At 70.3% G+C, this 57671-nt stretch carries 47 protein-coding genes and 1 pseudogene (1 of these 48 running past the window's edge); 20 read left to right on the top strand and 28 right to left on the bottom strand.

The features are described 5' to 3' along the window. The 8 genes from DT057_RS09080 to DT057_RS09045 form a co-directional block, all read right to left on the bottom strand. Positions 1 to 226: the 5' portion of a glycerol dehydrogenase gene (locus DT057_RS09080; RefSeq protein ID WP_128561758.1), read on the bottom strand. 860 nt of this gene lie to the left of the window's left edge; the window shows 226 of its 1086 coding nt (coding positions 1–226); the start codon lies at positions 224 to 226; the stop codon falls past the left edge of the window. A 10-nt stretch (positions 227 to 236) separates the two neighbouring features. After that, positions 237 to 1037, bottom strand: a complete 801-nt coding sequence (locus DT057_RS09075) for an SDR family NAD(P)-dependent oxidoreductase (protein WP_128561757.1) — start codon at positions 1035 to 1037, stop codon at positions 237 to 239. Positions 1038 to 1127: 90 nt separating this feature from the next. After that, positions 1128 to 1844: an ABC transporter ATP-binding protein gene (locus DT057_RS09070; protein WP_128561756.1), complete on the bottom strand. Its 717-nt coding sequence runs from the start codon at positions 1842 to 1844 to the stop codon at positions 1128 to 1130. Further along, a complete protein-coding gene (locus DT057_RS09065) occupies positions 1825 to 2562 on the bottom strand; it encodes an ABC transporter ATP-binding protein (protein WP_128561755.1) in 738 nt (245 codons plus the stop codon). Before DT057_RS09065 ends, DT057_RS09070 begins: the two co-directional genes overlap by 20 nt. Continuing rightward, positions 2559 to 3680 carry a branched-chain amino acid ABC transporter permease gene (locus tag DT057_RS09060; RefSeq protein ID WP_238313303.1) on the bottom strand — a complete coding sequence of 374 codons (1122 nt, stop codon included), beginning with the start codon at positions 3678 to 3680 and terminating at the stop codon, positions 2559 to 2561. Before DT057_RS09060 ends, DT057_RS09065 begins: the two co-directional genes overlap by 4 nt. Beyond that, a complete protein-coding gene (locus DT057_RS09055; RefSeq protein WP_128561754.1) occupies positions 3680 to 4564 on the bottom strand; it encodes a branched-chain amino acid ABC transporter permease in 885 nt (294 codons plus the stop codon). Before DT057_RS09055 ends, DT057_RS09060 begins: the two co-directional genes overlap by 1 nt. A gap of 97 nt (positions 4565 to 4661) precedes the next feature. Further along, on the bottom strand, positions 4662 to 5912 hold the full coding sequence (locus DT057_RS09050; protein WP_128561753.1) for an ABC transporter substrate-binding protein: 1251 nt from the start codon (positions 5910 to 5912) through the stop codon (positions 4662 to 4664). A 156-nt stretch (positions 5913 to 6068) separates the two neighbouring features. Further along, entirely contained in the window at positions 6069 to 7637 is a 1569-nt protein-coding gene (locus DT057_RS09045) for a class I adenylate-forming enzyme family protein (RefSeq protein ID WP_128561752.1), read from the bottom strand. A 156-nt stretch (positions 7638 to 7793) separates the two neighbouring features. Here DT057_RS09045 and DT057_RS09040 point away from each other — a divergent pair, with 156 nt between their 5' ends. From DT057_RS09040 to DT057_RS09020, 5 genes are all read left to right on the top strand, one after another. Next, positions 7794 to 8771: a quinone oxidoreductase family protein gene (locus DT057_RS09040; protein ID WP_203236227.1), complete on the top strand. Its 978-nt coding sequence runs from the start codon at positions 7794 to 7796 to the stop codon at positions 8769 to 8771. A 15-nt stretch (positions 8772 to 8786) separates the two neighbouring features. Beyond that, positions 8787 to 9245 (top strand): acyl-CoA thioesterase, encoded by a 459-nt coding sequence (locus tag DT057_RS09035; RefSeq protein ID WP_128561751.1) that lies wholly within the window; start codon positions 8787 to 8789, stop codon positions 9243 to 9245. 79 nt (positions 9246 to 9324) lie between these two features. After that, the gene (locus DT057_RS09030; RefSeq protein ID WP_162501364.1) at positions 9325 to 10497 is read left to right on the top strand and encodes an acyl-CoA dehydrogenase family protein; all 1173 of its coding nucleotides are present in this window, start codon (positions 9325 to 9327) and stop codon (positions 10495 to 10497) included. A 7-nt stretch (positions 10498 to 10504) separates the two neighbouring features. Then, entirely contained in the window at positions 10505 to 11629 is a 1125-nt protein-coding gene (locus DT057_RS09025) for an acyl-CoA dehydrogenase family protein (protein ID WP_128561749.1), read from the top strand. Further along, the gene (locus DT057_RS09020; RefSeq protein ID WP_203236226.1) at positions 11610 to 12416 is read left to right on the top strand and encodes an enoyl-CoA hydratase/isomerase family protein; all 807 of its coding nucleotides are present in this window, start codon (positions 11610 to 11612) and stop codon (positions 12414 to 12416) included. The genes DT057_RS09025 and DT057_RS09020 overlap by 20 nt, the downstream gene beginning before the upstream one ends. 63 nt (positions 12417 to 12479) lie before the next feature. Here DT057_RS09020 and DT057_RS09015 read toward each other — a convergent pair whose 3' ends face one another. Continuing rightward, positions 12480 to 14060, bottom strand: coding sequence for a FadR/GntR family transcriptional regulator (locus DT057_RS09015; RefSeq protein ID WP_162501363.1), 1581 nt, complete (start codon positions 14058 to 14060; stop codon positions 12480 to 12482). Positions 14061 to 14288: 228 nt separating this feature from the next. Continuing rightward, on the bottom strand, positions 14289 to 14573 hold the full coding sequence (locus DT057_RS09010) for a hypothetical protein (RefSeq protein WP_128561747.1): 285 nt from the start codon (positions 14571 to 14573) through the stop codon (positions 14289 to 14291). 324 nt (positions 14574 to 14897) lie between these two features. Between DT057_RS09010 and DT057_RS09005 the strand changes: the two genes are divergently transcribed. The 3 genes from DT057_RS09005 to DT057_RS08995 all read left to right on the top strand — a co-directional run bounded on the left by DT057_RS09005 (position 14898) and on the right by DT057_RS08995 (position 16807). Then, a complete protein-coding gene (locus tag DT057_RS09005) occupies positions 14898 to 15146 on the top strand; it encodes a hypothetical protein (RefSeq protein WP_128561746.1) in 249 nt (82 codons plus the stop codon). A gap of 334 nt (positions 15147 to 15480) precedes the next feature. After that, positions 15481 to 15738, top strand: coding sequence for a hypothetical protein (locus DT057_RS09000; protein WP_128561745.1), 258 nt, complete (start codon positions 15481 to 15483; stop codon positions 15736 to 15738). 784 nt (positions 15739 to 16522) lie between these two features. Continuing rightward, entirely contained in the window at positions 16523 to 16807 is a 285-nt protein-coding gene (locus DT057_RS08995; RefSeq protein WP_238313300.1) for a hypothetical protein, read from the top strand. Positions 16808 to 16966: 159 nt separating this feature from the next. On the opposite strand, the gene DT057_RS08990 is transcribed toward DT057_RS08995, so the two are convergent. Then, the gene (locus tag DT057_RS08990; RefSeq protein WP_244937368.1) at positions 16967 to 17161 is read right to left on the bottom strand and encodes a hypothetical protein; all 195 of its coding nucleotides are present in this window, start codon (positions 17159 to 17161) and stop codon (positions 16967 to 16969) included. A 230-nt stretch (positions 17162 to 17391) separates the two neighbouring features. Between DT057_RS08990 and DT057_RS08985 the strand changes: the two genes are divergently transcribed. The 3 genes from DT057_RS08985 to DT057_RS08975 all read left to right on the top strand — a co-directional run bounded on the left by DT057_RS08985 (position 17392) and on the right by DT057_RS08975 (position 22621). Beyond that, positions 17392 to 19662, top strand: a complete 2271-nt coding sequence (locus DT057_RS08985; protein WP_128561744.1) for a fused MFS/spermidine synthase — start codon at positions 17392 to 17394, stop codon at positions 19660 to 19662. Between the two features lie 382 nt (positions 19663 to 20044). After that, entirely contained in the window at positions 20045 to 22336 is a 2292-nt protein-coding gene (locus DT057_RS08980; RefSeq protein WP_128561743.1) for an FdhF/YdeP family oxidoreductase, read from the top strand. A gap of 81 nt (positions 22337 to 22417) precedes the next feature. Further along, complete coding sequence (locus DT057_RS08975; RefSeq protein ID WP_128561742.1) at positions 22418 to 22621, top strand: hypothetical protein; 204 nt, start codon at positions 22418 to 22420, stop codon at positions 22619 to 22621. A gap of 374 nt (positions 22622 to 22995) precedes the next feature. On the opposite strand, the gene rsgA is transcribed toward DT057_RS08975, so the two are convergent. Beyond that, entirely contained in the window at positions 22996 to 24015 is a 1020-nt protein-coding gene (gene rsgA / locus DT057_RS08970) for a ribosome small subunit-dependent GTPase A (RefSeq protein ID WP_238313296.1), read from the bottom strand. Between the two features lie 785 nt (positions 24016 to 24800). Here rsgA and DT057_RS08965 point away from each other — a divergent pair. After that, positions 24801 to 25874, top strand: coding sequence for an NAD-dependent epimerase/dehydratase family protein (locus DT057_RS08965; RefSeq protein ID WP_203236225.1), 1074 nt, complete (start codon positions 24801 to 24803; stop codon positions 25872 to 25874). A 27-nt stretch (positions 25875 to 25901) separates the two neighbouring features. Here the strand turns inward: DT057_RS08965 and DT057_RS08960 are convergent, their stop codons facing one another. From DT057_RS08960 to DT057_RS08950, 3 genes are read right to left on the bottom strand one after another with little or no spacing between them, the layout of a single operon-like run. Then, a complete protein-coding gene (locus DT057_RS08960; RefSeq protein WP_128561740.1) occupies positions 25902 to 29111 on the bottom strand; it encodes an ATP-binding protein in 3210 nt (1069 codons plus the stop codon). Beyond that, a complete protein-coding gene (locus DT057_RS08955) occupies positions 29108 to 29776 on the bottom strand; it encodes a hypothetical protein (RefSeq protein WP_128561739.1) in 669 nt (222 codons plus the stop codon). Before DT057_RS08955 ends, DT057_RS08960 begins: the two co-directional genes overlap by 4 nt. 4 nt (positions 29777 to 29780) lie before the next feature. Continuing rightward, positions 29781 to 30794 (bottom strand): endonuclease domain-containing protein, encoded by a 1014-nt coding sequence (locus tag DT057_RS08950; RefSeq protein ID WP_238313294.1) that lies wholly within the window; start codon positions 30792 to 30794, stop codon positions 29781 to 29783. A gap of 155 nt (positions 30795 to 30949) precedes the next feature. On the opposite strand from DT057_RS08950, the gene DT057_RS08945 reads away from it, so the two are divergent. Further along, entirely contained in the window at positions 30950 to 32089 is a 1140-nt protein-coding gene (locus DT057_RS08945; protein ID WP_203236224.1) for a substrate binding domain-containing protein, read from the top strand. A 170-nt stretch (positions 32090 to 32259) separates the two neighbouring features. Here DT057_RS08945 and DT057_RS08940 read toward each other — a convergent pair whose 3' ends face one another. Together DT057_RS08940 and DT057_RS08935 are read right to left on the bottom strand one after the other, a co-directional pair. Continuing rightward, positions 32260 to 32775: a phosphate-starvation-inducible PsiE family protein gene (locus DT057_RS08940; protein WP_128561737.1), complete on the bottom strand. Its 516-nt coding sequence runs from the start codon at positions 32773 to 32775 to the stop codon at positions 32260 to 32262. A gap of 413 nt (positions 32776 to 33188) precedes the next feature. Beyond that, entirely contained in the window at positions 33189 to 35300 is a 2112-nt protein-coding gene (locus DT057_RS08935; RefSeq protein WP_162501362.1) for a TonB-dependent receptor, read from the bottom strand. A 266-nt stretch (positions 35301 to 35566) separates the two neighbouring features. Between DT057_RS08935 and DT057_RS08930 the strand changes: the two genes are divergently transcribed. Continuing rightward, a complete protein-coding gene (locus tag DT057_RS08930; RefSeq protein ID WP_162501361.1) occupies positions 35567 to 36481 on the top strand; it encodes a helix-turn-helix domain-containing protein in 915 nt (304 codons plus the stop codon). Between the two features lie 112 nt (positions 36482 to 36593). Here DT057_RS08930 and DT057_RS37505 read toward each other — a convergent pair whose 3' ends face one another. The 9 genes and pseudogenes from DT057_RS37505 to DT057_RS08885 form a co-directional block, all read right to left on the bottom strand. Next, positions 36594 to 36923 (bottom strand): DUF6538 domain-containing protein, encoded by a 330-nt coding sequence (locus DT057_RS37505; protein WP_308220149.1) that lies wholly within the window; start codon positions 36921 to 36923, stop codon positions 36594 to 36596. A 325-nt stretch (positions 36924 to 37248) separates the two neighbouring features. Continuing rightward, a pseudogene (locus DT057_RS37205) lies at positions 37249 to 37480 on the bottom strand (hypothetical protein); the annotation flags it as partial. Between the two features lie 248 nt (positions 37481 to 37728). Next, entirely contained in the window at positions 37729 to 39246 is a 1518-nt protein-coding gene (locus DT057_RS08915) for an FAD-dependent monooxygenase (protein ID WP_128561733.1), read from the bottom strand. Positions 39247 to 40178: 932 nt separating this feature from the next. Then, complete coding sequence (locus DT057_RS08910) at positions 40179 to 40907, bottom strand: DUF4286 family protein (protein ID WP_128561732.1); 729 nt, start codon at positions 40905 to 40907, stop codon at positions 40179 to 40181. 15 nt (positions 40908 to 40922) lie between these two features. Further along, positions 40923 to 41624, bottom strand: coding sequence for a GntR family transcriptional regulator (locus tag DT057_RS08905; RefSeq protein ID WP_269153009.1), 702 nt, complete (start codon positions 41622 to 41624; stop codon positions 40923 to 40925). 92 nt (positions 41625 to 41716) lie between these two features. Continuing rightward, positions 41717 to 43057, bottom strand: coding sequence for an FAD-dependent oxidoreductase (locus DT057_RS08900; protein ID WP_238313290.1), 1341 nt, complete (start codon positions 43055 to 43057; stop codon positions 41717 to 41719). 432 nt (positions 43058 to 43489) lie between these two features. Continuing rightward, positions 43490 to 44728, bottom strand: a complete 1239-nt coding sequence (locus tag DT057_RS08895; RefSeq protein ID WP_128561780.1) for an ABC transporter substrate-binding protein — start codon at positions 44726 to 44728, stop codon at positions 43490 to 43492. Positions 44729 to 44878: 150 nt separating this feature from the next. Beyond that, on the bottom strand, positions 44879 to 46447 hold the full coding sequence (locus DT057_RS08890) for an acyl CoA:acetate/3-ketoacid CoA transferase (RefSeq protein ID WP_128561731.1): 1569 nt from the start codon (positions 46445 to 46447) through the stop codon (positions 44879 to 44881). Continuing rightward, positions 46444 to 47196, bottom strand: a complete 753-nt coding sequence (locus tag DT057_RS08885) for an enoyl-CoA hydratase/isomerase family protein (RefSeq protein ID WP_128561730.1) — start codon at positions 47194 to 47196, stop codon at positions 46444 to 46446. Before DT057_RS08885 ends, DT057_RS08890 begins: the two co-directional genes overlap by 4 nt. Before the next feature lie 101 nt (positions 47197 to 47297). On the opposite strand from DT057_RS08885, the gene DT057_RS08880 reads away from it, so the two are divergent. From DT057_RS08880 to DT057_RS08870, 3 genes are all read left to right on the top strand, one after another. After that, on the top strand, positions 47298 to 48539 hold the full coding sequence (locus tag DT057_RS08880; protein WP_128561729.1) for an ABC transporter substrate-binding protein: 1242 nt from the start codon (positions 47298 to 47300) through the stop codon (positions 48537 to 48539). A gap of 96 nt (positions 48540 to 48635) precedes the next feature. Next, positions 48636 to 49376, top strand: a complete 741-nt coding sequence (locus DT057_RS08875; protein ID WP_128561728.1) for an SDR family NAD(P)-dependent oxidoreductase — start codon at positions 48636 to 48638, stop codon at positions 49374 to 49376. An 844-nt stretch (positions 49377 to 50220) separates the two neighbouring features. Beyond that, complete coding sequence (locus DT057_RS08870; protein ID WP_407068090.1) at positions 50221 to 50514, top strand: SMC-Scp complex subunit ScpB; 294 nt, start codon at positions 50221 to 50223, stop codon at positions 50512 to 50514. Between the two features lie 427 nt (positions 50515 to 50941). Here DT057_RS08870 and DT057_RS08865 read toward each other — a convergent pair whose 3' ends face one another. Then, a complete protein-coding gene (locus DT057_RS08865; protein ID WP_128561726.1) occupies positions 50942 to 51658 on the bottom strand; it encodes a glutathione S-transferase family protein in 717 nt (238 codons plus the stop codon). A gap of 299 nt (positions 51659 to 51957) precedes the next feature. After that, positions 51958 to 52629, bottom strand: a complete 672-nt coding sequence (locus tag DT057_RS08860; protein ID WP_128561725.1) for a GntR family transcriptional regulator — start codon at positions 52627 to 52629, stop codon at positions 51958 to 51960. Positions 52630 to 52853: 224 nt separating this feature from the next. Between DT057_RS08860 and DT057_RS08855 the strand changes: the two genes are divergently transcribed. The 3 genes from DT057_RS08855 to DT057_RS36075 all read left to right on the top strand — a co-directional run. Next, entirely contained in the window at positions 52854 to 55166 is a 2313-nt protein-coding gene (locus DT057_RS08855) for a xanthine dehydrogenase family protein molybdopterin-binding subunit (protein WP_128561724.1), read from the top strand. 58 nt (positions 55167 to 55224) lie between these two features. After that, on the top strand, positions 55225 to 57207 hold the full coding sequence (locus DT057_RS08850; protein WP_162501360.1) for an FUSC family protein: 1983 nt from the start codon (positions 55225 to 55227) through the stop codon (positions 57205 to 57207). Positions 57208 to 57484: 277 nt separating this feature from the next. After that, positions 57485 to 57671: hypothetical protein (locus DT057_RS36075; protein ID WP_203236223.1), on the top strand; the 187-nt coding region annotated here is incomplete at its 3' end.

The raw sequence follows: 57671 nt of genomic DNA, 5'->3' as shown, positions 1-57671 counted from the left end.
CCTCGATCGCCGCGTAGGTGATCTCGCCCGCGAAGGACGTGGTGCGCTCCCTCACGCCGGCCTCCGCCAGGCTCGCGGCGATCGGCCCGGCCACGATCGCGTGCACGCCCGCGTCGACCACCACGCAGGCGGACCCGGCGAGGGCCCGCGCGATCCGGCCGACGTCGCGGACGGCGCCGGGCCCCTGGTGGTAGCGCGGGGGCGCCCCGAAGATCCTCACGCTCATGCGGCTCTCCTCACGCGGCCGTGCGGGGGTCGAGGTCGTCGATCGCGAAGGCGTCGCTCGGCGCCCCGAAGGCGCAGTAGCCGCCGTCCACCGGCAGGGTGACGCCGGTGATGAAGCGCGCCCGATCCGAGGCCAGGAAGACCATCGCCTCGGCGATGTCCTCGGGGGCGCCGAGCAGCCCCATCGGGGTGCGGCGGCGGATGCGCGTCGGATCGATGCGCCCGGCGGCGATCAGCCCCTCGGTCAGGGGTGTCAGGATGTAGCCCGGGGCGACCGCGTTGACGCGGATCCCGTGCGGCCCCCACTCGCAGCCGAGCACGCGGGTGAGCATGCCGATGCCCGCCTTGGCGGCGCTGTAGGCGGTGCGGACCGGCAGGCCGAGCACGCCCGCGATCGAGTTCAGGTTCAGGATCGCGCCGCCGCCCTGGCGCATCATCAGGGGGGCGACGGTCTTCGAGACGAGGTAGGTGCCCGTGAGGTGGACGTCGATGAGGCGCTGCCAGTGGCTGAGCGGCTGCTCGACCGTGGGCACGAAGCTGTCGGCCACGCCGGCATTGTTCACCAGGATGTCGATCCGGCCGAAGCGCGCGACGGCCGCCTCCACCATCGCGGCGACGTCGCTCTCCTTCGACACGTCCCCGCCCAGCGCGGCGTGAGCGTCCCCCAAGCCGCGGGCGGCCTCCCGCGCCGCCGCCTCGTGCAGGTCGTTGATCACGACCCGGGCGCCCTCCCGGGCGAAGGCCGATGCGGTCGCGAGGCCGAGCCCGCTGCCCGCGCCCGTGATGAGCGCGACCTTGTCCCTGAGCTGCATCCCTCGTCCTCCCCCAACGTCGTCCGGGCCGGCGCCCCGCGCCGGCTCGGCGCCCCGCGCCGGCTCAGCGCCCCGCGCCGGCTCAGCGCCCTACAATCCGAGATACGTGGCCCTCAGATGCTCGTTCTCGATCAGGTCCCGGCCGCTGCCCGAGAGCGTGACGCGGCCGTTCTCCAGGACGTAGCCGCGGTCGGCCATGCTCAGGACCTGGAAGACGTTCTGCTCGATGACGAGGATCGGGATGTCGAGCCTGCGCACCGCCCGGATCGCCTCGAACAGGCGGTCGACCATGATCGGGGCGAGGCCGAGCGAGGGCTCGTCGAGGGCGAGGACGCGCGGGCGCGCCATCAGCGCGCGGCCGACCGCCAGCATCTGCTGCTGCCCCCCCGAGAGGGTCGAGGCCGCCTTGTCCCGCCGCTCCGCGAGGATCGGGAAGAGGCCGTAGACCTCGTCGATCGTCGTGCGCCGGCGCGCGTAGGCGCGCCGGTTGTGCGCGCCGACCAGCAGGTTCTCCTGGATCGACATGCCGAGGAAGAGCTGCTTGCCCTCGGGCGACTGGACGAAGCCGGCCTCCGCCACGCGGTGCGGCGCCAGCCCGTCGATGCGCGCCCCGTAGAGCGAGACCGAGCCGCCCCGCGCCCGCACGAGGCCCGAGACCGTGCGCAGGAGCGTGGTCTTGCCGGCTCCGTTCGCCCCGATGAGCGCGACGATCTCGCCCGGATCGAGCCGGAGGGAGACGCCGTCGAGGACCCGGACGTCGCCGTAGCCCGCCCTCAGGTCGATGGCCTCAAGCGCGGCCTGCTGCATACTGCTCCCCGAAATACGCCTTGAGCACCTCGGGCTGGTTGACCACGTCCCTGGGCGCGCCGTTCGCGATCAGCCGGCCGGATTCCATCACGATCACCCGCTCGCTCAGCGCCATGATCACCTTCATGACGTGCTCGACGATCAGGATGGTGATGCCGCGGTCGCGGATGCGGCGCACGAGCGCCACCATCTCCTGACCCTCGGCCGGGGTCGCGCCCGCCACGACCTCGTCCATCAGGAGGAGGACCGGCTCCGTCGAGAGCGCCCGGCCGAGCTCGAGCTTGCGCCGGTCGAAGGCGGTGAGGTGCTGGACCTCCGTGTCGGCCTGGCGGCCGAGGCCGAGGAAGTCCGCGATCTCCTCCGCCCTGTCGCGGATCGCCCCGGCGTCGGACGAGCGCGCGAAGCCCCCGACCATCAGGTTCTCGACGACCGTGAGGTCGGCGAACGGCTTGGAGAGCTGGAAGGTGCGGGCGATGCCGGCCTTGCAGACGTCCCAGGGGCGCAGGCGCGCGACGTTGCGGCCCTGGAACAGGATCTCGCCGCCGTCGGGCCGGAAGAAGCCCGCGATCATGTTGAACGCGGTGGTCTTGCCGGCCCCGTTCGGGCCGAGCAGGGCCAGGATCTCGCCGCGCTCGAGGCGGAACGAGAGGTCCCGGACCGCGTGCACGCCGCCGAAGCGCTTGCTGATGCCGCGCACGTCGAGGAGGGGGGCGCTCACCGGGCGCCCCCGCGGCCGGCGCGCCGCAGCAGGAGCGTGCGCAGGGGAGCGATCAGCCCCTTGGGCAGGTAGAGGACCGCCAGCATGAGGATGATGCCGTAGACCACGATGTGCAGGCCGAGGAACGAGCCGCCGAGGGCGCCGCGGGTGATCTCGGCGAGCGGCGCGAGGAGCACGGCGCCGAGGAGCGGCCCGAACACCGTGCCCTGGCCCCCGATGATGCTCATGAGGGCGATGTCGATCGAGAGGTCGACGCCGATCAGGCGCTCGGCGTTGACGTAGCGGAAGAACTGCGCGTAGAAGCCGCCCCCGACGCCCGTCATGAAGGCGCTGATCGCGAGCGCGACGAGCTGGTAGCGGGCCGGGCTGATGCCGAGGGATTCGGCGGCGTCGCGGTCGCCGCGGATCGCCTTGAGGTAGAAGCCGAGCTTCGAGCGCTCGAGCCGCCAGGTCGCGAGGAGCGCCCCCGCCAGGAGGGCGACGATGAGGTAGTAGTACGGCGCCTTGCCGTTGAACTGCAGCGCCGCGAGGCTCTCGCCCCTCAGCGGCACCGTGAGGCCGGCGGCGCCGTTGAGCGGGATCCCCAGGAAGGTGTCGGTGTTCTCGACCCAGATCCGGATCATCTCCGCGAAGGCGATCGTGGTGAGCGCGAAGTACGGGCCCCGCAGCCGGAAGGTCGGGTAGCCCACCACGACCGAGAGGCCGGCCGCCAGGAGGCCGCCGACCGGCATGCCGAGCCACGGCGACAGGCCGAGGCCCGTGAACAGCAGCACCGTGGCGTAGCCGCCGACCCCGGCGAACATCGCGTGCCCGATCGAGAGCTGGCCGACGTAGCCGCAGACGAAGTTCCAGGCGGTCGCCATGTAGGCGAAGAACAGGACGACGATGCAGGAATGCAGGACGTAGGCGTCCGCCACGAGGGGCAGCGCGAGGGCCGCGAGGCCGGCGAGGGCGAGGGCTGCGGCGCCCGCCAGGGACGCGCCGCCCTGCCCGCCCCGCGCGCGGCGGCGGCCCGGGAGGCCGACCGGCCCCCCGCCGGAGCCCTCGGAGTCCGGGGCGGCGACGCCCGGGAGCGGCACCATGCCCTTGCGGAGCCGGCTCGGACGGGCGGTGATCATCAGGCGCGTCCCATCAGGCCGCTCGGCCGCACGAGGAGGATCAGGACGAAGAGGCCGAGCGAGAGGATCGCCGCCGAGGTCGCGGGCACGAACTGGGAGGCGAGCGCCTCGAACACGCCGATGACGAGACCGCCCACGATCGAGCCCGGGATGCTGCCGATGCCGCCGAGCACCACGACGATGAAGGAGCGGATGCCGAAGCTGAGGCCGACCTGCGGGGTGATCGGGATGAAGGTGGCGAGCAGCGAGCCGAACAGGCCGAGCAGCGCCGCCCCGATGCCGAAGGTCACCGCGTAGACGAGCGGCACGTCGATCCCCGACAGGGCGGCGGCGTCGCGGTTCTGGGCGGTGGCGCGGATCGCCCGGCCCATGCGGGTGCCGCGCAGCCACGCCGAGAGCAGGATCGCGGACAGGATCGCGGCCGAGAAGGCGATCAGGCGCTGCATGTTGACCGGGATCGGCCCGAGCATCAGGGGCTCGAGCGCGAACCCGGTCGTGGCCGAGCGCACGTCCGGGCCGAACGCCATGAGGGCGAGGTTGTCGATCACCAGGTAGACGCCCGCCGTGAGCAGAAGCGCGCTCAGGGGCTCGACCACGAGGGCGCTCTCCCGCCGGATCAGCGGCGCGATGATCACGCTCTGGATCAGGAAGCCCAGCGCGAACAGCAGCGGCACCGTCACGACGATGCTGGCGTAGGGCTCGATGCCCGCGAGGGCCTGGAGCCAGAAGGTGGCGTAGAGCGCCAGCATCAGGAGCGAGCCGTGCGCGAAGTTCACGACGCGCATCACGCCGAAGATCAGGCTCAGTCCCAGCGCCACGCCGCCGTAGATGCCCCCGATCAGAAGGCCGTTCACGAGCGCGAAGGAGAGGATCAGGGGGTCCATGGGGGCCATGCGGGTGAGGCCGGCGGCGCGGCGCGCCGCCGTCCGGGCGACCGGGGATGGGGTGCGGGAGGGTGGCGCGGGCCGCCCTCGCTGCGCGTCAGGAGCGGGCGCCGAAGGCGGGCACGGGCCAGGCCGGCTTGGTGTCGGGCGAGCGGCTCTCGGCCGGCCAGACGGTGCGCCGCTGCCCGTTCAGGTTCTGCGAGATCGCGCCGTGCGCGAAGGTGTTCTGGCCCTGCTCGTCGAACTTGATGCGCTGGTAGCCGACGTACATGGCGGGACCGGTGGTGATGTCGGTCGCCGCGATGGCGTCGCGCAGAGCCTGCCGGTCGGCGCTGCCGGCCCGCTCCAGGGCCTCCCGGATCACGTACATGACCGAGAAGCCCTGCGCCCCGTAGGCGCTCATGTCGTAGCCGAGCTGCTCCTTGAAGCGCTTCTCGACGTCGGTGAACTCGGGCCGGCGCTCGCCCTGCAGGGCGTCGACCTGCCGGTCCTCCTGGACGAAGTAGTAGGCGACGGCCTTCGGCGAGACCGCCTTGTAGAAGGAGGGGTCCTCGGTGCCGCCGCCGACCGAGTGCAGCCCGAAGGGCAGGTTGAGCTGCTGCTCGAAGAGCTGGCGCGAGAGCAGCAGGTGGTCGGGGGTGTAGAAGGCGGCGATCAGCGCGTCCGGCTTGGCGGCCCGGATCTTGAGGAGCTGGGCGGAGAAGTCGACCTGGTTGGGAGGCGCGGCCTCGTCGAGGACGATGGTGTAGCCGCGCTCCTTGGCGAGCTTGCGGACGTTGGAGGCGTGCGAGCGGCCCCAGTCCGAGCCCTCGTAGAAGACCGCGAGGGTCTGCGGCCCCTTGCCGGTCTCCTTCTTGAGGAGGTCCATGGCATCGAGCTGCTCGCGGGCGTCGTAGGTCGCCTTGTTGTTGATGCGGAAGACGTACTTGAAGTTGCGCTCGGTGATCTCGTCCTTCACGGCGCCCATCACGATCCAGGGCGTCTTGTAGCGCTCGGCCAGCTCGGTGGCCGGGAAGGTCACGGCGCTGTTGAAGGCCCCGCCGATCACCGCGACGTTCTCGCGCTGGATCAGCCGCTCGGTCTCGGAGACGCCGATGTCGGGCTTCGACTGGGAATCCGCGAAGACGAGCTTGAGCTTCGCGCCCTTGAGCGCCTTGATGCCGCCGGCGGCGTTGATCTGATCGACGGCGATCTGGACGCCGGTGCGGGCCTGCTGGCCGATGGCGGCCGAGCCGCCGCTCAGCGGCAGGACCCAGCCGATCGGGATCTCGGTCTGGGCATGGGCGCTCGAGCCGAACGCCATCGCGGCCAGCGCCAGTACGGCGCGGCGCGAGAACGGGACCGTCATGGGGCATTCCTCCTCGGGATCGTGGCCGGGACGCTTCGCGCGTCCTCTTGCGGGTCAGCTTCGGCGAGGCCTCCCGGGACGGCAAGGCCGGCCCTGGGCTGGCGGGAAGACCACTGGTTCGGCCCCGCCGGCCTCCTCACGCCCGCGCGGACCCGCTCACGTCCCCGCGGACGCCGCGAAGCGCGCCCGCAGCTCCGTCTTCAGCACCTTGCCCATCGGATTCTTCGGCAGTTCGTCGAGGACGAGCCAGCGGCGCGGGCGGGCGTAATCGGCCAGCCGCTCGGCGCAGAAGGCGGCGAGCGCCTCCGTGTCGACGCCGCCCGGCTCGCGCGGGACCACGCAGGCGGCCACGTCCTCGCCGAGCGCCCGGTGCGGGACGGCGATCACCGCCGCCTCCCGCACGCTCGGATGGCGGTAGAGCACCTCCTCGACCGCCACCGAGGCGACCTTCAGGCCGCCGCGGTTGATCACGTCCTTGCGCCGGTCGGTGAAGTACAGGAACCCGTCGGCGTCGAGATGCCCGACGTCGCCGGTCCGGATGCCGCCGAGCACGAAGGCCTCGGCGGTGGCCTCGGGGTTGCGGAAGTAGCCCTTCGCGACGCCGGGGCCCCGCAGCAGGATCTCGCCGGTCTCCCCGGGCCCGAGGGGCCCTCCGGCCTCGTCGACGATCGACACGGTGCAGTGGGGCATGGCGCTGCCGATCGAGCCGATCTTCTCCTCCATCCGCTCCGGCTCGAGCCTCGTGCCGCTCGGGCCGCTCTCCGTCATGCCGTAGATCTGCACCTGCTCGACGTCGGGCCAGTGCGCGGCGAGCCGGCGGATGACGTCCGGCGGCATCGCCGCGCCGCCGTAGCCGACCCGCCGCAGGCTCGACACGTCGCTCGGGGCGCGGGCGAACTCCTCCATCATGAAGTGCACCACGGAGGGCACGCCATGGTAGAAGGTCGTGCGCTCGGAGGCGATGAGATCCAGGCGGCCGCGGTTGTCGAGCGGCTCCTCCAGCACCAGGCCGGCGCCGGCGATCCAGCACGACATGGCGCCGAGGTTGAGCGGCGAGCTCGTGAAGAACGGCCAGCCGCCCTGGTAGAGATCCTCGGCCCGCAGGCCGAGCGCGGCACCGCACGCGAGCCCGGCGCCGAGCATCGTGGCGTGGCTGTGCATCACGGCCTTCGACCGCGCGGTCGTGCCCGAGGTGAACAGCAGGCAGCCGAGGCGGTCGGGGTCGGGGTTCTCCGGCGGCGGGGCGCCGAACCCGGAACCCAGCGGCTCGGGCCACGCGCCCGCTCCCTCCGGGCCCCCCTCCCCGACCACGAGCAGCCGGACGGCCGGAGCGAGCCGCGCGACCCGGGACGCCCCCGCGGCCGCGCACACGACCGCGGCGGGTGCGGCGAGGGCGAGGGCGTGCCCGAACTCCTCGTCTGAGGCGCGCGTGTTGAACGGCACCACCGCGGCCCCGATCCGCAGGGCCCCGAGCGCGGTGAGCAGGCACTCCCGCCCCGCCTCGTTGCCGAGCAGCACGCCGATCCTGTCGCCCGCGCCGAGGCCGAGCGCGGCGAAGCCGGCCGCCACGGCCTCCATCCGCTGCACGAGCTGGCCGTAGGTGAGCCGGTCGCGCCAGCCGCCGAGCGCGCGGGCCGAGAGCGCGATCCCGGTGCGGCCGTCCTCGGCCCGGCGCCGGAGGAGCTGCGGCACGGTCAGGGAGAGGATCAGGGAGGGATCGGTCATGGCGGGAGCGCACCGGCAGGGCAGGACGGCGCCATCTCGCCCGCCGCGGCGGCGTCCCGTCAAAGCCCGGTTTGGTCTCGTCGGCGGACCAATGATGGAATTGCGGCCCGCCGCCGCCCCGACGCACAGACGGTCCGCTCGAGGCAGGAGGCGGGATTGCGCGCGACCGAGATCCGGATCGACACCTACGGCGGACCCGACCGGCTGGTTGCCGTCGAGGTCGACCTCCCGCGCCCGCGCGAGGGGCAGGTCCTGCTGAGGCAGACCGCGGTCGGGGTGAACTTCATCGACACCTACCATCGCCGCGGCATCTTCCCGATCCCGCACCTGCCGGGCGCGGTCGGCGTCGAGGCGGTCGGCGTCGTCGAGGCGGCCGGCGCGGGGGTGTCCCTGCGGCCGGGCGACCGGGTCGGCTACGCCGGCCCGCCGGTCGGCAGCTACGCCAGCGCCCGGGTGATCGACGCCGCCCGCCTCGTGCGGCTGCCGGACGGGATCCGGGACGCGGACGCGGCGTCCCTCATGCTCAAGGGCATGACGGCCCACATGCTGTTCACCCGCGTGCGGCCCCTCAGGCCCGGCGACGCGGTGCTGGTGCACGCGGCGGCGGGCGGGCTCGGCGTGCTGCTGGCGCAGTGGGCGCGCGCGGCGGGCGCCCGGGTCATCGGCACGGTCGGGAGCGACGCCAAGGCGGAGGTGGCCCGCGCGGCCGGATGCGACGCGGTGATCCTCTACCGCGCGCAGGATTTCGTCGCCGAGACGCTGCGGCTGACCGGGGGCGCAGGCGTCGACGTCGTCTGCGAGGGCATCGGCGGCGCGGTCCTCGAGCGATCGCTCGACTGCCTCAAGCCCTTCGGGACCGCGATCAACCTGGGGCAGGCGGGCGAGGCGCTGGCTTCCGTCGATCTCGCCAGGCTCGGCCCGCAGCGCTCGCTGTCGGTCAGCGTGCCCGGCGTCTTCGCGCATCTGCGCACGCTGCCGGATCTCCAGGCCGGCGCCGACGCGATGTTCGCGATGGTGGCGCAGGGCCACCTGCGGCCCTCGATCGGCCTGTGCGCGCCGCTCGCCGAGGCCGGCGCCGTCCACCGCCGGCTCGAGGCCGGCGAGACGTCCGGCGCCACCGTGCTGCTGCCCTGACGGGGGACCGGGCCCATGAGGCGCACGCTCGCCGAGGAGCCGCGGCTCGCCGCGCGCTCGTTCTTCCCGCACTGGCGCCCCGCGATCGTGCGCCACGCGGACCTCGATCCGAACGGCCATGTCACGAACAGCGTGTACACGGCCTGGCTCGACGACGGGCGCTACGCCCTCCTGACGCAGGCGCTGCGGCCGCTGATCGCGCCGGGCGACGTCCTGGCGCTCGCCTCCGTCACGGTGGACTTCGCCCAGGAGGTCGGCTTCGCCGACGCCCCGGAGATCGGGACGGCCGTGCTGCGCCTCGGCACCAGCGCGATCGTCATGGGACAGGGCGTGTTCGTCGGCGCGGCCTGCGCGGCGACCGCCCACTCGGTCACGGTGGTCATGGATGGCCGAACCCGCCGCGCCCGGCCCTTGCGTCCCGGCGAGCGCGACGCGCTCGAGGGCCTTGCCGGGAGCGGCGGCGATTGGTCTTGAGGCAGTGCCAGCATTCGCCTTGTCGGCGCCGGTGCCGGCGGAAGAACGTCCGGGAACGAGCCAGGGAGCGAGCAGACACGTGGACGCCTTCTTCACGGATGACGAGCGCGCCTTCCGGGCGGAGATCCGGTCGGCGATCCGCGCGATGCTGCCGCCCGACCTCGCGCGCCGGACGCGCGAGGGCATCCACCTCTCCCGCGCGGACATGGCGCGCTGGAACGGGCTCCTCGACGCCCGGGGCTGGGCCGCCCATCACTGGCCCGAGGCCGCGGGGGGACCGGGCTGGACGCCGATCCAGCGCTTCATCTTCGAGGCCGAGTGCGCGGCGGCCGACGCGCCGCCGCTCAGCGTGTTCGGCATCTACCTCGTCGGCCCCACGCTCCAGGCCTTCGGCTCGCCGGCCCAGAAGGAGCGCTACCTGCCCGCCATCCGGTCCGGGGCGGAGTTCTGGTGCCAGGGCTACTCGGAGCCCGAGGCCGGCTCGGACCTCGCCTCGGTGCGCACCACCGCCCGCCGGGTCGAGGGCGGCTGGATCATCGCCGGACAGAAGGCCTGGACGACGGAGGGCCACTTCGCCGACCTGATGATCTGCCTGGCCCGCACCAACCGGGAGGTCAGGCCCCAGGCCGGGCTCTCGCTGTTCATCGTCGACATGCGGGCGCCCGGCGTCACGATCGACCCGGTGATCACGATCGACGGCGGGCACAGCGTGAACTCCGTGTTCCTGGACGACGTCCGGGTGCCCGACGATGCGCTCATCGGCGCGGTCGACCAGGGCTGGGGCTACGCCAAGTTCCTGCTCAACCACGAGCGCACCAACAACGCCCAGGTCCACCGCTCGCGCCGCGAGTTCGAGCGCCTGAAGCAACTCGCGGCGTGCCGGCGCGTCGCGGGAGGCGGGCCGGCGCTCGACGACCCGGCCTTCCGGCGTCGGTTCGCGATCCTGGAGGCGGGGCTCGCTGGCCTCGAGGCCACGGTGCTGCGCGTCCTCGTCGACCAGACCGAGGGCCGCGAGCCGGGACCCGAGGCGTCCATCGTCAAGGTGATCGGGTCGCGCCTCCAGCAGGCGATCAGCGAGCTCGCCATGGAGGTGATCGGCGAGGACGCCCTGGCGAGCCCGGAGGCGGGGGAGGCCGGCGAGGTCGCGGGCTGGACCGAACGGCACCTGTTCCGGCGCGTCGTAACCATCTACGCGGGCTCGAACGAGATCCAGAAGACCATCATCGCCCGCTCCACGCTGGGCCTGCGCTGAGGCTGCCATGCGGCGATCACCGGACCAACGCGACGACGACCACCAGCTGCGCGAGGGCGCCCGCCGGTTCCTGGAGGCGCGGTGCTCCTGGAGCCCGGCCCGTCCCTCCCCGGCCGCCCTGGACGCGCTCCAGCGCGAGATGGCGCGGCTCGGCTGGTTCGCCATGGGGCTGCCGGACTCCCTCGGCGGGGCCGGGGCGGACGCGCTGCAATGCCTGTCGGTCGTCGAGGAGGCCGGCCGCGTGCTGCTGCGCCGCTCCCTCGCCGCCGACGTGCTGGTGGCGCCGCGCCTGATGCGCCGCGGCCTCGACGCCCTCGCGGAGCTGGCGCCCGGCCTCGCCGCGGGCGAGGTCCGCTTCGCCCTCGTCCCGGAGGATCCGGCGAAAGGGGGCCTGAGCGTCGCGCGCACGGCGGCGGGCGTGACCCTCCGGGGCCGCAGCGCGACGGCCCTCGACGCCGAGACGGCGACCCACTGGCTCGTCCAGGCGGGCGGGCGCTCGCCGAACGGCGCGACGCTCCTCTGCGTCGAGGCGGTCGGACCGGCCGCGCAGCCCCGGCGCCTGATCGACGGGCGCGCGGGCGCGGTCCTGACCTTCGAGGGCGTCGACCTTCCCGCCGGGGCCGTGCTCGCGACGGGGCACGACGCCCTCGCGCTGATCGCCGAGATCGAGGATTGCGCCGCCGCCGCCCTCGTGGCCGACGCCTACGGAGCGCTCGCGGCGGGCCTCGACCTCACGGTCGGCTACCTCAACCAGAGGCGCCAGTTCGGCCAGACGCTCGGCGCCTTCCAGGCCGTCCAGCACCTGATGGCGGACGCGTTCTGCGACCTCGAGACCCTGCGCTCGCTCATGCTCTGGACCGCCGCGGCCCTCGAGGGCGAGCCCGCGGAGCGGCGCCGGGCGGCGACCACCGCCAAGGTGGCCCTCGGCCGGGAGGGCCTGGCGGCGGCCTCGCGCCTGATCCAGGCCAGCGGCGGCATCGCCATGACCGAGGATTACCGGGTCGGCCACGTCTACAAGCGCCTCCAGGTCGCCGCCGGGCTGCACGGCGGGACGGAGGCGCAGCTCAGGCAGCTCGCGACAGACACCCTGTCGCCGAAGGGGAGGCAGGACGATGAGGCAAGTGCCGCTTGAGGAGCGCTACGAGACCCTGACGATCACGCGCGAGGGGCGGCTCCTCACCATCACCATGAACCGCCCGGACGCGCTCAACGCCGCGGACGCGGTGCTGCACGAGGAGCTCGCGCACGTCTTCTACGACGTCGCGGTCGACCCGGACAGCGACGTGATCGTGCTCACCGGCGCCGGGCGGGCCTTCTCGGCGGGCGGCGACATCCCGTGGATGCAGACCGCGATCGACCGCCCCGACTCGTTCGAGCAGACGGCGCGCGAGGCCAAGCGCATCGTGTTCTCGATGCTCGACCTCGAGAAGCCCCTGGTCGCGCGGGTGAACGGCCACGCCACCGGGCTCGGCGCGACGCTCGCCCTGTTCTGCGACGTGATCTTCGCGGCCGACACGGCCAAGATCGGCGACCCCCACGTGTCGATCGGCTTCGTCGCCGGCGACGGCGGCCCGGCGATCTGGCCGCAGCTCATCGGGTACGCGCGGGCCAAGGAGTACCTGATGACCGGGGACCTCCTCCCCGCCCGCAAGGCGGCCGAGATCGGCCTCATCAACCATGCCGTGCCGCCCGAGGAGCTCGACGCGGCGGTGGCGGCCTTCACCGGCAAGCTCCTGGCGGGGGCCACCAAGGCCATCCGCTGGAGCAAGACCGTGACGAACATCGAGCTGAAGCGGATCGTCCACGGCGTCATGGACGCGAGCGTCGCCTACGAGGCCCTGTCGAACCGGACCGAGGACCATCAGGAGGCCGTCAACGCCTTCCGGGCGAAGCGCAAGCCGACCTTCACCGGCCGCTGACCCCGCCCCCCGTCCGGCCCCGCCGCGTCGGCGGCGGGCGCCGCGGCGGGGCCGCGCCGCCGCTCATCCCGCGGGCGGGAGGCCGGCCGCGCCGGCCGGCGCGAGGTCGGCCGCCAGGCCGCACGGCAGCATCTCGCGGTCGGCATCCAGCATGGCGTAGCGGTCGCTGAAGGCGCCGCAATGCTCCGCCATCGCCCGGCCGGCCCCCACGGTATCGCGGGCCAGGATCGCGGTCACGATCTGGGTGTGGTGGCGCAGCAGCATCGCGTCGCGCCCACCCCCGATCGACGGGGCCGTGAGCGAGTAGTCGAAGTAGGCGGTCATCAGGTCGCGCAGCACCTCGGTGATGTAGAGGTGGACGGCGCTGCCCGCCGCCCGGGCGATCGTCAGGTGCAGGCGCAGGTCGAGGTCGATCCGGCGGCGGGCGCTGAGGTGGGAGCGGCCCATCTCGGCCAGGATGCGACGCAGGTCGGCGAAGTCGCGCTCGCTGCCGCGTTCGGCCGCACGGCTCGCGGCCCAGACCTCGAGGTAGCCGCGCAGGCGCGACATGGTCTGCAGGTGGTCGAGATCGGCGGCGGCGAGCGAGGTCAGGGCGGCGGGCGCGTCGACCGCGCGGGTGCCGCAGCGCTCGTCGGCCACGACCGTCCCCTCGGCCTTGAGCGCGGCGAGCGCCTCGCGCACCGAGGCGCGGCTCACGCCGAACACCGTGGCGAGCCGCCGCTCGCTGAGCAGGCGGGCGCCGTCCCGGGCGTGTCCGGTCGCGATCATGCCGGCGATCTCGCGGGTCAGCCGGTCCTTGAGCTGCTCGGGACTGGCGACCGCGAGGTCGCGCAGGATCGCCTCCTCCCGGGGCGCGCCCTCGCCGGACGCCATCGAGGTCCAGTCGAGACCGCGCAGGACCGCGTCGCGGCGCGCGAGAGCCGCCTCAGCGGCCGCCGCGTTCCGCTCTGCGACCGCGCAGGCGAGGGCGCGGCGGTCCCGGGCGAGGCGGTCGAACCCGGTCTCGCCCGCGGCGCCGAGCAGGCTGCCGAACAGGCTGCGGATGCCGCGCGCGAGCTGGCGGGTGATCATCGCGTAGATCGGGCTGCCCGACGCGTCGGAGAGCGCGAGGCGCACGTGGAGCTCGTCCTCGGCCCGCGCCTGGACGTCCGGCCCCGCGGGCGCCACCGCGAGGCGCTCGGCCGCGCGGCCGAGCACCGCGGCGGGGGCGCGCCGAACGAGCTGCTCGACGACGCAGCGGTCCAGGAAGGCGATGAAATCCTGGAGATCCTCCAGGTTCTCCTGGTTCGCCCGGATCAGCGGGATCAGCCGTTCGCTGCGCTCGAGCGCGACGACGCGGGTGCCCGAGCCCTGGACGGCCTCGATGTAGCCGTCGAGCTTGAGGCGATTGAGCGCGCTCCGCACGCAGACCCGGCTCGCCGAGGCGGCCTCGGCGATGCGCCGTTCCGGCGGCAGGCGGGCTCCCGGCGGCAGCCGTCCCGAGGCGATCATCCCCAGCATGGCGACCGCGAGGCGGTCTGAGCGCACGGACTTCGTCTGCGTGCGCAGGTCGATGGCCGCGAGCCGGCCGAAATCGGCGAGATCCATCGGACAGGGAGATTCTCCCCGCAGGAGCGAGAGCTTGAGCTGCAAGGCTCCGTTCATGATCGATCTTCCTCCCGGGCCGGCGGGTTGATCGCGCCAGCCGGCCTTTTCCGCTGATCTAACACGCGCGACGGGGACGCGTCTGCGCTCCCGTGCCGCCGATCTCCCGGCCGCCGCGTGCCGCCGTCGTCCCGATGGTGCGGCGGGCAGCAGGAACGCCGGCCGGCCGGCTACGCGGCACCGGAGCATCCGCGCGAGTAGAGCCGGGGATCACGCCGCCGAGCAGGGTCACTGCCGGGACCGAAGGACGAGGGCGAGGTGTATCAGGGCCAGGCCCAGCAACAGGAGGCCGCCGCCCATCACCGCGCCGATCCACGAGCGATGCCCGCTCGCCAGTGCCGCGGCGACGAACATCAGGGCTACGACGACGAACAGGCTCCCGTACTTCGCGGCCGCGAACCAGCCGGGGGCCTTCAGGCGATAGCGGAGAGATGACGTATCCCCCAGTTGCGTGACCCGGCCGATTCCGCCGAGGATGATCAGAGCGACACGCTTGATGTCAGGCTTGCTCACCGCATCTCCCCGAACCCGTCGCGTTGGTGGGCGTCCTGAGTGGCGCGTCCGCCCTCGCCCGCACGGCCTTGCCCCCCGCGGGACCTCGTGCCGAACCGGATCACAGTCCGGATCGGGGTGCCACGCGGTGGACCACGGGGGAAGCGGCCCTCGACTCCCCGTCCGCGGGCCCGAGCGGCGGCGCCGAGGAGCGGGCCGGTCGGGCGTCCCGGGTCCTGAATGAGCGCGCATCCTTCCCCTGGGACCACGCGCTCGGTCCACGGCCGGTCGCCGTGGGGGCGCGGAGTTGCCGCCTCGGCCGTCTTCTTCGTCGGCGTCTGCGAGATGCTGACGACGACGCCGTGGCTGGAGTTGGACCGGGCCCCCGGCTGGCTCGGCTCGACGGTCGCGCTCCTGGGGTTCCTGGCCTTCCTCGTGCTGGCCGGCTTCGCTACCCTCGTGGGCAACGCCCTCGCGGGCCTGACGGTGCTCGTCGTGCTGCGGCGTGGCTGGAGGTGGCCGATGTGGCGGGCCGCCCTGGTCGCCCTGCCCTACTGGATCGTCTTCTACCGGCTCGTTCCCAAGCCCTGGTGAAGCTCCCAAAGCCCTGGTGAAGCCTCGGCCGCGATGGCTGCGGGGATCGCTTGCTCGGCGGACTTGGGGCGCGGCAGCGGCGGGCCCGCGGGTCCCGAGCCACCCGTGCGTGCGGGCCGGACGAGACCTGGAGGCGCGGGCTCCCGCACCCCTCACGCAAGGCAACGGTCACGCTTTTTGCGGCCGGCTCGCGTTCAGGGATCGATTTTATTCCCCTGCGCCGCGTGCGCGAGGACACATCGCGATCGACATCGCCCCCCTATCTCTCGCTCATCGCAACGGCAGGAGATGACATCGACCGTCATCTTCTCCGCAACTGGAGACTGAATACCATATGAAGACCTGCATCGCCGCCGTCGTCACCGCCCTCGTCGTTGGCGCCGCTCCGATCCCGTCCGCCATGGCATTCAGCGCCGGCTCCCTGTCCGCCCCCTCCTGGTCCCGCGACGTCGAGACCACCGGCTCCCTCGGCGTTCACGACACGCCGTTCTACGAGGCGTGCCCGATGAGCTCGGCCGCCGAGGGCAACGCCAACCAGCAGACCCGGCCGGTCAAGCAGTACGGCCAGACCTCGGGCGGGTACCGCTGCTGACCGGGCCGGAGGCGAACCAGATGGTGCTGCTGAGAGCCGTGTCCTACGGCATGATCGGAGTACTGGCCGCCAGCCTCGTCGCGACGGTCATCGGCACGGCCAACGCCCTGCTGAACATGTGACGCCAGGGGAGGACCGCCCGCGGGCGGTCCTCCCTCCGTCCGTGCGACGAGGGCCCCGCCCCGGCATCGGCCGGCGGCGGGGCCTTTCGCGTCGGCGCCGGGCAGCGTCCCGGCCCTGGGACGCCGTGCGCGCTTTCGGGGAGCCGGTCGGGGGCGCCCAGCGACGCGGTGGCGGATCGCGACCGCGATCGCGAAATCTGGGCTCGGCAGCCCGCGAAAAATCCCATATCGTTGCGGCGACCCGATTTCAGCGTGGCCGACGGGGGCATTGCCGCAGGAGTGTGACCATGTCGTTTCTCCTCTTCCTGGTTTTCGTCGGCCCGTGGGTCGCCCTGGCCGCCGTGAGCGCCGTCGGGTACCGCAAGGCCCAGCCCCACGGAACATCGTTCACGTCCTAGCGGCGCCCGGGTCCCGCGGATCGGCCGTCGCGGGCGATCCGGCGGGCCGGGGTGACGGTCGCCCCGTCCCGCCCGGGCAGGCGGGGGAACGAGGCGATCTCGGGCGGCCTCCGGGGCGCCTCGATCAGGCCGGGCGGGCGCTCGCGCGGCGAGAGCCGGTCGCGGCCCGTCCCGACGACGTCCGGCGCCGGGCCGGACCGGGAGTCGGCGTGGCACCCGACGAACGTGGCATCCGGCGGGCGCGGCGTCCGGCAAGAGGGATCGATGGGCACCGACCGCATCGCCGCAGCAGGTCTGCTCCTCACGGTCGCGACGGTCTCGGCCGCCCTCGCCCAGGCGCCCGCGGCGGCGACGCCCAGGGCCACGGGCGCGGCGCCGGACATGAACTTCGCGTTCGTGCCGCCCAGGGCCGCGGTGACCGGAAGCATCGCGCCGCAGGCGCCCCCCCGGCGGCCGCAGGTCGCGCAGGGCCAGCTCCCGAACCAGAAGGTCGGCCCGCCGAAGGGCATGCACGTCGTGCGGGACATCTGCATCGGCTGCAATCCCTGACCCGGCATCCCGGACCCGTGCCCGCGGAGGGCGCGGGGACGCGGCCGGCCGCAGACGCTAGAGCATTTTCCGGCGAAGTGGACACCGGTTCGCCGCAGAACATGCGGCAGAATCAGAAACCTGGAGCAGCGCCCGATGGCAGCGTGATCGGATGCTGCTCTAGCCGTGCCGCACCATCGCCAGCACGGCGTGGACGACGGTTGCGCCGCCGATCGGCGCGACGAACATCAGCAGCACGTTCACGGCGATGAGCCACAGCAGCACCCGCTCCTGGCGCTTCGTCAGTCGGGGCTCGCGGGGCGGCGGCTCCGGGGACGGCGTCCATCCTCCCTCGACGTACATCGGCGTCCCCACTGCTGCTCGGCCTTCCCCATGTAGCGGCCGGAGGCGATCGGGCCAGCACCCTGGAAATCCCCTCGCGCTCCGGCCCGGAACGGGGCCGCACCGGACGGGGCGCTCGCGGGCATGACCCAAGGATGCGGCCGGCAGGTTCACGGCGGGCAAGATCGTCGGCGGAGCGGGTGCGGATCCACTTCCTTCAGATTCGCACGGTAGCGTGATCCGACCCCTTCGGAGCCACCGTGATGACCTCCGCGATCCGATCGCTCGATCAGCCGGCACCCGCGGGGGCCCGGAGCCGTGGCGCGGGGCTGCTGCTTCCGCTGTTCGCCGCCACGCTGTTCCTGTCGGCCTTTCTGCTCTTCGCCGTCCAGCCGATGTTCACCAAGATGGTGCTGCCGGCCCTCGGCGGGACGCCGGCCGTCTGGTCCGTCGCCATGGTGTTCTTCCAGTCGCTGCTGCTCGCGGGCTACCTCTACGCGCACTGGCTGGTGCGCCGCGTTCCGTTCCGGGTCGCCGCGGCCCTGCACGGCGTCCTGATGGTCGGGGCCGTCGCGGCCATGCCCATCGTGCTCGCGGCGGGGTGGGGCAGGCCGCCGGCGGAGGGGCAGGCCCTGTGGCTGCTCGGCCTCTTCGCGACCTCGGTGGGGCTCCCGTTCTTCGCGGTCGCCGGCAACGGGCCGCTGCTCCAGGCGTGGTTCGCCCGCTCGGGTCACCCGGCCGCCGACAACCCCTACGCGCTCTACGCGGCCTCGAACCTGGGCTCCTTCGCGGCGCTCCTCGCCTATCCCGCCGCGTTCGAGCCGCTCCTCGCGCTCCGGGACCAGAGCCGCGCCTGGATGATCGGCTTCCTGGTGCTCGCCGCGATGATCGCGGCCTGCGCCGTCCTGACGGGCCGGCGGGAGCCCGCCGCGGCCCTGCCGGCCCGCGCGCGCGCCGAGGCCCGGCCCACCTGGCGGTCCCGGCTCGCGTGGATCGCCCTGTCGTTCGTGCCGTCCGGCCTGCTCGTGTCGGTCACGGCCCACATCGCCACCGACGTCGCGTCGGCCCCACTCCTCTGGGTCGTGCCGCTCGCGCTGTTCCTGCTGACCTTCGTGCTCGCCTTCCGGGACCGGCCGCCCGTCGGCGACGCCCTGCTGACGCGCCTCCAGGTCGGGGGCACGGCGCTCGCCTGCCTCGCCCTGGTGACCCCGTCCTGGGGCCTCGCCGCGGGTCTCGGCCTGCATCTCGGCCTGTTCTTCGTCACCACCATGGTCTGCCACGCGGCCCTCTACCGGTCGCGCCCTCCGGCGAGCCGGCTCACCGAGTTCTACCTCTGCATGTCCCTCGGCGGCGTGCTCGGCGGCATCGCCTGCACCCTGGTCGCGCCCCAGGTCTTCTCGAGCGTCGTCGAGTATCCGGTCCTGCTCGTGCTCGCCCTCGCCTGCCGGCCCGGCTTCTTCGCCGACCTGCGTGCGGCGGGCGCGCGGGAGGCCGGCCGCACGCTCGCGCGCTGCGCGGTCGCGGTCGCGGCCTGCGCCGGGCTGGCGCTGCTCCTCGACGTCCTGGCGGCGACGCGGCTGATGCTCGTTGCGGCCTTCGCCCTGATGCTGACGCTCACCTGGAGCCGGCCCCGGCTGCTCGCGCCCGTGGCGCTGGTGCTCCTGCTGCTGATCGTGGTCTTCCCCAAGAGCCATGCGGTGCGCCTGGCGCATCGGTCCTTCTTCGGGGTGCACCAGGTCGCCGACACGCAGGACGGCCGCTTCCGGGTCCTCGTCCACGGCACGACCGTGCACGGCGCCGTGCGGCTGAGGAACGAGGACGGCACGCCCGCGACCGGCCGGCCGGAGCCCCTGACCTACTACGTCCCCGATGGCGCCTACGCGGGCGCCGTCGGAGCGGTTCGCGCGGCGCGCGGCGGCACGCTGCCGGCCGTCGGAGTGATCGGCCTCGGGGCGGGGCTGCTCGCCTGCTACGCGGCGCCCGGCGAGGCGTGGACGTTCCTCGAGATCGATCCCGTGATCGCGGCGATCGCCCGCAACCCCGAGCACTTCCAGTTCCTGAGCGCCTGCGCGCCAGCGGCCCCGATCGTGCTCGGCGACGGCCGGCTCACCCTGGCGGACCAGCCCGGCGGCCTGAGCCTCCTCGTGCTCGACGCCTTCTCGTCGGACGCGATTCCGACGCACCTCCTCACCAGGGAGGCGCTGGGGCTCTACTTCGCCAAGCTCGATCCGCGCGGCGCGCTCGTGCTCAACATCACGAACCGGCACCTCGACGTCCGGCGCATCCTCGCCCGCACCGCCGCGGAGCACGGCCTGGTCACCTACGTCCTCAAGGAGGCGATCGATGAACCGGTCGAGCGGCGGATGCGCTACCGCACGACCATCGCGGCGGTCGCCCGCGAGCCGGCCCATCTCGGCGCGCTGGCCTCCGGCGGCGTCTGGCAGCGGATCGAGCCGGATCCGGCGGTGGCGCCCTGGACCGACGACTACTCCAACCTGCTCCAGGCCATCGCCGATCACGCCCTGCGGGAGTGACGCCCCGCCCCGCGGGGCCGCGGGATCCGCCACCCGGAGGGCTCGCCGCCGGCGCAGCGTCGCGCGGGCCGCGGGGCCATAGCGACACAGGGGGGATCCAACGCAGGCCCGGCCTGTTAGCTGCTTGGATTTCCGCGGACGCGGGCGCAACGGGATTCTCGACATTGGACCATGCCCTCGACCGGCCGGCCGCGGCTGCCGACGCACCCGGCCGGCCCGCGGCGGGATCGGGCCGGCGCCGCCGGTCCGGCGGGACCGGGGCGGCGGACCGGTGTGAACGCTCGACCGCGTGAGCCCGCTCCGCGGCCCGTCCCGGGTCGAGGCACCCGCCGGCGGGATCGCGCCCGCGACCTCGCATCACCTCACCGAGTGGAGAACCGGCATGGCCGACCCCGTCACGATCAAGCCCTACAAGGGTCCTGCCGGCGGCTGGGGGTCGGCCAAGTCGCTGACCGAGATCCTGCTCCGCGAGCAGATCCCGCTGAGCGGCGGGGGGCTGCTGCTGCACCAGAACAAGCCGGACGGCTTCATGTGCGTCAGCTGCGCCTGGGCCAAGCCCGCCAAGCCCTCCGTGTTCGAGTACTGCGAGAACGGCGCCAAGGCGACCGCCTGGGAGGTCACGCGCCGCAGCATCGCGGCCGACTTCTTCGCCAAGCACACGGTCACCGAGCTCGAGGGCTGGCGGGACTACGACCTCGAGGAGCTCGGTCGCCTGACCGAGCCGATGCGGTGGGACGCCGCGACCGATACCTATCGCCCGGTCCCGTGGGCGGAGGCGTTCCGGGAGATCGGGACCGAGCTGAGAGCGCTCGCGCCGAAATCGACCGTGTTCTACGCCTCGGGCCGCGCCTCGCTCGAAGCCTCCTACATGTACGGCCTGCTGGCGCGGCTCTACGGCAACAACAACCTGCCCGACAGTTCCAACATGTGCCACGAATCGACGTCCGTGGCGCTGCCCGAGAGCATCGGCTCGCCCGTCGGCACGGTGCTGCTCGAGGATTTCGAGCACACCGACTGCATCCTGTTCTTCGGCCAGAACCCGGGCTCGAACGCGCCGCGGATGCTGCATCCGCTCCAGGACGCGAGCAAGCGGGGCGTGCCGATCATCACCTTCAACCCGTTCCGGGAGCGAGGGCTCGAGAGCTTCACGAACCCGCAATCACCCCTCGAGATGCTGACGCGCTCCGAGACGCGGATCTCGTCCCAGTACCTGCAAGTCAAGGCGGGCGGGGATCTCGGGGCGATCTACGGCCTCTGCAAGGCGTTGCTCGAGGCTGACGACGCGGCTCAAGCGAGCGGCGGCCCGCGGCTGATCGACACCGCGTTCATCGCCGAGCACACGCACGGCTTCGAGGCGTTCGCCGATTCGGTGCGCGCGAGGACCTGGGACGAGCTGGAGCGCCATTCCGGGCTCCCGCGCGCGGCGCTGGAGCAGGCGGCCCGGACCTACGGCAGGTCCAAGGCGACGCTGGGCATCTACGGCATGGGCCTGACCCAGCACCGCATGGGCGTCGAGACCGTGCAGATGCTCGTCAACCTGCTGCTCCTGCGGGGCAATGTCGGGCGCCCGGGCGCCGGCATCTGCCCGGTGCGGGGCCATTCCAACGTCCAGGGCCAGCGCACCGTCGGCATCACCGAGAAGCCCGAGCTGGTCCCGAACGCGACGCTCAAGGCGCTCTACGGCTTCGATCCGCCGGCCGAGAAGGGCCTCAACACGGTCGAGGCCTGCGAGGGCATCCTCGACGGATCGGTGCGCGCGTTCGTGGCGCTCGGCGGCAACTTCATCCGCGCCGTCCCCGAGACCGACCTGATGGAGCCGGCCTGGCGCAAGCTGCGCCTGACCGTGCAGATCTCGACGAAGCTCAACCGCAACCACCTCATCCACGGCGAGGTCGCCTACATCCTGCCCTGCCTGGGCCGGGTCGAGATCGACGCGCAGCCCGGCGGCCGCCAGTCCGTGGCGATGGAGGATTCGACGGCCTGCATCCACGGCTCGAAGGGCTACGCGGAGCCGGCGAGCCGGCACCTCCTGTCCGAGCCCCGCATCGTCGCCGAGATCGCCAAGGCGACGCTCGCGCCGAACGAGCGGATCGACTGGGACCGCTGGGGCCGCGACTACGCCAGCGTGCGCGACGCCATCGAGGCGACCTACCCCGCCGAGTTCAAGAACTTCAACGCCCGGATGTGGCAGCCCGGCGGCTTCCGCCGGCCGATCCCGGCCGCCGACCGGGTCTGGAAGACCCCCAACGGCAAGGCGAACTTCATCGTCCCGCGCGGCCTGTCGGCCGATCCCGACACCGAGCAGGCGGATCCGGACGTCATGCGCCTGATCACCATGCGGTCGAACGACCAGTTCAACACCACGATCTACGGCTACGACGATCGCTTCCGCGGCGTGAAAGGCACCCGCATGGTGCTGTTCATGAACAAGGCGGACATCGCGCGCCTCGGGTTCCGCGATGCGCAGAGCGTCAACCTGGTCGGCGCGGCGCAGGACGGCATCGTGCGGCGCGTCGAGGGCTTTCGGGTCCTCGCCTACGACGTGCCGGCGGGCTGCGTCGGGGGCTACTATCCGGAGTGCAATCCCCTGATTCCCCTGTGGCACCACGCGGAGCGCAGCAAGGTGCCGGCGGCGAAGTCGGTGCCGGTCCGGATCGAGGCCGCCCACCCGTGACGGGGGGCGTGCCGTCGCCGCGGCGGATTTCGATGGCGGACATGGCTGGCGATCTCGCGACGGACGGATTATATCAGCCGCATGATAGAGACAGATTCCAAGCTCCACCCCTACTCCCTCGAGATCCTGCCCCCGAAGGTCGACGGCGCCTCCTACCAGTGGGCGATCCGCAAGAACGGGAAACTGGCGCAGCGCTCCGATCGCAGCCTCCCGAGCGAGTCCAAGGCTCGGGAGAACGGCCTCGGCCAGATCGAGAAGCTCCTGTCGGGGATGGGGGACCGGTAGGTCCCGCACGCGACGCAGGACCGTCGGATCGCAGGAGGCCGCCGGCACCCGCGTGGCGCCTGAGAGTTCCGCCGCGGACCGGGCAGGCTCTCGCCAGCCGGCACGCGCCTCAACCCAACTCCAGGCCCGCCCGGCCCCCGTGCCGGGCGGGCCTCTTGCTGCGCGCCGCCCACCCTGCGTTCCCCGGAACCTTCCTGCGTGAGCGCCCACCGCGGTGGGGCACGCAGCATCCCCCTCCCCCGGGGACCCGGCCGTGCCGGCGGGAGCGGGGTCTAGAGCAGCATTCGATCACGCTGCAATCGGCTGCTGCTCCAGGTTTTTGATTCTGCCGCATTCTCTGCGGCGAACCGGTGTCCACTTCGCCGGAGAATGCTCTAGCGCCTGCGGCTGCCGCGCGGCCCCGCCGCGGCGTGCGCGCTGTCGCGGTTCTCGTCGGTCAGCTTGCGCCAGCGGCTCAGGCGCTCCGGATCGAGCCGGCCCGCCGCGACGGCGGCCTGCACGGCGCAGCCGGGTTCGTGGGCGTGGGTGCAGTCTCGGAACCGGCACGCGGGCGCGAGCTCGACGATCTCGGCGAACAGGGTCTCGATGCCCTGCGCGGCGTCGCTGATCTGCAGCGTGCGCATGCCCGGCGTGTCGATGACCCAGCCGCCGCCCGCGATGGCGTGCAGCGAGCGCGACGTCGTGGTGTGGCGGCCCTTGGCGTCGTGCGCCCGGATCGCTCCGGTCCGCTGGGGCGATGCCTCGCCCGGGAGGCCCGCCAGCGTGTTGACCAGCGTCGACTTGCCGACCCCGGACGAGCCGACGAGCGCCACCGTGCGCCCCGGGCCGCACCAGGGCTCCACGTCGCGCACGGCCTGCGGCAGGCGCGGATTGACGGTCACGACGGCGAGCCCGCGCTGGAGGGCCTCGGCCCGCCGCCGGTACGACCCGGCATCGTCCGCCGTGTCGGCTTTGGTGAGCAGGATCACCGGGTCGGTCCCGGCCTGGTTGGCCAGCGCCAGGTAGCGTTCCAGCCGGGCCGGGTTGAAGTCGGCGTTGCAGGAGGTGACGACGAAGAGCGTGTCGACGTTCGCCGCGGCGAGCTGGGGCGTCCTGCTGCCCTCGACGCGCCGCGCCAGCACGGTCCTGCGGGACAGGCGGCGGTGCAGCGTCCCGGTCGACGCCTCGACCAGCACCCAGTCGCCCACGGCGAAATCGCCCGTGCCGGCGTGAGCCGGAAGCGCCAGCGCGACGGTCCCGGCGACGGACAGGGCGGTCAGGCGCGAGCGGTGGACCGTGGCGATCCGCATCGGCGCGAGGCCGGCCTCGCTGGGCTCGCGCTGGTCCTCGAAGAAGTCCGACCATCCCAGGCGCGCGGGCAGGACGGGCGGGTCGGGAGCGGGATGATCGGTCACGGACCCGCCCCATGACACAGCGCGGCGCCCATAGCCAGGGCATGCTGCGGTTTGCCCGCGGGCGCGGTCCGCAAGGCCGCCCGTCGGCGCGGGCCGGCGGCGGCCCCGGCGAGGCGGCCGGCTGGACGACGGGGGCCCACGCGCCACGCCCGTGCCGTGCGGCGCGGCCGCGCCTCCGGGGACCGCCGGCAGCCGCGATCGGACCCGATGCGGCGGCTCCTGCTCACGACCGCTCCGGCCCTCTCGCGGGAGCTTGAGCGGGACCGGCTCCGCGCGCCGGCAGGACCAGCCGCCGAGACATCGCGCAGCGGAATGCGCGCATCCTTTCACCTTGACGCAGAGAAATGAATCCTGAACTATCCCGGCGCGCATCAGTCGGGGGCTCGCCGGAAATCGAACGGATCTTTGTCGACGACGAGGGTTGAAGTAAGGGTGGCATCCACGTCGTTTCGGACGCGACGGACCGGCACGACATGGCTCGGCCGAGCACATCCCGTGCTGTCTCGTCCCTGAACGACCAGGGATATCGGATTTCCCGACGAGCCTGGCGGCCGACCCGAAGGCGGGCTCCGACTGGCGGGCGCTCCCTCGAACGGGAACGCGCCGACGAGAGCGGTGGCGGCAACGAGAATATGGCGCAGCGACAACAGGCGTGCACAACGATCCCATCGGAGCCGCGAGAGCAGCGGAAGTGTCCGTCAATCTTAGAGACTTCGACTGTTGGCGCCAGTATTCGAAAACATCTCTTCGTTGATCATTGTCCGCCCTCTCTCATGGAGACGGCTGTGAGAACCGGTACTCTCATCACGGGTGGCGCCGGGTTCATCGGCTGTGAGCTGAGCCGCAGGCTGAGCCCGGACGACGGTCCCGTCGTCGCCGTCGATTCGCTCCTGCCGCAGGTGCATCCGGCCCGGACGCGCCCGGACGCCCTGCCGGAGCACGTCGAACTGATCGTGGCGGATGTCCGCGACCGTCGCTTCTGGGATGCCTTCTTCGCCGCGTGCCGGCCTCGGCAGATCGTTCATCTCGCGGCGGAGACGGGGACGGGCCAATCGCTGACCCAGTCGGCCCGGCACAGCAGCGTCAACGTCACCGGCACGGCCGAGATGCTCGACGCCATGAGCCGCGTCGGGCACCGCCCCGACCACGTCCTCCTGGCGTCGAGCCGCGCCGTCTACGGCGAGGGTGCGTGGCGGGGGTCCGACGGAGCGGTCTTCTATCCCGGCCGCCGCAGCCATCGCCGGCTCGCCGCCGGCCGCTGGTCCTTCGACGGCCCGGACGGGGCTCCCGCCGCGCCCCTGCCGCACGAGGCGGCATCCGTGCACCCGCACCCGTCGAGCATCTACGGCGCGACGAAGCTGGCGCAAGAACATCTCCTGGCCACCTGGGCGAGCGCCCGCAGCGTGCCCCTGTCGATCCTGCGCTTCCAGAATGTCTACGGGCCCGGGCAATCGCCCTTCAATCCCCATACCGGCATCGTCACGCTGTTCCACCAGCAGGCCCATGCGGGCGAGGCCATCGAAGTCTACGAGGATGGCCAGATCGGCCGCGATTTCGTGTTCATCGACGACGCCGTGGCGGCGTGCCGGGCCGCCCTCGCGGCGCCGCCCACAGCGCTTCGCACGCTCGATGTCGGGTCCGGCACCGCGACGACGATCCTCGACGCCGCCCGCATCATCGCGGGCGCCCACGGCGCACCGGATCCCCGCATCTCCGGCCGATTCCGCGACGCCGACATCCGGTGGGCGGTGAGCGACGCGGCGCCCGCCGCCGACCAGCTCGGCATCCGCGCGACGATCGGCTTCGCCGAAGGATCGCGGCGCGTCTCGGAATGGCTGCTGCGACGCGGCTTGCCGTAGCGTGCGCCGGCGCCGGGGCGCGTCCGGCTATTCCGGGATCTCGCCCGCGCGCGCCGCGGAGTGCCGGGCCTGGCGGACGACCTGCTCGGGGGTCGGCGGATTGGCAGGATGGTGGCTCAGGCAGAGCGGCGTGCGCAGCTTGGAGGGGCGCCCCGCGCCCTCGCTGGCGAAGTAGAACTCGCCGGCCCTCAGCTTGCCGATGTCGGCGCCACCGCCACCGCTCGCGGCAAGGATCTCCTGGGCCGCCGCGATGGTGGCCGGGGCGCTCTGGCGCCCGAAGAACTGCGTCGTGCAGTTCGAGACGACCTGGTTGTGGATGCCCTTCGGGACCTGCGTCGCGACGATCATCCCGAGGCCGTACTTGCGGCCCTGCGCCACCAGCTTGATCCCGCTGCCGAGGCTGGGCGAGGCCCTCTGGGCCGGCAGGAAGCTCTGGGCTTCGTCCATCACGTAGAGCATGCCGCGCGGGGACGGGTTCTTCTTGATCCAGCCGAACAGCGTCATCTGGAGGCGGTTCACGAAGTCCTCGCGCGCCGCCTCGGAGGCGAGCCCGGACAGGTTGATCACGGAGATGCGCGTGCGCGCCGGGTCGCGGCCGAAGAACAGGTGCCGCGGGTCGAGCACGGTGCCCTCGACGCGCAGGAGCGGGTTCGTCGCGATGGCGGCGTGGAGCTGGTCCGCCATCGCTTGGGCGTGCCGGGCGGCGTTGCCGATCTGGCTGACCCCGTCGGGCAGGTCCGCGAGCAGGTCCATGAAGGCGGCAAGGTTGCCGCCGCCCGCCTCCGCGAAGCGCCGCAGGGCATCGGCGAGCACGCCGCGCTGGAGGGCATTCCGCGCGCCGGTGAGCGGCCCGAGCGTCTCGGCCGCCATCTCGATGGCCTGCTGACGCTCGTCCCGGTCCGCGCCCAGCTCCGCGAAGTCGGGCAGCACGGAGAGGAAGAGCGGGTTGCCGGCGTGCACGCCGGGCGTCCACACCACGACCTCGACCCGCTCGGAGTAGAGGGCGGCCTTGGCGTCGTCGTCCGGCGAGAAGTCCTTCGGCCGCGCGGGCCAGGGATCGCCGAGCCGGGCGAGGTCGTTGTTGGGATCGATCACGATCGCCGGGATCCCCGCGAGGGCGGCCTCCTCCACGAGCCGGCGCAACAGGACCGTCTTGCCGGACCCGGAGCCCGCGATGATCGCGGTGTGGCGCGCGAGCAGCCGGGTCGCCAGGGTGACGACCGGCGCTTCGGGCGTGAGGCGGTGCCCGACCGGGATCGCCTCGGGCGCGCTCTCGGGCGCGGCCGCGTCGCGGGCCGCGCGGGCAGGCGCGCCCGTCGGACCGGTCTCCCTGGCGGCGCGCGCCTCCCGGGAAGCCGGAGAGGCCGCGCTCTCGTCCCGCACAGGCGCGGCCGCGATCGCCGCCGAGGGCGGGTCGCCCGGCGCGGGCGTCTCCCCGAGGCGCGGGGCATGGGCCAGGCCCGCCTCCCGGAACAGGGCGGTCGTCAGAAGCGGCTGCTCGGCGCGCAGCCAGCGCTCGAACCGATCGGACGCGCCCTCGGCCTGAGCCCGCGCACGCAGGTCGCGCAGGGCGGCGAAGACCCTGAGGTCGTCGTCGGACGGGTCGATCAGCCGCCCCCCGGCCGCCGAGAAGGCGTCGAAGAGTTGCCTGGTCTTGGTGCCGCTCGGCATCGGGCCGCGGCGGACGAGGAGCAGCGCGCGGTCGGGAATGCGTGCGGAGATGCCGGAGGCCGTGAGCGCCGCGCGCAGACGGGCCTGGAACGCGATGGCATTCTGGTGCTGGAGCGCCCGGTAGCAGACGTGGCGTTCGCGGTCGTTCTCGTCGCGATGGATGAAGGTCAGCCGACCATGCAGGGGCGGGATCTTCTGGTCGGGCTCGCCCTTGCTCGCCACGTCGAGCGTGTCGTCGGGATCGTCCTCCAGCGCGTAGATGTCGAAGGCGTCGCGCAGGAGCTGGCCGAGCCAGCCGTCCTCGTCGCTGCGGATGCCCGAGATGTCCGCCGTGCGGCAGGCGGCGTCGAGATCGAACTCGGCCTCGGGTGGCAGGACCGACGGCCGTCCCGCCGGATCGACCAGGGAGTTGCAGAGCTCGACCGTCCCGCTCGCGAGGCAGTGGCGGCGGAAGGCATCGCAGCGTATCAGGAGGGTGCGCGGCATCATGCCGGCCGCTGCCGCATCGGCGATCGCGCGCTCGCTGAACGGCCACGTCCGCGACGGTGGTGCGAAGCCCACCTCCGCACAGGCCGGCGCCAGCCGGCCGGCGACGAGGGCGGCCGCGGCGGCGCGCTCGTTCATGCCCGAGAGCAGCGTGGGCTCGCCGAAGCGCTCCCGCATCGGCCGGAGCGCGCGGTCCAGGAGGCGTTCCCAGGATTCCTGGAGACAGGTCACCACCGTCATGCTGCGGTCGCACACGATGCTGAGCTCGAGGAGCCCCGCCGCGAGCACTTCGGTGAGGCTCGAATCGACCTCGAGGCCGTCCCGGCCCGCGAGGCGGCTAGCATCGATGATGCCGTCGATCTGGTCGAGGGCGATGAGCGTCGGCCCGCTGAGCGCCATGATCCAGCACATGCCGCGCACGAGCTCGACCGGGGCGGGCGGCGGCGTCTTGAAGCCGAGAGCGATCCGCTCGGCCGGGTCGGCCTCGTAGCCCTGGAGCCAGGCATGCGCGAGGCCGACGGCGCCGAAATCCTGCGAGCGCAGCAGGCAGAGGGCCCGGAACACGTCGAGATGCTTGAGCGCGCGGCCCGGATCGACGCTCATCAGGGCCCGGACCAGCACGTCGACGATGCGGCGCGTATCGATGTTCGGGGTGTTGAACGCGGCTTCGAGCTGCTCCTCGACGTTGAAGCGGCGGGCCACGCCGGCGAGCACAGCGTCCGATTGCCGCCGGCCGTTCGGCATCGTCTGCAGCAAGGCGGTCACGAAGCTCAGGGCCGCGCTGCGCCAGAAATCCGTGAGCCCGAGCACGTCGAGGGGCACGAACCAGGCGCCGGTGCGCCAGGCCTCGCGCCGGAGCTGCCCGACGAGGTGCGTCTTGCCGACGCCGGACTGGCCGACGAGCGCCCGGCCCGTCGCACGGTCGGCCGGCAGCAGGGCCTTCCGGTGCAGGGTCTCGACGATCTCGGGGACCAGCGTCTCGTTCGGGCCGCCGGTCGGCTCCGTGTCGATCCAGATGCTGTCGAGGGTGCGCACCCAGTCGAAGTCGGCCCGTCGCAGGACGTCGAGGGCGTCGCTCATGATTGAATCCAGAGGATGTGGAACGGCTCTCCGGCCGGGGCGAAGGCCGCCTCGCGCTCGGCGGCCGTAAGGGATTTCGGATCGCTGAACTGGCTCAACCGCGCCGTGGGGTCGCCGCGCAGGATCGCCGCGAGACCGGCATCGACGATCGTGCGGTCGAGGTCGGCGAGATGCGCGCGCAGGGCGCTCAGGCGCACGGCCTTGGCCTTCTCGCCGCCCGTCAGAGCCACGTAGGCCTGCTCGATGCGCGCGCGGAGTTGCCTGGGGCCCGGGGGCTTCGCGCGCTTGACGGCCGGCGCCCTGCGCGGGCGGGACGGCGGCGTGTCCGGCGCCGGCTCGGCAGGCATCGGCCCGACGAGGTCGGCCAGCGTCCGGCCCTGCGCCTCGAGGTGCGCCTGCATCCGCTCCAGCCAATCCTGGAGCACGCGGAAGCCCGGCGGCAAGGGCCCGCGCATGTGCGCGCCGGCCCAGTGCCACCCCTTGTCGGCGACCGTCAGCCGCAGGGTTCGGCCCTGCTTCGCGACGTCGATGAACCGGCCGGCGACGAGGGCGTCGCGGTCCGCCTTGCCGACGCGCGGCACCAGGGTGCTCTGCGGGGCGCTCCCGCAGCGGCCCAGCAGGCACCAGAGGATCAGTGCCTGCTTGGGCGTCGGCGTCTCGCTCATCGGCTCACCCCTTCTCCTTGCGCCGTCGCAGGTCGACGACGGCGCGGATCTTCTCGACTGCGAGCGCGAGGTCGGCTGCGACTTGTTCGTTGGTCAGGCGCAGCACGAGGTAGCCGGCCGTCAACAGCTCGTAGTCACGATGGCGGTCGTTGCCGAACTTCGGCTCGGCGCGATGGTCGGGCCCGTCGAGTTCCACGACCACGCGGTATGCAGGGCAGAGCAGGTCGACGCGGGGTCGCCCGCCCCAGGCGCCGACCGGTACCGGCGCGTTGCAGACGAAGAGACCCGACAGATCGGCGTCCTGCGCCAGCGCGGCCGCGACGCGCTGCTCGACGGCACTCGCGTGATGCGCACCGGGGATCGGCGCGATGAAGCGCTCGCGGGCCGTGGCCGGCGCGCGGGCGAGCGCGACCGCGCCGTAGAGGATGCGGTCGTACGGCGCGGCCACGGGCGGGAAGACGGTCAGCGCCGTCACCACCGTCGCCCCATGCCGCCCGCACCATTCCAGCGCCTCGATGACCGGACCGGCCCGCACGTCCGACGCCGGATCCACCTCCCAGACGAGGAGGACGCCGGCCGGCGCGATGACCCCGAGGAGCCGGACGAACTCGAGCTCCCGCGCCATCCGCCGAAACCGCGGCGGCAGGCCGGCCCTGGCGCGCTTCGCCGCCGCCCTGCGCCAGGGGTCGGACGGCACGGCGGCAGAGGCTGCCTCGTCGACGGGCGCGGGCGCATCCTCCTGCCCGGCCCAGTCGGGCCACTGGCCGAGTGCGAGATCGGCCAAGTCTTCGAGGAGCCGGTCGAGGATGCCGCCCGCGGTCGGGAACCCGTCGCACGCGACGAGGAGCGCACCCCGGTTCCGGTCGGGCCGCTGCGCGAGAACGTCGCCCACCTCATCGCGGCCGATGCCCACGATGGTCATGCGCTCGCCACGTGCCAGGCCGGCGATGCGCGGCGCGAGCTCGCCCGCTGCCACCTGCGGCCATGCCGCACCGTCCGAACGAAGGGGGACGATCAAACCACGACCGTCGCGCTAACCCGGACCAGACGCCCGCGCGCCGCGCGGCCGGCGTTCCGCGCGGACCTGGCCTCGAACGATGTGCTGCGCATCAGCCGGGTCCGATCAATCTCCCTGCATGACATACATTCCACCGTCCTCAGGTGAAGACAAGCTTGTGGAAAAATTATTCCATTGGCCGGAATAATGCCGGCCGGCAGGCTCCGCACGAGACCCTGGCCGCGTCGGCGTGCCGGTCCGTCTATCCTGGTTGCAGGTCGCCCAAGTCTTTATCCGCCGGAGCCGAGCCCGCGTCTTCGGCAGCACGTCGATTTCAGGAGCAGGCGGCGCAGGAATGCGAGATCTTCGCGGAACTGCGCTTCCTCGCACTCGGATCGGAGCCGGAAGCCGAGCGCGCGCCAGCCGCCGGCACTGCGCGCCGACGCTCGAATGCCGGCTCCGGCCCGACGATGATTGTCCCGATGAGTTCCGAGCGCGGCACGGACCTCCTGACCCGGCTCGACGAGCTCGCGAACCGCGTCTCCGCGCATCAGGCCTCCCCCCACGGCGTGATCCACGTCCATTCCCGCGCATCCGTGGCCGAACATTTCGTCATACCCGGACTGCCGAGCTTCCTGGCCGTCTATCCGGACGTTCGCGTCAACCTGTGGCTGACCGCGGCGCCGCGCGACCTCCTCGGGAACAACATCGACGTCGCGATCCGCCTCGGGAACCTCGACGAGCCGCAACTCGCGATCCGCGAGATCTCGTCCGGCGATCCCAGGATCCTGTTCGCCTCGCCTGACTACCTGAATGCCAATCCGCCCATTCAGAGCCCGGAGGCTCTCCGCCATCACGATTGCCTCGGCTGGCCGTTCGATGGCCGCTTCGAGGACGGACACGCCATCTGGCGGTTCAGGGAAGGCGACCAGATCCAGGAAGTACGGGTCAAAGGAACTGTGCAGATCAACAACACCAGTCTCCTGATCCAGCTGGCACTGAAAGGACTCGGTGTCGTACTGCTGCCTGTCCGGGCGATCGCCGACCATCTCGCGGCCGATCGACTGCGGCGCATTCTGCCGGACGTCGAGGCGACACCAACCACCTTCGACCATCAGATCTACGCCGTGTTCCAGCGATCAACCTTATACTCCACGCAAGATGTGAGCCTTCATCGAAAATCTGGTGCAAGTCAATCGTCCTCGCTCGTTATCATTCGCGAGCAAAAACGTCGATCCGGACGCAGGCAGCGGACGGCGGGATTTCGAAGTAGCTCGCGCGTCCGTCTAGAGATGGTCTTGCGCATCTTGCAATGAAAGTCATGCCGGATGCGTAGCTGTGCAGGACGATCCGAATGCCCGCGTCCTTGCCCGTGGCTCTGCGCGACCGTACCCTTGCTGCCGTTGCGGCGCATGCGTCCTGCGATCGATCAACATCCGGCGGAGCGCGCAGCGGCGAGGCGACCGGGCGATCGGGCCGGCCGAGGTCAGGTATCTTCGACGCCCGCGGGTGTGTCGTTGTCCCGGGCGCGGTGGAGCAGGTAGATCGAGACGACCATCGTCAGGATCAGCCCACCCAGCACGCCAAGCTCGATCATCGAGGCCCGGAACAGCGCCGCCTTCTGCTCCGTCCAATCCTGGGTGTGGGTGATCTCCGAGGATTGCAGGGTGATCACCAGCACGCGGCGGATCGAGGCGATCAGCCCGACAATCAGGAACGGCTCGCAGGTCAGCCGGCCGGAGCGCATCGAGACCCGCACCGTGTGCAGGATCTCCACCAGCATCAGCAGGAACAGCAGGCGATCGACGACCTCCAGAAGCTGCGTCGGGCCTCCGAACGCCATCATCGCGTGCAGGGTCAGGCCCGCCGCGTCGATGAGCGCGAGCACCGCCGTGAAGGCCAGCAGCAGGCCGAGCGCGGCGTAGATCGCATGCTCCGTGTGCAGGAAGACGAAGGCCGAGGCCCGCGTCAGCCAGCCACTGTCCTGGGCATCATCGGCCATGGCGGGACGCCTTGCGAGATCCGCGTCGTCGATCCGGACACGCGCACGAGGCGTGGTCGTGCTGATCCACCACGGGCGCGGCCCGAGGGCAAGGGCGGTCGTCCCGATCGCGGTGATCTCGGACCCCGCACCGCCGCGTCGCCGAGGAGACCGGCCAGGAGGGCACACGCCAGGCTGTCCCGGACGCCGTCTCCGGGCAGGGCCATGACGAGGCTCCCCATCGTCGCGGCCGCCACGACGAGCGGCACCATCCAGAACCTCGGTGACCGACGCGTGGTGGAGGCGGGCTTCATCCTGCTGCCAGGAACACGGTGCGGATCAGGCTCGCCCAGGTGTGGACGGCCGACCACGGCGGGAGGGCGCGCAGCCGCGGCGCGGCTGGGGAGGATCAGGGCTGCGCCATCGCGATCGGTTCACCACTCGACCTGGAGCGCGACCTTGAAGGTGCGGGGTGCGCCGAGACCGAGGCCGCTCGCGGCGGAGGCGTAGTAGCGGTGGTCGGCGGCGTTCTCCACTCCGAGGCGCAGCGTGGCGAGCGTGGTCGGATCGAGCTGCCGCCGATAGCGCAGGCCGAGATCGACGCGCGCCCACGCGGGGATCCTCTGCGTATTGAGGAGATCCACGTACTGCGAGCCGACGTAGTACAGCCCGCCCGTCAGCGTCAGGCCGCGTTCGAACGGCAGATCGACCTCGCCGTAGAGGCTCGACTGGAACCGCGGCACGCCGATCGGCACCCGACCGTCCGTGAGCGGGTCGCCGGTTCGCTGCGCGACCGGATCGAGGGCCATCACGCTCGCGAGCAGCCGCACGCCCGGGCTCACCTCGCCCGCGAGGCTGGCCTCGAGGCCGCTGTGGACCTGTAGGCCGCTCTGCACGAAGCGCTGCGTCGCCGCGTCGACGTATTCCAGCGAGCGCTCGATCCGGAAGGCAGCAACCGTCGCGATCAACCCGGCGAACTCGGCCTTGGCGCCGGCCTCGACCTGCTCGGAGGGGATCGGCGGCAGGGCGGCGTTCGCGTTGACGGCGTTGGCGGGCGCGATGCTGCCGCGCTGGAAACCCTGCGCGTAGCTCGCGTAGAGCAGCGTGTCCGGGGTGGGATGCAGCAGCAGCGCCGCGAGCGGGACGGCCCTGTCCTGGCTGGTCCGGGCCGTCGAGGTGCCGAGCGCCGTGTCGACGTTGGCGCTGAGGATGTCGACGTAGCGCACGCCGCCGAGGATTTGGACGGCGCCGCCGGGCAGCGTGATGAGATCGGTGGCGTAGCCCGTCCGGACGAGCGTGTCGTTGCTCAGGCGCGCGGAGCCGGTTTGCAGGTCGGGACGCGGGTAGTAGACCGGGTTGAACAGGCTCGAGGCGAGCGGCTCCCCGAACGCGGGTGTCGAGGTGAAGATCCTGTCGTTCTCCACGTCCACGCCGACGCTCGCCTCGTGCCGCAGAAATCCCGTGTCGAAGCGGCCGCGCAGGTTGAGTTGGCCGCCGTCACCCTCGATGTGGGAGTTGATGCGAAACGGGAACAGTGAGTAGTGGCCCGTGGCGTCCCCGATGGTCGGGATGACGGCGAAGTAGTTGTTGCCGAAGAACGAGTGCCGGTAGTGAGCCGACAGGGTCCAGGCGTCGCTGAGGTCGACCTCGGCCCGCACGTAGCCGAGGGAGCCGGGGTTGTCGGTGTAGTTCCAGCGCTGCGCGTAGTTGCGGTCGGCCCGGATCGCCCGCGGCACCGGCACGCCTGGCAGCAGGGTGAAGGGAAGCTGGTCGCGGTCGTTGAAGTTCGCCGCGTACACGAAGTCGGCGTAGAGGCGCACGCGGTCGCTGGGCGCGTAGTCGAGGTTGATCTGGGCGAGTTCGTGCCGCAGGCTGGTGCCGCTGTAGAGGGTGCCGTCGTTGAAGGCGCCGTTGAACCGGAGGCCGAACTCGTCGCGCTCGCCGCCCCGGCGCGAGACGTCGACGTTGGTGCCAACGTAGCCGGGAGCGACGTAGCTCGCCGTGACCGAGGTGTAGTCGAAGGGCAGCGCGCGCTTGGGCACGAAGTTGATGATGCCCCCGATCCCCTGCGAGGTGCTCACGCCGAACAGGACGGCGGACGACCCCTTCAGGACCTCGATGCGTTGGATGCCTTCGAGCGCGAACTTGTTGAGGTAGCCGACCTGTGCCCCGTCGTAGAGGCGGTCGGTGAGCGCGACCTCGAACCCGCGGATGTAGAGTTGGTCGGCGAAGGAGCCGAGCGTGTTCTGCACCGTGACCGAGGCATCGTTCCTGAGGATGTCGGTGGCGACCTGGGCCTGCTGGTCGCGGATCAGCTTGTCGGTGAAGCCGGTGACCGAGAACGGGGTGTCGACCACCCGCTTGCTGCCCAGGATGCCGCCGCTCGTGACGGCGCGCGTCAGGCCGCCGGGCGCGTCGCCCGGTGTCCGGTACGCGTCCAGCCCGACCGGCGTGCTGACCGGGCGTTGTCCCCCGACCGTGATCGTGTCGAGGGCGATCGTCTCCTGCGCACGCGGGGCGACGGAGGATGCGAGCAGGACCAGCACCCCGAGGCACGCGGCAGGCTGAAGTTGGCGGTGGAGTGAGCAATCCGCGCGCACGATCGTCTCGCATGATCCGGGCGGCGGAATGCCGCCGCGGCGACCGGATCGTACGGGGGTGCCGCGGAGAGACGGTATCGCGATCGTGCGCGGAATGTCCCCGTCGTGCTATTCCGGGCGGCGCCGTAGCGGAATGTGAAGTCTGCGTCTCCTCAACACGGCTGAATTTGAAAAATTACAGAGTAGACCGAGCCATCATGGATCGCCGAGACATGCCGTGGAGCCTCCTGGCGCAGACGATGAAGCCGCAGATCTACAAACTCGACACGAGCGCCGGGTTGCGGGCGCGCATCGCCGAGGTGGGTGCGCGCCTGGAGGACGTACGCACCGACACGCGCGGCGACGTGATCATGCATGCGACCGCCTACGAGCGCCGGGAGGGCGCCTACGAGCCCTCCTCGTTCCTGTGGCTCTATCTCTGCACGGGCGGGGGCGGTGCGCTGTCGCGGCGCAGCGCGGCGCAGAGGCTCGACGGGCTGATGAGGCCTGCCCGCGTCGGGATCGGGGCGCCGCACGAAGGCGGAGCGGGCTACTGGCCCGACATGAGCCTGCTCGCGCTGGGCGTATCGGAGCGGCGCCTGACGCGCCTCCTTGCGGAACTCCCCGGCGGGCGCCTGGATGTCGAGGCGTCCGCCTCGCGGTTCCACGACGATCCCCTGCTGACGGCCGCCCTGACCGCGATGTGGCAGAACTCGGAAGCGCACGGGATGGCGACGGCGTTCTTCGATCACGCGGTGGCTGTCGTTGTCCACCGCCTCGACCCAGGCTCGGCACGAGCCTCCCGCGGCGCTGCGTTCCCGCTGACCAGACGACAGGTCGCGCAGACCATCTCGTTCATCGACGCGCACCTCGGCGACGACCTCGGCGTCGAGGAACTCGCCAGGATCGCGCATCTCAGTCCTCATCACTTCAGCCGGTGCTTCCGCCGGACGATGGGCCTGCCGCCCTACGCCTTCATCACCCGGCGCCGCCTCGACCGCGCGGGCGAGCTTCTGGCGAACACAACGGCTCCGGTGGCCGAGATCGCTGGACTCGTCGGGTACGCGAGCCCGAGCCAGTTCACGGCCGCCTTCCGCCGCCACGCAGGTCTGACCCCCCTCGCCTGGCGTCGGTCACGGCGAGCTTGAGACGCGTAAAGCCTGAGTTTTCTCCATCCGCGCCCCACGGCAGCAAGTCCGGCGGCAGGTCCGGCGAAGGGGGCCGCACCCGCGGCATCCTGCCCTCGAACGAGCACGGGGCTCAAGCGGCGTCCAAGCCGTCGTCCCGTCGACGCCGATCGGCCCGGCGACCTTGCAGCACGAGTGTTCGCCGCCCTCCCGACTCGCCGAGATGATTGGCGTCGCCACGCATCTGCGAGGGACGAGCAAGCCTCGACCACCTCAAGCGACGCATGGTCCTCGCCGCCTGATCCACGCACAGCGAGCGCGAACCGCCGATCCCGGGATACCCCACCTGCGTTCGCAGGCTGAGGCTGATCTCCCGCACGCCGACGGCGGCCACGAGATCGGCCGGCACGCGCTCACGCAGCCAGGAGACGCCGGAGCGAGGATGGAGCCGGGGCCAGACCACCGGAGGGACCGTGCGTGCAGGACCGCGGTGTCGCGCGCGGGCTCGCCTGACCACATGATCTGCTCGACGCTTTTGCGGCTCATCCACTTGGGGAGTGGTTGGTGCCCAGGAGAGGATTGGATACAATCCAAAAAAAATAACAGCGAAATCAGATACTTAGATAACCAGCTTCCACAGCGTCTGTACCAACGTTTTGTCCCATCGTCGAGGAGAGCCCCCTACCCTTCTGATCGAGGCGCGGAACGCGATACAGGCCTGTTGCGAAGTCAGCATCGATGTGTGGCGTGGCAAACGGTATCATCATCTCCATCTTATCCACCTTCTGGTCCGCCTCGTAGAGCTTCCTCGGTCGTCCAACCTTGCCCCCCGCGCCAGGGTTGCCTTCAGGCTTTCCACGGTGCGCTCGCGGTGAGGTCGAGGAAGTACTCGGCCATGGCGCCGTGCACCTGCACGGCGAAGCCCTCGAAGATGCGCGAGCAGCCAGCGCCGGTGGGAGCGACGCGCTGGAGGTCGAGATTCTGGTCGGTGGTGGAGACGCGAGCGTAGCCGATGAGCATGTCAGGATGGTGCCGCAACAGGTTATTCCTGGCAGTGGTTTTACTGCCACGCTTTTCTGACATCAGCGGTCGCGCTGCGTTCGCGCGTCAACTGAGGCGGGTCTCAGAAGTGTTAGGAAAATCGTCGTTTACCTTGCATCCTAGCGAGGGCAGCGGAATGACCGCTCGGGGTGGCTTCCAGCCCGACGGCTTCGGAGCGGAGACGGCCTCAAAGCCGACCTCGCCGAAGCAGGTTCACGGGCTCCCGGTCATTCGCTGAACCATGGCGTCATGGCTCGGCCGACGGCCGCCTCGTCGGAAGCGGTCTCGCTTGCCCAAGCGACGATTCCGTCGGGCCGCACGAGCACGGCCTGCAAGCCCAGCCGATCCCGCGCGTCCGCCGCGACATAGCTGATCTTCCCGGAGCGTCGGCTCGCGAGGGCCTGAAGCGACTGGCCAGGATCGAAGTCCAGGAGCAAGCCCTTGCCGTCGCGCAAGAGGCTACCGACCCTCCTCCCGTCGCTCAGCACGAAATCAGGAACGCTGCATCCCACCAGCGGATGGCTGCCACCGAGATCGTAGCGGAGCGAGACGCCCCACACCCGCTCGGCGAAGTATGTCGCGCCGTCTGGCGTCTCGATGAGGTCGCGGATGATGGCTTCGAGGGCGCGCGCGCTTCGGCTCGGCCGCATCAAAGCGGCCTGAGCCCGCGACCAGTCGAGGACACGGGCACCGACCGGATGCCGTTCGCGCTCATAGCTGTCGAGCAGGCCCGCCGGCGCATCACCACGGATCGTGGCCGCAAGCTTCCAGCCCAGGGCCATCGCGTCGCCGAGGCCGAGGTTGAGGCCCTGTCCGCCTAGCGGCGAATGGATGTGTGCAGCATCGCCGGCCAGCAGTACGCGGCCGTTGCGATACGCACTCGCCTGACAGGCACGGTCGGTCCAGGTGGTGGCGAGTTCGAGCCTGGTCATCGTGACGGCGGCGCCCGAGATCCTGCGCAGCACCGCCTCGACGTGTTCGCGCGTGATTGGCGCGGAGCGATGAAAGGCACCCCCATCGAAGTCGGCCAACGCGATCGTGCCGGGGGGCGTGAACAGGTACATGCCCTCCGCGGTGTAGTGGCGGCCGGGCTGTAGCGCGTCCGCGCCGGCCAGCTCGGCCTGGACGGAGTAGCCTGTGAACTCAGGCTCGGTGCCGGCAAAGCCGATGCCTGCCGCCTTGCGCACCGCGCTGCGAGCACCGTCGCAGCCGATGAGCCAGCGACCCCGGAACGCATGACCGCCCGCCTGGACGACCACAGACTCACCTGTCCGGGCGAAGCCCTCGACGCCTCCACCCCGCCGGATCTCGACGCCCGATGCCTGCGCGCGCTCAGCCAGCACGGCTTCGATGCTCGCCATCTCCGCAGCCAGGTTGCTGACTGGGCCGGGAAGACGATGGGGCCAGCGCGCGGTGTCGATCCGGTCGTGGAAGAACTGGATGCCGGCGAAGTGGCCGCCCGGACGGCGCGGCTGCCTCATCCAATGCGCCGTCCCCGGCGTGGCGCGGCTGGCCGCGTGGGCCTCGATCTCATCCAGCAGACCACGTCGGTCGAGGCTCTCGATCGTCGGGACCGACAGGCCGCGCAGCCCGAACGGGGCGCGCTTCAAGGGTGAGGACGGATCACGCGCCTGTTCGAGGACCAGCACGGAGCAGCCGGCCAGCGACAACTCGCAAGCCAGGAACAGGCCGACGGGACCGGCGCCGGCGATGATCGTATCGTAGAGCGTCGCTGATGCGGACATGGTTGGGCTCCTGCGTCGATGTTCGACCGGAGCGTTTCCCGAACCTGAGACCCACGCGGACGAACAGCCGGACGCGCCAGGGCGTCCTTCGTTCGTCGTGGGGATCTGCGGCACGGAGCCAAAGACCAGAGCTTTCGTCACCGAAAGGACTTGGGCTTACCAAACCAAGTCTGCCTTTTCCGACATGGCCGTGATAGCACACCGGTGAACGGGCTGCAAAAGCCACGCTGTGCGGGTCGAAGCACCTCGCTCTCAGCATGGTCCGCTCGCGGGTATCGTATCGCGTTCACCCACCGTCTGGGCTGGGTCGCAAGCAGCCCCTCGTGGCATGTCTGTCGTGCCCGGTTTCATACGCCGCGCCCATGCGAGCGACGCCGGCGCGAAAAGCAGGAAGAGAGCCGTTGCTATCCAGGTTGCTTTCCTGACACTCAAATCTTGCAGTTTTGAGTGCTGCAAAACCGGCGTATTGTTGGTGTACAGCGCTGAGCAATCACTAATCGCTCAAGGTGGGCAGTGGTCTTTCGCAGAACGTCAAGATGCAGATGTGGATGCTCGAGCCGGTCGAATGCCGGCCCACAACCAATTCGACATCCAGATCCGCGTCGTACCGGGATCAAGCCCGAGACGAAGCCTGCTCAAAAACGCAGGCTATGCTTCCATGTAAAAGAAGTGTGCTCTAGAGCACAGACGCGGACGAGCGCAGCACACCCTTGATCCCCAACCATCTGTGAACGTGCGGGAATTCGCGTAGGGCCATGTACCTTATGAGGGCGTCAGTGCACGAGTGTCCCAAGGCAACCCCTTCCCATCTATGGCAGATGCCAGGAGGAAGACCGAAGCCACCCTCTGTCTGGAAGCGCGTCTCTGTGGCCGTCTCCTGAGGCCTCTGGAGTGTAAGCCCACCCGCATCCTCCCCGGCCGCAGGAACGCTTCTACGGCCGCGTGAGCGAGCTGAGGAAGCGGAACATGCCCAGGGCGATCGTCTCGTCTCCCCCATGTGCCGTGAGGCCCGAGAGGCCCTCGATGCACGCGTCGAGAGCGTCAACGGGCTCGGTCCAGGCGCCCTCGACGAGCCAGAGCCATCGCCCGGTCCCGGTCCGCACGTCCCGGTAGGAGGCAACGTCGACGCCCGCTCGCGTCGCGCCCTCGTCGTTCTCGCAGAGATGGACCGCGAGCGATCCCGACCGAGCCATCATCCGGGGCGCGACCGTTTTCGTGAGCCAGGCGCGCAGGCGCTCCGCTTGGCCTGGTTCGGGCCCGAGCTCGGCCGCGAACAGGTCGCCGCCCATCCCGCGGGAGACGGAGTGTGTGACCATGCACCCCATCCGGCTCATGGCGCGAAACAACGGCAGGGAGCTCAGCGTTCGTGGCGTCGGAGTGTTGAGCGCGTGCAGGTAAGCCGCCGAATGCAGGACGTCCCCGGTCGCAACCTCGTACAGGGTGAAGTAGCGCCAGCCGGCGAGGCGCGCGTCCCGCACGCTCTCCACGTAGCGGCGCGCCCGCAGGAAGCCCGGGATGGCGATGCGCTCGGGCAGGTGCTCGTGCGTATACCAATCGTTGAACTCGGCCTCGCGGCCGGGATCGATCCCGCCCCAAAGCGCCAGGGCAGCCTCGCCCAGAAGCCCTCCCGACGAGGCTGGAGGTACAGGGTCGTGGGACATCGGCACCCCTCCCAGTTATTCGAGGATGATCTTGCGCGTGAAAGCGACCGCGTAGTCCGTCATGGCATCGCAGCAAGCCGAGGCGCCGTCCTCGTCGCCCCGGCCAATGGCTTCGGCGAGGTCGGCGTGGACGCGCGCGACCTCCATGAGGTCGCCGAACCGGTCTCGGTGGACGTAGAAGAACCGGCGCGACAGCGCGTGGAGCGGCGACAGAGCGCGGGCAGCGAAGGGATTGCGGGCGCAGCAGCAGGTGAACTTCTTGAGCGCGAAATGGACCCGCAGGTAGAGGAGCGGGTCGCGCCGCTCGCCTGCCTCGCGCAACTCGACCGCGCCCCGGATGTGTGCCTGCTTCTCGATGTTCGTGGCGCGACGTGCGGCCCACACGGAGACAAGCCGCTCCAGCTCCCGGCGCGTGTCGAGCACGAGGAGCTGCTCGGACACCTGCACCTCCGTGATCTTGATGCCATGCCGGCGCAGAAGAACGACGAGATGGTCGGCCGCCAGGCGCTGGAGGGCTTCGCGGACCGGGGTACGCCCGATCCCGGTTCGCTCGCTCAAAGCCGCCTCCGACCACAGGCTGCCGGGCGGCAGGGCCGCCGTCACGATCAATTCCTCCAGCGCTGTGTAGGCTTGGTCGCCGAGGCGGATCCCGGCATTCGCGGCGGTTGGTTCGATGGCGGTGGCTCGGACGGGAAGCGGGCTTCGGGAAGGCGGCAACGGAGGGCGGCTCCATGCAGGAGTCGGGCCCCCGTCGTAGGCCAATTTCTCGCCCGGCGACAGCGGCCGGGCGCCCGGCTGGCCCGTCGCGATCAATCGAGGCGCGCCCCGTCGCGGTTCAGCCGCTCGCGCAGGTCAGCCCCTGCGATCGCGCGGGGCGGGATGCGCTCGCGCACCGCGATGGCGGCCGCGTGCCCGATGGCGTGCCCGTAGCTGAAGCACTGGGCCGTGACCCGGGCGGAGGCGACGGCCTCGTGCTCTGCCGAGAGGCAGCGGCCGGCGACGAGCAGCCCCTCCCCGCGCTCAGGCACGAAGCAGCCGTAGGGCACCTCGTAGACGTCGTCGAGCAGCCACTCGACCCGAGGCTTCTCGCCGGCGTGGAGCTCGATCGGCCAGGGAGAGCGGGCGATCCCGTCGGCGAACTTCGCGCCAGCCAGGATGTCGGTGTTGCGAAGAAGCGAAACGCCCCTGGCCTGCCGGGTCTGACGCACCCCGACTTGGACACCGGTGTCGTTCACGAAGCTGTCCTCGCAGCCCGCGAGGTGGTCACGGAAGAAGCGGGCGTACTCCCGCATCTGGCGGCGGCCCTCGATCTCGGCCTCCGTGAAATCGCGGGCATAGAGCGTGTTCAGCTCGCGCCCGTCGGCCCCGATGACGCGGGTGCAATTGCAGAGGAGTTCGCCAGGGCGGGTTGTGGTGAAGAGCCAGATCTTGGCACGCGGGAGCATGTAGCCGTTCCCGGCCCCCTTCTGGCGAATGAGGGCGGAGACCGCCTCGCCCATGATCGTGTCGGTGCCGTAGGCGCCCAGGAACCGTGCCGTGTCGACGCCCATGAGCCGGAAGATCATCGTCGGGTTCTGGACATGACCCTCGTGGCCGATGAACGAGGGAAGCCCCGCCATCGCCACGACGTCGGCGTCCCCGCTCGCGTCGACCGTCACCTTGGCGCGGATGTGAGCCGAGCCCTGTTTGGTGTAGGCGACGACGCCCTCGACGCGCTCGTCTCCCTCCACCAATGCCCCGACCACGACTGTGTGGTAGAGCACCTGGACGCCCGCTTCCGCCAGGAGTGCGTCGGCGGCCTCGCGCCACACCAGCGGATCGTGGACCCGGGTGTAGGTCTTGCCGTAGCGCACCGGCGCGGCAAGGCCGCCGCGCGCCTCCATCGCCGCCACGAAGTCGTCGAGAAAGCCGTGGACCACTTGTCGGGGCGGGGCGGCGCGATCCTCGGTGGCGGCGTACATGCCGCAGACCGTGCCGGAGAGCCCTGCCACTGCCCCCCCGCCGCAGAAGCCGTAGCGCTCGAGCAGAGTGACCCGGGCCCCCTGTCGGGCCGCCGTCACCGCCGCGGCCACGCCCGATGCGCCGCCGCCGACGACGAGCACGTCGGTGTCGAGGAGGATCTGGCTGCGTTCGTCGCGCAAGTGTGGCACGTGCAACTCCCGTTCGATGCGCTCCAGAGTCTCAGGGAGGCGGAGCGAAGCACCCGATGGACCCCGAAGTCTTTTGTCTTGCCGCGTGTCCAGACGGGGGACAGCGATCCCGTTTCTCGGACCGGCTCGGGAGCCGCGCACGCTTCATACGAAACGGCCACGGCTCCCAGTCCTTGTATCACTTGGTCCGCGACGAACAGGTGCCCACGTCGTCGGACAAGGCTCTCGAGCGCTCCCTGGTGCCGGCGTGCCACCGCTTCGCCGGCTCGTGTCTCTGATGTGCCGCAGGCGTTCCGAGGTTTAGCCGCAGGGCACTTGGCGCGGACCTGCTTAGAGCATTTTCCGGCGCAGTGGACACCGGTTCGCCGCAGACAATGCGGCAGTATCAAAAACCTAGAGCAGCAGCCGATTGCAGCGTGATCGCATGCTGCTCTAGTTGACGAGGGCGCAGCCGCCTCCTTCGAGCGGCCGGAACGCGTCGGCCGCCGGGACGGTGCGCAGGAGCCTGTAGTAGTCGTAAGGCCCCTTGCTCTCGGCCGGCGCCTTGACCTCGAAGAGGTAGAGATCGTGCGTCACCCGGCCGTCCCCGCGCACTTCGCCCTTGCCGAAGAGCGGGTCGCCGGTCGCCATGTGCTTCATCTGGCGGACGATGGCGGTGCCATCGTCCGTGGCCGCTGCCGCCCGCGCCTTGAGGTAGTGCGTCACAGCCCCGTAGACGCCGGCATGAACCATGTTCGGGTACACGCCGTTGTTGCGCTCAGCGAAGCGCTTGGCGAAGCCGCGGGTGCCCGGGTTGAGATCCCAGTAGAAGGCCTCCGTCAGCACCAGCCCCTGCGCCACCTTGAGGCCGAGTGAATGGATGTCGCTCAGGGTGATCAGCATGCTGGCGAGCTTCTGGCCGCCTTGGACGAGCCCGAACTCCGCCGCCTGTTTGACGCCGTTGATCGTGTCGGAACCGGCATTGCCGAAGGCGACCACCTTGGCGCGCGAGCCTTGAGCCTGGAGCAGGAAGGACGAGAAATCGCCCGTGCCGACGGGATGGCGCACCTTGCCGAGGATCCGGCCTCCGGCCGCCGTCAGCGAGTCGCTCGCGTCCCGCTCCAGCGCATAACCGAACGAGTAGTCGACCGTGATGAAGTACCAGGTATCGAAGCCCGCTTTGGTCAGGGCGCCGCCGGTGGAGTTCGCGAGCGCCCAGGTGTCGTAGGTCCAGTGAACCGTGTTCGGCGAGCAATTCTTGCCAGTCAGGTCCGAGGTGCCAGCACCCGAGACAAGCAGCACCTTGTTCTTTTCGCGCGCGATCTCCGACACGGCGAGCGCGACCGAGGAGGTCGGCACGTCGGCGATCACGTCGACGCCTTCCTGGTCGAACCAGCGCCGCGCGAGGGCCGAGCCGATATCGGCTTTGTTCTGATGATCGGCAGAGACGATCTCGATCGGGAGGCTGCCGATCCGGCCCCCGAAATCCTCGGCCGCCATCTGTGCCGCGAGCACCGATCCGCGACCGCCGAAATCGGCGTAGATGCCGCTCATGTCCGTGAGGACGCCGACCCGCACGGCCTTCTCGCCCGCCCGTGCGGCCTCGGTCGAGATGCCGGCCATGAGACCGACCACGAGACCAGCCGCGTGGCATGTCGCCATCAGGACGGCCCCAATGCCCCTCGCCTCCATGAGATCCTCCCGGGGTTCATGCTGCTTCGGTCCTTGCCGGACCTTGGCGGGGCCTGGAACGACCCCGGAGGGAATGCGGGCGGAGACGCGTCCGCCCATTCCCGCGATGATGGACAAGCGTTGATCGGGCGCCTGGCGGGTGCCTGCCGCTCAACCAGCGAAGAGCGCTGCATCCATGAAGGGGAGCGGGTCGGCGATCCGGTGCGGCGCGAATTCCATCTGGTCGAGGATGTCGCGCCGGACGTCGACGCCGCGCGCGATCTCGATGAGGGCGAGCCCCTGGGGCTCGACCCGGAAAACGGCGCGCTCAGTGATGACGAGCGCTGATTGCCCGCGCTCGGCCACGCCGGTGCGGACCGGGTAGGTCACCTGGTCGGCCCGCGCCACGAGCTTGCGCACCGATCCCTCCTTGGCGATCCTCAAGCCCCCCTCCGTCATCGTGCAGGCGAGGCCCCCGGTTGTGAAGGTCCCGGTGAAGAGGAGCTCCTGCGCGTTCTGCGCGATGTCGATGAACCCGCCCGCGCCAGGATTGCTCGCGCCGAACCGGCTGACGTTGACGTGCCCTTCCTGGTCGAACTGCGCGAAGGCGAGCGCCGCGAAGGGACAGTTGCCGCCATCGATAAAGTCGAATTGCTGGAGCCCGTCGAGCAACGCCTCCGGTCCCATGTTGGCGGAGAACTGCCATCCGCTCATCACGACGCCGCCGAAGGGGCCGTGTTCGGTGGTGAACTGGTAATCGTCGATCCGGCCGTCATCGAACAGGCCAGCCTCGGCCATGACGAGGGGTGCGTCCGATGAGGCGCCGAAGCCGAAGATGCTGGTGCGGCCGGAACGAACCTCTGCGGCCGCGCGCCGCGCGATGACCTTGTCGGGACCGAGCGGCAGCCGAGGGAGGAGCGAGGGCGCTGCCCGCGTCCCGCCGAGGTAGATCGGATCGAACGGGTTGTCAGTGCCCGCCATCTGTTCGGGCTCGACGACGTAGTGGTCGACGAGCGCGCCGGGCACGCGCACGAAATGGGCAGGCCGCGAGTGCCGCTCCACCTCGCGCTTGACCTGCGCCACCACGATACCTCCTGACGCCTTCACGGCGAGCGCGAGTGCCGTGTTGGAGGACATCAGGGCCTCGTCCTCGTAGGACAAGTTGCCGAACGCGTCGGCCGACGAGGCTCGGATGAAGCCGACGTTCAGCGGGAAGGTCGGATAGAACAGATATTCTTTACCTCGAAACTCGATCAACTCGATGAGATCCTCGGTGGCGCGGTCCGTGAACTTGCCGCCCTGCTGACGCGGATCGGCGTAGGTCCCTAGACCGATTTCGGTCATGTAGCCGGGGCTCTTGCGCGCCACCTCCCGCAGCCAGTGCATGCTCGCGCCGATCGGCCAGCTATAGGCTTCGACGCGGTTCTCCCGGATGAGCCGCATCAGCTCGGGCCGGGTCCGTTTCACGGGGTGGAGCGGGTTCACGTAGGACCCCGACACGATCCGCTTCATCAGGCCTTCGACGGCGACGTGATCCATCCCACGGATGTCGATGGAGTCGCCGGTTCCGCAGGGGAAGTAGAACGTGAGGCCGCCCGGCTGGCCGTCCCGACGAAAACGCTCGCCCAGGGCCCGCAGCAGGGCGTCCGGCGTGATCCACCCGATCACGCCGACGCTCGCGACGGTGTCGCCTGGACGGACCAGGCCTGCGGCCTCCGTGGCAGTGATGCGCTTGGTCATGCCTTCACTCCGAAGCGCCGAAGCGTTCCTTGCGCGACCGGATGGCCGCAATCGGCCGCGAACAGGCGGTTCGCCCAGACGTCTGAAGCTTCGGCGGTGCCGGCCACGAGGGGGGCATAGAACTGCTTCGTCGAGGCAACGGCCGGCGGCGGGAGCGCCGCGAGGAGTTCCGCCTGCCGCAGGGCGGCCTCGAGTGCGGTCTCGCCCGCGGCCGCGAGATGGTCCGCGATGCCCAGGCGGTGCGCTTCGCGACCATCGAACGCCTCGGCACCCCAGGTCAGCCGGCGCGCCGCAACCGGCCCGACGCGGGCGACGACCGCCTGGAGGCCCCAGGGCGGGATCCATCCGATCGTGACTTCCGGCAGGTGCCAGCGGGCCTCGGCGCTCGTCACGACAACGTCGCAGGAGATCGCCAGCACGAAGCCGCCGCCAAGCGCGAACCCGTCCACGGCGGCGACCACGGGCGTGCTCAGGAAGGCGATCGAGCGCGCCAGAGCCGCGGTGTGTGCCTCGTGTACGCACATGCCGGCGAGATCGGTTTCGGCAAGTTCCTTGAGGTCGCTCCCGGCGCAGAAGCCCGGGGCCGTCCCAGTCAGGACAATGGCGTGCGCGTCCGCATCATCATCCAGGTGCGAGAGCTCGCGCGACAGGTCCTGCACGAGCTGCACGCCGATCGCGTTCCGCCGACGGGGCCGGTTGATGGTCACGACTGCGACCGTTCCTTTTCTTTCTACAACGATGTCCGGCACGCCTTGCCTCCCATGGATATTGTTACCATGGTACAAATGTGCGAAGGCAGTCAACTGCCGCCATGCGGCTCGGAGCCACTCAGCAAGGGAGGTCGGGAGGAATGGCTATCAGGGCATCGCTGCGCGCGCTGGGCGTGAGCACCGCGCTCACGCTCATGGTCGCGCTGACGGCCGGCGCCGCGTCAGGGCAGTCGGAAACCCTTTCCGTGAAGATCGGTGTGCTCACCGATCTCTCAAGCCTGTACGCGGACACGAATGGGACGGGCTCGGTTCTCGCCACGCGCATGGCGATCGAGGATTACAAGGCCGCAGGCGGCACCGTGAAGGCCGAGGTCGTCTCGGCCGACCACCAGAACAAGCCTGACGTTGGCTCAGTCATCACGCGGGAATGGTTCGATCAGGGCGGGGTCGACGCCGTCGTGGACGTCCCTAACTCCGCCGTCGCCTTGAGCGTGGTCGAGCTGGCGCGGCAGAAGAACAAAGTGTTCATGAACTCGGGTGCGTCATCGTCCGATTTCACGGGCAAGAACTGCTCCCTGAACAGCATTCACTGGACTTACGACACCTATGCGCTCGCGACAGGCACGAGCCGAGCCGTGGTCGCCTCCGGCGGAGACACCTGGTATCTGCTGACGGCGGACTACGCGTTCGGCCACACGATGGAAGCCGACATCCGTAAAATCCTCGCGGCGACTGGCGCGAAGGTCGTCGGGAGCGCTCGGACGCCGCTGAATACTCCGGACTTCTCGTCCTTCCTGCTCCAGGCGCAGGCGTCCAAGGCCAAGGTCGTCGGCCTCGTCAACGCCGGCGGCGACACCATCAACGCGATCAAGCAGGCCTCCGAGTTCGGGATCGCGCAGGGCGGCCAGAAGATCGCCGCGATGGTACTCTACATCACTGACGTGCACTCCCTCGGCCTGAAAGTCGCGCAGGGGCTGCAATTCACGGCGGCCTACTACTGGGATCTGAACGACGGCACGCGCACCTTCGCCAAGCGCTTCGCTGAGCGCAGCAGCGGCCGCATGCCGACGCAGCTCCAGGCTGGGGCGTATTCGGCCACGCTCCACTACCTCAAAGCCGTCGAGAAAGCCGGAACGAAGACCGATGGCAAGCGCGTGGTCGAGGTGGCGAAGAGCCTCCCCACGGACGACATGGTGTTCGGCAAGGGCTCGATCCGCGCCGATGGACGCAAGCTGCATAGCATGTACCTCTTCGAGACGAAGACCACGTCGGACTCGAAGGGACCTTGGGACTACTACAAGTTGGTCCGGACCATCCCGCCCGAGGAGGCTTTCCGGCCGATGGGCGAGAGCAACTGCCCGTTCGTGACCGGCTCGCGCTGACGCACTGGTCCCGCGGCGCGGAGGATCCGCCGCGAATCCCTCGTTCCGCGGGATGCAGGCCATCATGAGATCCCGCGGGTACTGGGAGGTGTGGGCATGAGCGTCGCTCTGGTCACGGGAGCCGGCGGGGAGATCGGCCGGGCGATCGCGCTGAGGCTCGCGGCGGCCCACGACGTGGCGGTCGTCGACATAGATGAGCGCCTCGGGACCGAGACGGCGGAGATGATCGAGGGACTCGGCCGGCGCGGCCTCTTCATCCGTGCTGATGTATCGGTGAGCGAGGACGTCGCCCGCTCGGTCGAGGCGGCGGAGACGCGCCTCGGCCCGATCACCGCCTTCGCGAACAATGCCGGCATCGAGGGGGTGATCGCACCGATCCACCTCTACCCGGATGAAGTCTTTGACCGCCTTCAGGCGGTGAACGTCAGGGGCGTGTTCCTGGGGCTCAAGCACGTCCTGGCTCGCATGATCCCACGCCGGCACGGGGCCATCGTCAACACGGCGTCGACCTCGGCGATCAGGGGCCGCGCGGGCCTTTCCGGCTACGTTGCCAGCAAGCACGCGGTGCTCGGCCTCACCCGGTCCGCCGCGCTGGATGCAGCCGGCACGAGAGTGCGGGTGAATGCAGTCCTGCCCGGCCCCATCGAAACGCGCATGATCCGGTCGCTCGACGCTCAGGTTCAGGCGAGTGGCGAAGAGGGCCTACGTCGGGCCGGTGCGGCGCCATACGGGCGGCCCGAGGACGTGGCGGGCGTGGTGGCGTTCCTGCTGTCGGGCGACGCCGCGCACGTCAACGGCGCGGCCTGGACGGTGGACGCCGCCGCGACGGTCGCGTGAGAGCGGGGCACCAGCCGCGCGACTGTGCAAGGGCAGCGCATCGGCGGAGGCGCACCGGGTTTGCGCGTCATGGGTTCCAGCCCCTTTCGGGCACGCTGGAAGGAACGTCGGCATTGCCGCGAGGGCACGCGAGCACCGCATGCGAAGCGAGGTACCCTCCGCCCGTACCTGCAACGCCGTGAGATGCGGCTTGGCACGACGGCGAGACTCCTGGTCGGCGTGATCGGGAACACGCACGTGGTCGGGAGCCGTTTGCCCACCCGGCGCGTGGGCGAGAACACCTGCGAGCCGAGGCGGAGTTCACCGGTGCCCAGCGACCCATGTTTGCTGGAACGCCGCGGACCACCGACCTCGCGGAGCTTGTTCGAAGTCGGCATCCGGTTGCAGGCGCATGCTCCTACTCATTGTGTCATGCGGCCCGGTGCTGACCCCGATACGCGCCCTCCAAGCGAGCTCCTGGTCGAGCTCGTGATGGCGGGTACTCATGCATTCAATCCCGGGCGATCACTTCGTTTGCGGACACCTACTCTCACAGACCGAAACTGGGGCGAAGCGGGGTCGCACACGCGGGCTCAAGGCCGTCGGAGGGCCGCGAGGGGCGTTTGCGACGGCGGCCCTCGGTGAGGCAAGGCGTATCCGATCGTGTCCGATAAACGGGACTTACCGAACACGCGCGGCGCCCGGCACCTGGGGCGGTTTCAGCCGTATATCGGGTGACAAAGCGCCGCCGCGGGGTCCACTGCCCGCATGGCCCGGGCCTCGCGGGTGGTGCCGGAGGAAGCGGAGGGTGCGCTCACGCCGGGCGAGCACCTGGTGGTGACGGCGATCGCCTAACCTGCCGCCGGTGACCCGGCAGGAGATGTCGCGGCTGCCCGGCCGCGAGGTGAGCCGCGACGTGATCGCTCGTCTCAAGCGGCTGGATCTGGTGCGAGCGGGCCCGCGATCGCCGGCACCGGGAGCGCCCTTGACCTACGTGACCACGCCGGCGTTCCTGGCGCGGTTCGGCCTCGGCTCCCTGCGCGAGCTGCCGGACATCGAGGCGCTGGAGGAGACCGGGCTGCTACAACCCAGTGAAGCCGTGCCTGAGCTCACGGATGAGCTCGACGCTGCGCCAGGATGGCTGGACGACGAGGAGTGAAGGCGCAAGCAACCGATCACGTCACCAGAGGATCGCAGCGGTCCACTTTGGATGGTTCACATCTTCACGGTTCACTTTGGCCCTGAAATACCGCCTTCCTGAACCAGCTTCAGCCTCGTTCAGGAAGGGTATACTCATAATGAACTGACGCAGGCGGATGGCGGAAGGAGAATGCGCCACGGCCACCAGCTACGTGGTCTATCAAGCCATCTTGAACCACGCCAGTCGTCGCTGAAGGAAAGTGATTGTGGAGCATGCGAAAGCGGTACAAGACAGCACGGCCAATCAGGAGGTGTTTTCTGCCCTGGCGAAAAGAACCGAGGGCGACATTCCGATTGCTGAGGCTGCTCAAATCTCACGCCTTCGCTGAAAATCTGTTCGAAGAACCGCCATCAGCGATCAGGGGAGCTTTCTATTCAACCGGCATTTACGCTGACGAACTGGAAACGTCTCGAGCGTCCACAATTTGGTGGATCTCGCGGCAATGGTTTGTGAGGTTTGTGCACGATGACACAAATTTTTTCAGAGGAGTTTCTATCTGATAGAAATAAATATTTGCTATGAAGCCATAAACTGCAGCATCAAAACTGGTCGGAGTTTCACCGAACACGAAGCCAGCTTGAGGAATGAAGTTCGCAAGAACCTGAAGATCGTCAATCCCACGTGCGTAGACGTCAGCTGGCGTATAACGGCCTATACCTTGGTAGTGATAACGCTGGGCATTGAAGTCGCGTGCCTTGCTTAGCTGTTCATCCGACAGCTCAGGATGCTCTCGCTGCAATGCATCGCGGAAGGCAGGCCAGAACTGCTCATCCTTCCAGCGGGAATAAGACATGACCCAGTACAAGTCGTCGAGCATGCGGGTGATGAGAAGACCCATGTCGCGCTGGGCGGTGGTCAGGCCGCCATCGAGGGTAAGACAGTATCGGCGAGCGAGGTACGAGATAATGGTGTCGCTGTCGCCGACCGTTTCACCGTCGTCGACGATGTAGGGAAGTTGCCCGCGTGGCGCCCCCGACGCATCCACGATGTGCTTGTGCACGAAAGGCAACCCTGCCAGTCTGAGGAAGGCAAAGACCTTCAGCCCATACCCGTTATTGTCCGCGACACCGAACAGACCCGGATAAGAGTACAAGGTGATCATGGGCTTGCTCCTGGAAATGGCCTGGCTTCTGAGTGCGCTGCGCGCTCAGAAGCGAGCGCTCTTACTTCGGAAGATTAGCTTCGCACGCTGGGACGGCTCGCACCCTGACCTGTGGATTCTCTAGAAACGCGATGGATGAAAGCGATCCACCGCGTAGACTTCAGACACTTGACATGCAATTTATAAATCCATATTACAAGCCGCTGGTGTGAAAAAACTTAAATAGATGCGATTTATAAGTCTGACCTAACTTGCCAATACTAGGACAGCAAGATAATACGTTGTTGACTAGATTGCTCTTATCGCACAATCGGCTGGCGGATACCGTCACGGCGCGATCTGCTCAGGGCTTCCACGAAGATGGGCTCCCAGGACCGAATATGCCGGCGGAGCAGGTCCGCGACCGCCTCAGCTTCGCCCGCAGTGGTGAGATCAAGGAGCTGGTAATGTTCGGCAACCGACCCCTTCTGCCGCTCGAAGCCGGCGCGCGACGAGATGCCGTAGAGACGCATCTTGTCCCTGAGGCCCATGACCGTCTCCGTGAGCAGCTCGTTCTTCGCCTCCGCGGTGAATGCGCGGTGAAAGCGCCGGTCGGCTTCCAGGTAGCCTTTCACATCCTCGTTCTCCACCGCCCGCGCGATGGCGTCGGCCAGTGGGTAGTGAACCCTGAGGTCGCGCTTCGGGCGGGCGGCGACCAGCCGCGCGGCGTGCACCTCCAGCACCTCCCGCAAATCGAACAAGTTCCGCAATTCACTCAAGCTGGGTTCCACCACCTTGAAGCCGCGATTACGCACGGGGTCGATCAGGCCGTTGCGCGAGAGTTCCAGCAAGGCTTCGCGGACCGGCGTCGTTGAGACGCCGAGACTCACTGCCAGGCTCGGCACCGAGTACATGGTGCCGGGGCCGCTCTGCCCGGAGATGATCTCCGCGCGCACCTGCTCGAGCACCCGTTGCCGCAAGTTCTGATCCATGGCGCCGCCGCTCTCCCGAGGCCGTCTGCGTCGCAGCAGCCTCTCTCCCGAGACTACGGAATTCATCCTTGACGCGCCAGGTGACGCGTGACTTAAATGTGTAACGCGCTACTGTGAAGCGCTAGCGCGGCGGGTGCGTCACATGCAGCGCCGCAAGGGCCAGTACCGGTTGCCACTCCGGACGATGGCGCCGCACCGGATCCCTACCGACCCTGAGGTGCATCATGACGTTCTGGCACTCGGACCTCACCGCTCACGCCCGCGACGAGGACGCGTTCCTACAGGGCGCCGGACGCTACGTGGACGATATCCGGCTCGAAGGCCAGGCCCACGGCTACGTGCTGCGCTCGCCCCATGCTCACGCCCGGATCCGCAGCATCGACACGGCGCGGGCACGCCGCGTCTCGGGCGTGCTCGCAGTTCTGACCGGAGCAGACGTCGCCGGCATGGTCCAGCCACTCGGCTGCGTGATGCCCCTGACCTCGCGCGACGGCACGCCTCGCGTCGAGGCGGATCGCGCCATCCTGGCCATCGACAGGGTGCGCCACGTCGGTGATGGCGTTGCCTTCGTGGTCGCCGGGACGCTCCTCGAGGCCGCGGCTGCAGCGGAGCTCGTGCAGGTCGACTACGAGGTTCTTCCCGCGGTGGCCGAGCCGGGCAAGAGAGCGGTGCCGATTTGGCCGGAAGCCCCCGACAACGTCTGCTTCGACTGGCAGTTCGGCGACGAGGACGCCTGCAGCCACCTGCTCGCGCAAGCCGCGCACGTCGCTCGGATCACACTCCGCAGCCCGCGGGTCGTCGCCGTCCCTGTCGAGCCACGGGCGGCACTGGGCGTCTACGATTCCGCCGCGGACGAGTACACCCTGGTGAGCAACACCCAGGGCGTCCACTTCGTCCGCCGCGTCTTGGCCAAGGCTTTTGACCTACCCGCTGAGAAGCTGCGGGTGGTGACCCCCCATGTGGGAGGGGGGTTCGGCAGCAAGATCTTCGCCTATCCCGAGCAGGCGCTGGTCCTTGCTGCAGCTCGCATCACGGGGCGGCCGGTGCGCTGGACATCGACGCGAACTGAGGCCTTCCTGTCCGACACTCAGGCTCGCGATCACCACACCGAGGCGGCTCTCGCGTTGGACGCGGAAGGGCGATTTCTCGCTCTCTCCGTGCAGAGTACAGTGAACTTAGGAGCGTACCTGTCGCAGTACACGCCGCTCACGGCCACCGGCGTGGGCGCGCCGGTACAGGCAGGAGCTTACCGCTTCCGCGCCATCGCCATCAGCGTGCGCGGCATCTTCACGAACACCGTGCCGGTCGACGCCTATCGCGGCGCGGGGCGGCCCGAGGCGAACTACGTGCTCGAGCGAGTTATCGACCGCGCGGCCGCCGAACTCGGCCTCGATCCCGCCGCGCTACGGGCCCGCAACCTTCCGGAGGCGCAGGCGGAACGCCTCACGGCGGTCACGGGACTCGTCATCGACGGTGGGCAGTTCGCGGACAATCAGCGGCGCTGCCTGCGAGCCGCCGACCGGGGCAGTTTCCCGCTGCGCCGCGCGGAGAGCGCGCGTAGGGGGAAGTTGCGCGGCTTCGGCTTCGCCAACTACCTCGAGTCGAACGGCGGCCTCGCTGTCGCCCGTATGATCGAACCGGATCGGCTGCCGGTGGAGGGCGCGGCGCTGACGTTCGGCCCCCACGGCGAGTTGGACATCGTCGTCGGCACCCAGTCCACCGGACAAGACCATGCGCTCCCGCTGATCCTGCACGCGGCCCGGAGCTTTGGCCTCGCACCCGAGAAGGTGGTCGTGCGCCAGGGCGATACCGGCCTTCTCGGCCGAGGCGGCGGGACCGGTGGCTCGAAGTCGCTCCTCACCTCGTCGGTCGCGCTGGAGCAGGCTGTTGCCGACGTCGCCGCTAAGGGCTGCGCACTGCTGACGCGCGAATGGAAGGCGGCCTCGGGCGAGATCCAGTTCGAGCGTGGGTTGTTCGTGCTGCGCGGGTCCAATCGCGTCATGAGCGTCGCCGAGGTTGCCTCGGCCTTCCCCCGTTCTCTCGACGGCGAGTCGCGCGGCATCCTCAAGCATGGAAGCTGCGCGAACGGCTGTCACGCCTGCGAGGTGGAAATCGATCCGGACACGGGCGAGATCGAGGTCGTTCGGTACACGGCCGTGGACGACTTCGGCGAAGTCCTGAACGAGGCAGCTGTGCGTGGCCAAGTCCAAGGCGGCGTGGCGCAGGGTCTCGGCCAGGCGCTCTCGGAACATGCCGTGTACGATGCCGTCACGGGGCAACTCCTCACGGGCTCCCTGCTGGACTACGCCGTGCCTCGCGCCGCGGCAGTGCCCGACATTCTCTGGATCAACAACGGCCTGTCCTCGCGCACCAACGTGTTCGGAGCCAAAGCCTGTGGCGAGGCCGGTGCGAGCGCCGCCCCACCGGCGGTTATGAACGCCGTCGCCGACGCGCTCTCGGCCTATGCCGCCGCGCGTTCGCTGCAGATGCCGGCGCGCGCCGCGGACGTGTGGCGGGTGATCCATGCTGCCGCCTGAACCTTCTGCGACGGCGAGGTGGTGGGCGCGAGCGAGCACGCTGACGTCGGACCTGCTCGTGTTCGATCCGCATCGGCTCGGCTGGGTGCTGGCGATGCGCACGATGATCGGTCTCCTGCTGCCGCTCATCCTGGCGCGGCTGCTCGACCTGCCGGCACTCGCCTGGGTCGGCATCGGCGCCTATCTGCTCGCCATCGGGGATTGCATGGACGATGGCGATCACCAGCAGCCGCTCCGCCTCGCCATCGGCTCGCTCCTCGGCGGCCTCGCGCTCGCAACAGGTGTCCTGGCTGGAGCCAGCCTGCCGCTCGCCGTGGCGGGCATGCTGGTCTGGGGCGTGCTGACTGGCCTCCTCGGCGTCTACGGCAACGCCTTCGCCACCATGGCTCTGCCTGTCGCCTGGGCCTACGTGGAGCTCGGCCTGCCGAGCGCGGACCACGCGCTCTCCACCGCTCTGTTCATGGGATCGCTCTTTGTCCTTGGGGGCGGCCTCACCTTGGTGCTCACCCTGACCCTGCGCATCGGCGGACCTTACGCCGTAGTCAGGTTGAAAGCTGCGGCCTGCTACCGCGCGTTGACCACCTACTGTGCCGCCGATGAGGAGACGGGACCGATCTCGTCCGAGACTCGCGTGCGCGCTGCCATCGCGGATGCGCGCCGCACGGCAGCTGAGATCCGGGGCCGGGCACCGGGCTCGAGCCGGGTCGGCCAGCAGTCTTTGGTGCTCGTCGAGATCGCCGACCGCTTGTTCTCCCTTGCGGGGGCGCTGCGGGAGGATGGCTGCCTGCCACCTTCCCGGTTCCGGCAGGCGACCACAGCCCTGGCTGCCGCTCTGGAAGGCAGATACGCGAAGGAGTCGCTGCGGGCCCTTGCGTCGGAGATCGCTCACACGAGAGCGCGATCGCTGCCCGTTCAGGCTGCGATCTCCGCCGAGATCGAGCGCCGCATGGGTCGCGCGTTGTATCACGCCCTCCTCATCGCTGCGGGCGACGAGGCGCCACCCTCCAGTCTCGCTCAGCCCGCGCCGCTCGCCCGCCTGTCGCAGCTGTTCGCGCCGCTGGTCGGCTGTCTCGGTCGTGACTCGGTCGTGGGGCGGCACGCCCTGCGCTTCGCCGTCGTATGCGCCGCGGCAGTGGTGGTGTTTTGGGCCTTCCCGAAACCGTTCGGCTACTGGGTGCCCCTTACCGCCACGGTGGTGCTGAAGCCCTATGCCGGCACGACCCTGGCTCGCGCCGTGCAGCGCATCGCCGGCACGACGGCGGGCATCCTCGTCGGCATGACGCTCATGCCGCTGCTGCCGTCACCCGCGCTGCAGCTCGCCCTGGTGAGTGTCGCCTTCTTCTGCATGATGGCGGTGCTCCCCTTCAACTACAGCCTCGCCATCTTCTTCCTCTCCGTCGGCCTCATCCCGTTTGAGCATATTCTGACGCCAGGTTTGAAACAGGATCTGGGCCTGTTGCGTCTGGCCGCGACGGCGATCGGAGCGCTCCTCGCCCTGGTGGGAGGCCACCTCCTGTGGCCGACGTTCGAGAGCCGCACGCTCCCCACGCTGGTGCGGGCCTCGCTGGTCTCCGTGGGAGCCTACGCCGACCAGGTACTGGGCGCGCTGGAAGGCAACCGGGAGTTGGCGGCCGTTGCCGAGGCGCGCCGCCGGGCGGGGAGCGACACCACGGATCTGCAATCAGTCCTGCAGCGCACCCTGGCCGAGGTCGGCAGCAAGCCGGGTCTCATGGTGGCGAGCCTGCGTGCCTCCACAGCTCTGCAACGGCTCATGCGGACGCTCAACGCACTGATGAACGCAGCACCTGCGCTTGCGCAACCGTGGTCGGGTCTGAAGCACTTCCGCACCGCGTTCGTCGCCGCTCTGTCCGAGCTGGCTGCAGTGCAGCCGGGACTGCCTGTGTCCGTGCTGCGCGCGCCGATACCAGCAAGCATGGACCCCGACAACGCCGTCTATTTGGATTGCATGCTGGAACGTTTGATTTTTGAGTTCGAGATGTTGCGCGATGCACTGTGTGAGAAACCGCATACGCTCCCTTGAACCTGACGCATTGACCCTGACCACCGCGCCACGGGCTCGCTCGTCAAAGAACGACAACCGCAGGAGAAAGAGCGCTCCTGATTGTGCCTTTCGAAGGAGCCCGTGCACTCGGATGCTCCGCCGAGTGCCTGCGGTACGAACGGTGCAGATTCACTGTGTCGAGGGTGCCGAACCTAGAGCCGAGCGTTTTCCTGCTGTTTAGCCCTTGATGAGTTCGATGTGGGCTTGGCAGTATCGGGCCCTGATCGGCCGAAATCTCGTGACGGGCAGGCGTGGCATGAGGACGACGACGGACCGGGTCCGGGGCCGCGCGCGAAGGCTCGTCGGCGGCGCCCGGCGCGTCGGCCGGACGCTGGCCAGCGCGGCCGCCATTTTGGCGGCAGGCGCCATCCTGGCGGCGGGCGCCGTGACAGCTCACGCCCAGGCGGAGGGCGCGACGCGCCGCGGGGCGGGGGCCGGCTCGG

Source organism: Methylobacterium crusticola (genome assembly GCF_003574465.1).
In the GTDB taxonomy this organism is placed as follows: domain Bacteria; phylum Pseudomonadota; class Alphaproteobacteria; order Rhizobiales; family Beijerinckiaceae; genus Methylobacterium; species Methylobacterium crusticola.
This window is presented reverse-complemented; position numbering and strand designations above follow the sequence as displayed.

What these genes read in the sequence shown, in the direction of transcription:
- DT057_RS09015 (WP_162501363.1), bottom strand. Translation starts at nt 14,060, where the DNA reads ATGAACGGAGCCTTGCAGCTCAAGCTCTCGCTCCTGCGGGGAGAATCT.
- DT057_RS08930 (WP_162501361.1), top strand. Translation starts at nt 35,567, where the DNA reads ATGCCGTGGAGCCTCCTGGCGCAGACGATGAAGCCGCAGATCTACAAA.
- DT057_RS08985 (WP_128561744.1), top strand. Translation starts at nt 17,392, where the DNA reads ATGACCTCCGCGATCCGATCGCTCGATCAGCCGGCACCCGCGGGGGCC.
- DT057_RS08995 (WP_238313300.1), top strand. Translation starts at nt 16,523, where the DNA reads ATGGGCACCGACCGCATCGCCGCAGCAGGTCTGCTCCTCACGGTCGCG.
- DT057_RS08880 (WP_128561729.1), top strand. Translation starts at nt 47,298, where the DNA reads ATGGCTATCAGGGCATCGCTGCGCGCGCTGGGCGTGAGCACCGCGCTC.
- DT057_RS08895 (WP_128561780.1), bottom strand. Translation starts at nt 44,728, where the DNA reads ATGGAGGCGAGGGGCATTGGGGCCGTCCTGATGGCGACATGCCACGCG.
- DT057_RS09025 (WP_128561749.1), top strand. Translation starts at nt 10,505, where the DNA reads ATGCGGCGATCACCGGACCAACGCGACGACGACCACCAGCTGCGCGAG.
- DT057_RS08890 (WP_128561731.1), bottom strand. Translation starts at nt 46,447, where the DNA reads ATGACCAAGCGCATCACTGCCACGGAGGCCGCAGGCCTGGTCCGTCCA.
- DT057_RS09020 (WP_203236226.1), top strand. Translation starts at nt 11,610, where the DNA reads ATGAGGCAAGTGCCGCTTGAGGAGCGCTACGAGACCCTGACGATCACG.
- DT057_RS08855 (WP_128561724.1), top strand. Translation starts at nt 52,854, where the DNA reads ATGACGTTCTGGCACTCGGACCTCACCGCTCACGCCCGCGACGAGGAC.
- DT057_RS09000 (WP_128561745.1), top strand. Translation starts at nt 15,481, where the DNA reads ATGAAGACCTGCATCGCCGCCGTCGTCACCGCCCTCGTCGTTGGCGCC.
- DT057_RS09055 (WP_128561754.1), bottom strand. Translation starts at nt 4,564, where the DNA reads ATGGACCCCCTGATCCTCTCCTTCGCGCTCGTGAACGGCCTTCTGATC.
- DT057_RS09070 (WP_128561756.1), bottom strand. Translation starts at nt 1,844, where the DNA reads ATGCAGCAGGCCGCGCTTGAGGCCATCGACCTGAGGGCGGGCTACGGC.
- DT057_RS08940 (WP_128561737.1), bottom strand. Translation starts at nt 32,775, where the DNA reads ATGGCCGATGATGCCCAGGACAGTGGCTGGCTGACGCGGGCCTCGGCC.
- DT057_RS08860 (WP_128561725.1), bottom strand. Translation starts at nt 52,629, where the DNA reads ATGGATCAGAACTTGCGGCAACGGGTGCTCGAGCAGGTGCGCGCGGAG.
- DT057_RS08910 (WP_128561732.1), bottom strand. Translation starts at nt 40,907, where the DNA reads ATGTCCCACGACCCTGTACCTCCAGCCTCGTCGGGAGGGCTTCTGGGC.
- DT057_RS08960 (WP_128561740.1), bottom strand. Translation starts at nt 29,111, where the DNA reads ATGAGCGACGCCCTCGACGTCCTGCGACGGGCCGACTTCGACTGGGTG.
- DT057_RS09035 (WP_128561751.1), top strand. Translation starts at nt 8,787, where the DNA reads ATGAGGCGCACGCTCGCCGAGGAGCCGCGGCTCGCCGCGCGCTCGTTC.
- DT057_RS08915 (WP_128561733.1), bottom strand. Translation starts at nt 39,246, where the DNA reads ATGTCCGCATCAGCGACGCTCTACGATACGATCATCGCCGGCGCCGGT.
- DT057_RS08980 (WP_128561743.1), top strand. Translation starts at nt 20,045, where the DNA reads ATGGCCGACCCCGTCACGATCAAGCCCTACAAGGGTCCTGCCGGCGGC.
- DT057_RS08975 (WP_128561742.1), top strand. Translation starts at nt 22,418, where the DNA reads ATGATAGAGACAGATTCCAAGCTCCACCCCTACTCCCTCGAGATCCTG.
- DT057_RS09060 (WP_238313303.1), bottom strand. Translation starts at nt 3,680, where the DNA reads ATGATCACCGCCCGTCCGAGCCGGCTCCGCAAGGGCATGGTGCCGCTC.
- DT057_RS08875 (WP_128561728.1), top strand. Translation starts at nt 48,636, where the DNA reads ATGAGCGTCGCTCTGGTCACGGGAGCCGGCGGGGAGATCGGCCGGGCG.
- DT057_RS08955 (WP_128561739.1), bottom strand. Translation starts at nt 29,776, where the DNA reads ATGAGCGAGACGCCGACGCCCAAGCAGGCACTGATCCTCTGGTGCCTG.
- DT057_RS09075 (WP_128561757.1), bottom strand. Translation starts at nt 1,037, where the DNA reads ATGCAGCTCAGGGACAAGGTCGCGCTCATCACGGGCGCGGGCAGCGGG.
- DT057_RS09005 (WP_128561746.1), top strand. Translation starts at nt 14,898, where the DNA reads ATGCTGACGACGACGCCGTGGCTGGAGTTGGACCGGGCCCCCGGCTGG.
- DT057_RS08865 (WP_128561726.1), bottom strand. Translation starts at nt 51,658, where the DNA reads ATGATCACCTTGTACTCTTATCCGGGTCTGTTCGGTGTCGCGGACAAT.
- DT057_RS09045 (WP_128561752.1), bottom strand. Translation starts at nt 7,637, where the DNA reads ATGACCGATCCCTCCCTGATCCTCTCCCTGACCGTGCCGCAGCTCCTC.
- DT057_RS09050 (WP_128561753.1), bottom strand. Translation starts at nt 5,912, where the DNA reads ATGACGGTCCCGTTCTCGCGCCGCGCCGTACTGGCGCTGGCCGCGATG.